Here is a 57,671-nt window from a genome sequence, read left to right on the forward strand (position 1 = left end):
TTACCAATATTTATCTCCTTTGAAAGTATAGGAAGTATAAAAACAGAAAGAGAATTTATAGAATATTTAAATAGGAAAGTCAAATTTTATTTAAAAGTATCCTATAATATTCAATATGAGAATAACAAAATAAAAAAAATAAATGAATTGGATGAATATATAATAGATTTATATGAAAAACAAAAGAAAGAAATAATATTAATGATTGATGAATTTGAAAAATTGAATAATCAAGAATTAATGAATGAATTTTTACATACAATAAGAGAAATATATCATTCAAGGCAAGGATACAAACTCAGAAGTGTAATATTAATAAGCATAGGATATCTAAGCGGAATATTAGAAGACAATGCTAGTCCATTCAACATAGCAGAACATTTGGAAGTGCCATACTTTACCAAAGAACAAGTATATGATTTACTTTCACAACACGAAAAAGAAACAGGACAAATTTTTGATGAAAAAGTAAAAGAATTAATATGGCATAACGCTGCAGGACAACCAGGATTAACAAATGGTCTTGCATATGATTTAGTAATGAAAAAAGCAAAAGGAGAAAAAATAATAACAGAAAAACATTTTGAAAAAACATTATATGATTATATGAGAGTATATATAGACAAAAACATATCAAATATAATAAACAAAGCAAAAAAAGAAAAAGAATTAATGATGAAAATATTATTTGAACCAAATAATGTGGAATTTAATATATATGATGAAAACATAAAATTCTTATATTTAAACGGAGTAATAGACAATTGTGAAGGTATATGCTGTGTAAAAGTTCCGTTGTATTATAAAGCATTATATGCAAGATTTAAACCACAAATAAATGGAGAAAAATCGCAAATGAAACCATTTGATGAAAGCATAAAAAAATATATAAACAAAGATGGAAGTCTGGATTTAAACAAATTGATGAAAAGATATATAGAATATATAAAATCAAGAGGAGCAGTAATGTTCAAAGGCAGAAACTATTACGAAGGTGTATATCAATACAATCTTGATCAATTTCTTAGTTTATATGTAGAAGCAGCAGATGGAAAAGTATATCCGGAAACACAAATAGGCGGAGGAAGAATAGATTTATTGATAAATTTAAACAACGAAGAATACTTAATAGAAATAAAAGCAAATATAGATGAAGATCAATATGAAAAATCAAAAAAACAAATAAAAGAGTATATAAAAAGAAAAGGGCTAAAAGAGGGATGGCTGGTTATTTATTCAGATACAATAAAAGATTTTGAATATATAACAGAAGAAGAAAATGGAATAAAATTAAATATTTGGTTTATAAAAACCAATTTTGAAAATCCTTCAAAAGCAAAATAAAGCAATTCTAAATCTAACTTTTAAAAAAATATATTAATTTAAGAATTCTTAGAAAGTACAACATTAAAAATTTGTCATACAAATAAAAATACCGGGTTTAAGAACCCGGCATTTGTTTGGAAGTTTTTAAATCAAACTCAAATATTTATCTCCAGAATCTGGTGCAACTGTTACTATCTTTTTTTCAGGAAATTTTTGTGCTAATTTAATTGCTGCCAAAATGTTTGCAGCAGCTGAAATCCCTACAAATAAACCTTCTTTCTTAGCTAAAATATCTTGCATTTCAAATGCCTCTTCATCTTGCATTGTGATTACCTCATCTAATATTGTTACATCTAAATTCTTTGGAATAAATCCTGCACCAATTCCTTGAATTTTATGTTTCCCGGGTTCTTTACCTGAAATAACAGCTGAATTTTCCGGCTCAACTGCAACTATTTTTATTTTATCTTTAAAAAATTTTTTCAAAACCTTTCCAACTCCAGTTATTGTTCCGCCAGTACCAACACCAGCTACAAAAATATCTAAATTATAATCCATTTGTTTTAGTATTTCTGGACCCGTGGTTAATTCATGAGCTAATATATTTGCAGGATTTTCAAATTGATTTGGCATAAAAGCATCTCTTTCCTTCACTATTTCAAATGCTTTTTCTATAGATCCTTTCATACCTTTATCTGCAGGAGTTAGTATCAATTCAGCTCCATATTTTTCCAGAATTTTTCTTCTTTCAACGCTCATACTTTCTGGCATTGTTAATATTACCCTATAACCTTTATTTTTTCCAATTGCCGCTAAAGCGATTCCCGTATTACCACTTGTTGGTTCAACTATTATATTTTTTTCTTTGTTTAATACACCATCTATTTCTGCTTTTCTTATCATGAAATAAGCTGCCCTATCTTTTACACTACCTGTTATATTATTTTTTTCAAGTTTCACAAATACTTTGTTAGGTTTTACAATTTTTGAAAGTGTTATTATAGGTGTTCCACCAATTCCTCTATCAATCATTTTTCTCCCTCCTTAATGAAATTTATCACAAAATAAGATAAATTTTATCCGAATTATATCTTTATTATATCAAATACGATATAAAAAGTCAAGTTTTATTATCAAATTTTATAATACAGATATATTTTATTTATGCTATAATATATTAAATAGTACTAATTGATAGGGGGGAATTTTATGAATTATTATTTAGCTATTGATGAAGGAACAAGCAGTACAAGGACTTTGTTATTTGATGAGAATTTTAATTTAATCGATTCATCTCAAAAAGAAATAAATATGATTTACCCAAAACCAGGATGGGTTGAACAAGATGCTGATGAATTATATTTTAAAACAGAAGAAACTATGATTGAAGTGGTTGAAAGAAATAATATCAGCTGGAATAATATTATTGGAATTGGAATTACCAATCAAAGAGAGACTATTGTTGCATGGGATAAAAATACAGGAACTCCTTTAACAAATGCTATAGTATGGCAATGCAGAAGAACTGATGAATTAATTAATAGATATCCTGCTGAATTTTGGAGTGAGGTAAAAAGAAAAACCGGATTGGTAAAAGACCCGTATTTCTCAGGTTCTAAAATCGTATGGATGATAGAAAATGTACCAGAAGTAAAAGAATCCTATAAAAACGGAAATTTGAAGGTTGGAACTATTGAATCCTGGTTGACATTTAAACTTACAGGACATCATGTTACTGATGTGTCAAATGCATCAAGAACGCAATTATTGAATATACATACTCTTAATTGGGATGATGAGATTTTAAACACATTTGGAATTTCAAAAGATATTTTACCTGAAATTGTTGGTACTGCTATTGAAAAAGGTTTTGAAACAAAGTTCGGACCGAAAATTTACGGGATGATTGGCGACCAACAATCTGCATTATTTGGTCAAAGATCTTTTGAAATAGGTGATGCAAAATGCACTTATGGTACTGGTGCTTTTGTTTTAATGAATTCTGGAGTTATTCCTCCTAAACCCCATCCCGGATTGTTAACATCTATTGGTTGGAAAATAGGAAATGAGGTGATTTACTCTCTTGAAGGTAGTATTTTTACTGTTGGTGCGTTTTTTAAATGGTTAAAAGATATTGAAATAATTAATAATTATAATGAACTTGAAATATATTCAAAGGGTATAGATAATGCTGGAGTTTATATTGTTCCTGCATTAAGTGGTCTTGGTACTCCTTATTGGGATTCTGATGCCAGAGGTCTAATTATAGGATTAACAAGAGCAACTAAAAAAGAAAATATTATTAGAGCCGCTTTAGAATCTGTGGCTTTTAGTGTAAGAGATGTTATAGATTCCATGCAAGAAGCAGTTTGGACGAAAATAAAGAAAATGAATGTTGATGGTGGAGCTACTAAGAACAAGCTTTTAATGGAGATACAAAGTGATTTACTGAATGCAGAAATTTTTGTTCCTGATTTTCAAGAGATCACAGCTTTAGGTGCAGCTTTTATGGCCGCTATTGGTTCAAAAAATCTTTCTATTAATGAAATAAAAAATTTGCAATTTTCAGGTATAAAGATAATGCCAAAAGATAATGAAATATTAGAAAAGAACTATTATATTTGGAAGGAGGCAGTATTAAGATCAAAAGGTTGGATAAAATCAACGAATATAAGTTATTAAAAATTGCTCAAATAATATCAAAACACTCATTTCCTGGAATGAAAATATTACTGTATGGAGATTTAGGTACTGGAAAAACCACTTTTACAAAAGGGTTTATAAAAAATTTGTTAAAGGATGAAAATTTAACTGTTACTTCTCCAACATTTGCCCTGGTTAAGGTCTATGATAATTCTATCAAAATTTATCATGCTGATTTGTATAGATTATCAGATCCGGAAGAAATTCCATATATTGGATTGTTTGAAGATAATGATGGAATTTATTTAATTGAGTGGCCAGAACGTCTTGAATACTATTTGCCCGAAGAACGCCTTGAAATTCATTTGTTTTATAACAATGATGATATAAATTTTAGAGATATTGAAATAATACCAGTTGGAAAAAAATATACAGATATATTCGAGAAATTAAAGGAGGAATTAAAATGAAAATCGGAATCTTAGGTTTACCTTTAACTGGAAAAACAACAATTTTTTCATTATTGACTAATAAACCATATGATGGTAGTTATAAACAAGATGCTGAAGAGAGAGTAGCAAATGTTATGGATGAGAGATTAGAAAAATTAACCGTTATGTATAATCCCAAAAAAACCGTTCATGCTACTTTAAATTTTATTGATATTCCAAGTTATAATACTTCAGCTGATAGAAAAGAAAAAAATAGAATTTTACAGATGATTCAAACTGTCGACGCAATAATACTCGTTATTAGGGCATTTAAAAACGATTCAGTACCATTTCCTGAAGGTGCAGAGAATCCTGTTGATCAACTTGATACTTTAAAAACTGAAATGATTATTAGGGATTTAGAAGTTGTTGAAAATCGGCTATCAAGACTTATAGAACAAAATAAAAAAAAGAAACCTACAAAAGAAGAAGAAAGACAGGTAAAAATTTTAGAAGAAATAAAACCAATATTGGAAGATGGAAAGTTTGCTTCTAAAGTTGAGTTAAGTGATGAAGATAAAAAATTAATAAGTTCTCTCGCTTTATTTACTTTAAAACCAATAATAGTTGTAGTAAATGTTGATGAAGACCAATTAATGGAAGAAAAATACCCAGAAAAAGAAGTGTTAGTTAATTCATGCAAAGAAGAAAATTTTGCATATATAGAAATTTGTGGAAGAACTGAAGCTGACTTGGTAGAACTTGATGATGATGAAAGAGAAGAATTTATGAAAGAACTTGGAATTGAAAGGCCCGGAATCGACAGACTTTCAAAAACTGTTTATGATCATTTAGGATTAATAACTTTCTTTACTGTTGGGGAAGATGAAGTAAGAGCATGGACTATAAACCAAGGAACTACTATGAAAAAAGCTGCAGGAAAAATACATACTGATTTAGAAAAAGGATTCGTTAAAGCAGAAGTTATGCATTATGATGATTTAATCAGATTAGGATCAGAAGAAGAAGTGAAAAAAGCTGGTCTTTGGAGATTAGCTGGAAAAGAAGAAATTGTAAAAGATGGTGATATATTAACTATTAGAGCGAATGCTTAAAAATGGAGGGTAATATGAGAAAACCATTATATACCGTAAATGATTTTGATTATGAATTGCCAGAAGATTATATCGCACAAAAACCTGTTGAACCAAGAGATTCCTCTAAATTAATGGTTTTAAATAGAGACAAAAGAAGCATTGAACATAGAAAGTTTAGAGATATTGTTGATTATTTAACTCCTAACGATTTACTTGTAATTAACAATACTAAAGTTATTCCAGCAAGATTATACGGACAGAAAACAACAGGTGCAAACGTAGAAGTTTTATTATTAGAAAAAACTCCTGAAGAAAATACCTGGAAAGCTCTTGTAAAACCAGGATCAAAATTGAAAAAAGGGGCTGAAATAAAATTTTCCGAGTATTTATACGCTAAAATAATTCAACATAATTCTGATGGATCAAGAATAATACATTTTGTATCTAAAAAAGATGTATGGGAAGAAATTGAAAAAATAGGAAATATGCCTTTACCGCCATACATAAAAAATTATAATGGCCCTAAAGAACGTTATCAAACAACTTATGCTAAAAAGCAAGGTGCTGTGGCGGCTCCAACTGCAGGATTACATTTTACTAATGAGTTAATAGAAAAAATTAAAAACAAAGGAATAAAAATTGCTGAAGTAACATTACACGTTGGATTAGGTACATTTAGACCTGTAAAGGCTGATTCAATTGAGAAACACGAAATGCATGAAGAATACTATGAAGTTCCTAATGAAACAGTAAAAATAATTAATGAATATAAAAATAACAAAGGTAGAATAATTAGTGTAGGTACTACAGTTGTAAGAACTTTGGAAACTATTGCCACTTTACCCAAACAAAAGGCTTATATGGGAACAACAAATATTTTTATATACCCGCCGTATGAATTCAAATTAATTGATGCTTTAATTACAAATTTTCATTTACCTAAATCAACATTATTAATGTTAGTATCCGCTTTTGGTGGATATGATTTCATAATGAATGCGTATAAAACTGCTGTTAATGAAAGATATAGATTTTTTTCTTTTGGTGATTCCATGTTCATTTATTAATAATAATTATAAGAATCGGGGTGGTATTTTGACAAACAAAAGTTTAGGTATATTATATATGTTAGTAACTGTAATTTTTTGGGGTATTTCATTCGTTGCAACAAAAGTAATTGTTCAAACTATTCCACCAATTACTGCAGCTTTTCTTAGATTTTTTATTTCTACTATTTTTCTTATGATTTTTATTAGAAAAGATATAAAATATTCAAAAAAAGAGCTAATTTATGTAATGCTCTCTGGTTTTTTTGGAGTTACTACATATTTTTTATTTGAAAATACTGCTTTGCAATATACCACCGCCACTAATGGTTCTTTAATAATATCTGCAACACCTATAATGTATTTACTTTTTTCCGATATTATAAGAAAAACTTTTTCTCATAAAATTAGATATTTGGGTACATTTCTTGCTTTTTTGGGAGTTGCTTTTATTGTATTAAATGGAAGATTTGTTTTGAAACTTAATCCTCTTGGAGATATATTAATGTTTGGAGCATCTTTTGCGTGGATTTTTTATACTATTTTTATTGAGAAATTACATCATCATGATAATTTAATTATAACTAAAGACCTTAATTTTTATGGTATGCTGTTTTTCTTACCTTTTGTTTTTTTGGAATTAAAAAGTAATGGAACATGTCCTTTATTTGAATTATGGATTCAACCAAAAATAATAATTGCCTTTATTTTCTTAAGTGTTTTTTGTACAGCTTTAGGATATATATGGTGGAATAAGGCTATTAGGCTTGCAGGAGCAAAAACTGTTACAAATGGAATTTTCTTTATACCTATAGTAACTGTTATTGCTGATGCTATTTTATTAAAAAATTATCCTAATCTTCTAACAATATTTGGTGCAATATTAGTTCTATTAGGAAACTATGTTGCAGAAATTAGAGACTAAATGTTTTTTTCTATAAAAAAAAGTATGTTCAGGATATTTTAAAAAATATCACCACTCACTTCCAGTGGGTATTAGGATTTTTAATTTAAGATTTTAGTAAAAACATATAAATATTTGTGAACAAATATTAAAATAGGCACACTCCGTTAAAATAGAGAGTGCCTATTTTAATTTTAGTAAAAATATCTAAACACACTTAAAAAGATTTTTATGGAATGTATTATATTACATATTATTAAAAGCTATATAATATATTTCTCTAATTTCTTCTTCTTCTAATTTTTTCAATTTTCCCATAGGACTACTTTGAACAGCATTTTCTACCAATCTTTCAATATCCTTTTCTGTCGCTCCGATTTCTTTTAAAGATACTGGTTGTCCTATTCTTTTATACCATTCTTTTAACACTCGAAGTCCTAAATCAGCGTCTATAGCGGAATTTCCTGTATCAATATTAAATATTTCTTTTGCGAATCTATCAAACTTCTCAATATATTCATTTTTTACGTATTCTAGCCATGCTGGAAATATTATAGCTAAACCTTCCCCATGAGCTATATCAAATAAAGCAGATACTGAATGTTCTAAAGCATGACTTGCCCAATCTCCACCATTAGAACCCGCTCGTAATAATCCATTTAATGCTAGAGTTGCACTCCAAGCTAAATTCGCTCTTGCTTCATAATTTTTAGGATCTTTTAATAATTTTTCTGTACTAAATATGACAGTTCTAATTATTCCTTCAGCAATTTGATCTTGAATTTCAGTATCTTTAGTTCCATCAAAATAATATTCCATTACATGACTTATTGCATCTACTGCACCATTAACTGTTTGTTTTAACGGAAGAGAAAATTGAGCCGTAGGATCTATAATTGAAACTTTTGGATATAATTCTTTCGATGAAGTTGCCCATTTTTGTTTAGTTTCTTCTTTTGTTATTACAGAATTACCATTCATTTCAGAACCAGTTGCAGATATCGTCAAAACAGTAAACAGAGGTAATGCTTTTTTTATAAAGTATTTCCCAGAATATGCATCCCAAATATCACCATCATAATAAAAACCACCTGCAATAGCTTTTGCTGAATCAATTACACTTCCTCCACCAACTGCGAGGATCCCTTCAACATTATTTTTCTTTGCTACTTCTATTCCTTCATATACCTTTGAAAGCCTTGGATTTGGCTTTACACCAGAAACTTCTACCCATTCAATATTATTTTCTTTTAATGATTTTAGAACCTTTTCATAAACACCATTGTTTTTTATTGAACCTCCACCATAATGTAACAAAACCTTCTTGATACCACATTTTTTAATTTCATCACCAATTTCATTTATAGTTTCTTTTCCAAAAATTAATTTCGTTGGATTATGAAAAACAAAATTCTTCATATAGTCACCCCCATAATATAATTTGCATTGCTAATTATATTATATCACAAATTTTCTCACATTTAAAATTCCTATCCTTAACATTTCTTAATATTTATAAATATATAGAAAAACTAATAATTCTATAATAAAGACGTCAAAATAAAATATAGGAGGTTGAAAATCATGAAAAGAATTTTATTAGTTGGATTATTATTAAGTTTGTTAGTTTTATCTTTCTCTGAAAAATTAGTAATTAAAGGGTCTAACACAATTTTTCCAGTTGCACAATTATGGATAGAAGAATTAAAAAAAATAAAACCTGATTTAGAAATTACTTTAGAAGGGGCTGGATCATCTACAGGTATTGCTGCTTTATTTAATGGAACTACAGACATCGCAAATGCAAGTAGATTTTTAAAAAGTAAAGAAATTGAAAAAATGAATAAAGAAGGAAAATATTTCGCTCCAATAGTTATTGCTTATGATGGAATTGCTGTAATAGTAAATCCGAAATTAGGTATTGACAAAATATCTCTTGAAACCTTAAAAGGCATATATACCGGCAAATTGAGAACATGGAATCAAGTGAGTCCTAATTTACCTAAAAAAAGAATAGTAATTTATTCAAGAAATACAGCTTCTGGGACATATGAAACCTTTGAAAAGAAAGTTTTAAACAAGGAAAGAATGGCACCAACAGTGAAGATGGTAGAATCTACACAATTTGAAATTGAACAAGTATCTAGAAACCCTTATGCTATTGCTTATGTTGGAGTAGGATATGTAACCGACAAGGTAAAAGTTTTAAAAGTTGAAGGAATAGAACCTACAAAATTAAATATTTTAAATTCAAAATATCCAATATCAAGACCATTATATATGTTTATAGATGTAACAAATGGTTGGCCAGAAAGTGGAGTAATAAAAGAATACATCACTTTCGGATTATCAAAAAAAGGACAAGAATTAGCTGAAAAAGCAGGTTATATTGCAGCATATGGATTCTAAAAAGGAGTGTTTCTTTTGAGAGAATTAAAACATTTATTAAACTCTATAATAATAAAAACATTCGCTTTAACAGGTATAATTGCATTAATATTAATATTTGGATTTGTAATAAAAGAATCCATACCAGCTTTAGAAAAAGCTGGTATGGAAATATTTACAAGCTTTGATTGGTATCCAACATTTGATCCACCATCTTTTGGAATTCTAACAATGCTTTTAAATTCTATTATATTAACTATTGTTTCTTCATTAATTGTTTTACCTCTTGGATATATTATAGCTTTTTTTATGTATGATTACGCAACTGAATTTGAAAAAAGAATGATAAAATCTTCTATTGATCTATTATCTGGAGTTCCATCAGTAATTATAGGTATGTTTTTAATAATTTATATTTCTCCATGGATGTTAGAAATTGGTGCTTGGTCAGCAGAAAATATATTATTAGCTTCTATTGGATTAACTATTCTTTCTTTACCCTATACAGCATCATTAATGGAAGAAGCTATGAGTTCAGTTGATATTAGTCTTAAAGAAGGGGCATTAGCATTAGGGACTACAAGATTTATAGCTGGATTTAAAGTAGTTTCAAAAGCCGCTTTACCTGGTATCTTTAATGCCGCTATATTAACAATAAATAGAATAATTGGTGAAACTATGGTTGTATTAATGGCTGCTGGAGGCGCAAATATGTTGCCCCTTTCTATATTTGATCCTGTAAGGCCCTTGACTGCAGCTATAGCTAGTGAAATGGGTGAAGTTGAAATTGGCAGCATTCATTACTCAGCATTATTTGCTTCTGGGCTTGTCCTTTTAACTATTTCTTTTATACTAACACTAATTTCAAAAAGGCTTTCAAGGAGATGGAGTAAATGAGAAAGGATAAAATAATTTCTTTTATTTTTAGATTAATAAGTTATATAACATTTTTTACTATTGTTTTTATTTTTATTTTTATAATATTAGATGGAATAAAATATTTTTCTATAGATTTTTTTACACAGTTTCCTAAAAATATGATGACAGAAGGTGGGATATTTCCCGCTATTATAGGAACTTTCTATTTGTTATTTCTAACATTAATAATCTCTATTCCTTTTGGTGTAATAACTGGTATTTTTTTATCTGAGTATGGTAATAATAAAATCGGGAGTCTTTTAGATATAACTATTACTTCATTATCAGGGGTTCCTTCTATCGTTTATGGATTGTTTGGACTGGCATTATTTTCAATAACGATGGGATTTAGGACATCCTTAATTTCCGGTGCTCTAACATTATCTGTAATGTCATTACCTATAATTTCTTCTGCAACTCGTGAAGCTTTAATGGCTATTCCAAATTCAATGAGAGAATCTGCATATGCATTAGGAGCTAATAAAACAGAAGTTATATATAAAGTCATTATACCATCTGCAAAATCTCGAATACTAACCGCTATATTGATCGGTGCTGGTAGAGTTATGGGAGAAACTGCCCCTGTATTATTAACTTCTGCTGTATTTTATTCAACACATATGCCTAAATCTATCAAAGATCCTATTATGACATTACCAACACATATTTATAATATTGCAATGGCTTATGGCAATGATGCACAATGGATGGCTAAAGGTACCGCTTCTTTTTTAATGTTATTAGTATTTGTAATATATTCAATTGCTTTTAGATTAAGGAGGAAATTAAATGAAAAATAATGTTATTTTAAAAAAAGATGTTATAATAAAGATAAAGGAATTTAATGCATGGTATGATAAAAAACAAGCATTAAAAAATATAAATATCGATTTTAAAAGAAATAAGATAAGTGCAATTATCGGGCCTTCTGGCTGTGGAAAATCTACGTTGTTAAGAAGCATAAATAGAATGAACGATGAAATTCCAAATTATAGAACCTCTGGTGAAATATTATATGAAGAAAAAAACATATATGATAAAGATTTAGATTTAACTATTTATAGAAAGAAAGTTGGTATGGTTTTTCAAAAACCAGTTCCATTTCCAATGTCAATATATGAAAATGTTGCTTTCGGATTAAAAATTCATGGAATTAAAAATAAAAATAAAATTGATGAAATTGTAGAAAGATCTTTAAAACAAGCTGCTTTATGGGATGAAGTAAAAGATGAACTACACAAATCAGCAAACGCATTGTCTGGTGGTCAACAACAAAGATTAGTTATTGCAAGAGCTATTGCAGTTGACCCGGAAGTGATCTTGCTAGACGAACCAACATCCGCATTAGACCCAATTGCAACACAAAGAATAGAAAGATTACTTGAAGAGCTGGTTGAAAAATATACTATAATTATAGTAACACATAATCTTTCTCAAGCTATAAGAATTTCTGATTATTTATATTTTATGTATCAAGGCGATTTAATAGAATCAGGATTAACTTCTGATATAATCAAATCACCTAAAAACCAATTAACTGAAGATTACTTAAACGGAAGAATAGGATAATGGAGGTTATATTATGCAAAATGTACATCATTTTGAAAATGAAGTTTTAATATTAAAAGCTGACATATCAAAAATGCTTTCTTTAATACTAGAATCATTTAATATGGCTATAAAATCTTTGGAAACTAACGATGCAGCTTTAGCTAAAAGAGTTATAGATTTAGATGATAAAATTGATGATATTAATAGAAAAATTGAAGATGAAGTATACCAGATAATTGCAAGATATAACCCTTTAGCTAAAGAATTAAGATATATAATTACTATGATAAAATTTTCTAATAACCTTGAAAGAATTGGCGACCTTTCATGCAATATAGCACAAAAAGTGTTTGAATTTAAAGATAACAATATTTCAGCTTTACTAAATGAAGATACACTGAAAATGATAGGTTTTTCACTAGAGATGCTCAAAGAAGTATTTAAAGCGTTTAATGAGAGAAATGTTGAATTAGCAATTGAAATATGGAAAAAAGATAATATAATTGATGATCTTGAAATTCAAATTAGAAAAGATATTTTAAATGATTTTAAAAATGGAAAATATGATGAAAAACTTATAATTCCTTATGTATTGATAGCCCGAGATATTGAAAGAGTTTCTGATCAAGTTACTAATTTATGTGAAGAAATTGTTTATATTGAAAAAGGTGAAAAAATAACTAATTTCCTATAGGAGGAAAAATATGGCTTCGATCTTAATTGTAGAAGATGATAAAGATATTAGAGATATTTTAAGAACCTATTTAGAAATAGAAAAATATATTATCTATGAAGTGGAATCTATTAATCAAATGAATGATTTTTTAAACAAAAACAATGTGGATATTATATTATTAGACGTAATGTTACCTGATGGTGAATCTATTGATATTTTACCTTTCATAAGGGCAAAAAATAAAAATACTGGCATAATAATAATCTCTGCTAAAAATACTGATAGAGATAAAATATTTGGTATAGAAAATGGCGCAGATGATTATATTACTAAACCTTTTAACCCCCGTGAAGTAATAGCTCGAGTAAGAGCGCTATTAAAAAGATTAAAGAATGAAGATGAAAAACTACAATTTGGAAATTTAGAAATTTTTTCAGATAATTATACTGTAAAATATAAAGGAAAAATAATCGATTTAACAGCAAAAGAATTTGAAATATTATATTTATTAGCTAAAAATCCAGAAAAGATATTTACAAGAAATGACATTATTGATAAAATATGGTATGGTGAGGATTTTATTACAGATAGAGTTATAGATGTTCATATAAGTATGATTAGATCTAAAATTGGAAAAAATTGGATAAAAACAATTAGGAATTTAGGGTATAAATTCAACAAATCTGCTGAAGTTATAGGTGAATAAAATGGATAGAGCACTCGATTATATTAATGAAATGATTATAAAGTTAAATAAAATGAAAATTGAAAAAGCCAATATTATGGCCAAATCTCATGGTTTCAAAAAAAATCATGAGATTATTAGTGTTATGACATTTAATGAAATTGATCTATTTGTTAATAGCATTTTAGAAAGAAAAGACTTTTTTATCGAAACGACTATATATTTTTTCCAAGGAACTAGTAAATTTTGCAAAATCAATTATCTAAGCAATGATGAAATTTTAATAATAGAAGATAAAACCGAAAAAGAATTATTAAAACAAGTGAAAGCTGATTTTATAACATCACTATCTCATGAATTGAGAACACCTCTTTCAGTAGCAAAAGGCAATATTTTTCTATTAGAAGACATAATAAGCGATTCTAGCACCTTAAAAATTATTAAAAAATCAAAAAACGCCTTAAGAAGAATAGAAAGAATATTAGACCAATTAACTTTACTTTCTATGGCAGAATTCGGGAGTTATATGATTAAAACAGAAATATTTGATCCGGAAAATTTAATTGAAGAAGTTAGAAGTGATCTAGAAAATAAAATAAAAAATAAAAATATAAAAATAAATTTCAAATCAAATATCAAGCATATAACAGGTGACCCTTTTATTATTTATACAATCATTAGAAATTTAGTTTCTAACTCTATAAAATATTCTCACAATGATTCCGAAATAAACATTACAATAGACAAAGATAAAATAGTTGTAAAAGATAATGGTATTGGAATTAGAGATAATGAAAAAGCAAGAATTTTCGAAAGGTTTTATAGAGGTATTGATGCAAAAAAGTATGCCAAAGGTTCTGGTTTAGGTCTTGCTATAGTCAAATATTTGTGTGAACTTGCAGGATATAAAATAGAGTTTGATTCGAAATGGATGATTGGAACTACATTTACAATTTATTTAGAAAATAAGAATTGAGATTGTATTTTTACTTTTCTATTTTATTTTAAATATCAAAAACATAGCGATAATGTAATATCGCTATGTTTTTAATGATGTACTATTTCTTATTTGCTTTTGCTGCTATATTAAGAGCCCAAGATAATCCACCAAACAAAACAACACCTGCAAATATCATAAAAGCTATTGCACTTCCAGACATATTTTCACCCCTATTCTTCCTCAAAAGTAATTTTTGTTACTTTCTCATTATATTTTTCATCTCTTGAAGGTAATTTAGCAAATATAAAACCAATTATAGGAATAGCAATGAAAACTAAGAACCCTATAGTTAAAGCCCATGAAGGATATCCTCCATAAGGATTTTTTATTTCATCAAGAATATTTAATCCAAGAATAAAAATTAAAACAATAGGTATTATATATTTTAATGATATATCAAACCATTTCCCTATTTTAATTTCAGAAACTGAATTAATATATTTTCTTAATTTATCTGCACCAAATAACCAACCGATAATAACTGATTCAAGAATACCAACAACTAAAAGTGCATATGTACCCATAAAATGATCAATTATATCTAACCAATATAAACCTCCTTGGGTTGCAAACAATAATCCAAATATAAATCCTAAGATTGAGAATCCAATTAAAAAAGCTTTCTTATTAACTTTAAATTTATCACCAGCTGCTGCTTCAATAGCTTCAACTAACGAAAATGCGGAATCTATACCAAGAGTTAATAACATAACAAAAAATGCTAATCCAATTATTGACTGTACAATAATACCGCCTGGTATTAATGAAATTGCTTGTGGATATACAACAAATGCTAATCCAATGCCGCCACTAACAACCTCATCAACAGGAACACTCATTTGTTGAGCCATATATCCTAAAACTGAAAATACAGCTATACCTGCTAAAAATGACGTTGCAGAATTCCCTAAAGCTGTTATAATCGCATTGTTAGCAACATCATTTTTCTTATCATTATAGCTACCATATGCAATCATTATACCAAATGCAACACTTAACGAAAAGAAAATTTGTCCAAAAGCATTTGCCCAAACCCTTGGATCAGCTAATTTAGCAAAATTTGGTTCAAATAAGAAATTTAAACCTGTTGCTGCGCCTGGTAAAGTTATACCCCTAATCCCCAACAATACTAATAATACTATTGGTAGAGGTACTGTCCACATAACTGTTTTACCAACTGATTCGGTACCCTTCCTCAAAATCAAATAAATCCATAACCAAGATAATTAATAATCCTATAACAATTGGCCATCTTAATCCTCCAAGCTGTCCAGGTCCATCTGTTAATTTTAAAAAATCTCCAAAGAAAAATCCTTTAGGATCATCTTTCCAAGCTGTTCCTAAAGAAAAATATAAATAATTAAAAATCCAAGCCATTATAACATTATAATAAAATGTAATAATAGCACCTGTTAAAACAGCCCACCAACCTATGAATTCCGAACCTTTTGATATTTTCCCTAAAGCTTTTGGCGCACTACTTTGCAATCCTTGACCAATACCAAATTCTGCCATTAAAATTGGAATGCCTGCTAAAAATAAAGCAATAAAATAAGGAATGTAAAAAGCTCCTCCACCATTAGAATATGCCATATAAGGAAAACGCCATGCATTACCTAAACCTGCAGCTGAACCTATTGCTGCCAAAACAAAAGCCCATCTTGAGCCCCACTTTTGCCTCGCCACAAAAAAACACCCCTTTCTCGTAAAATTATTGTGATAAATCTTACTAAAATCATTTTTTTATTACTTTTTAAATAATTGTATGACATTGGTATGAAATTTATTTCACTATTGTTAATCAAAGAATATAATACCATAAAATAATTAAAAAGTCAATCTTTTTATTCGTAAGAAAAAAATAAATTATTTTTTACCGAATTTTGATTTGACAAAATATTAAATTTATGGTATAATATGAGTGGCAGCCTTGAATTGGTTGCCATTTTTTTATATAGATTTAAACTAAGGGGAGGGAAAATTAATGCTATGGATTATTTTAATATCTTTCTTAACTGGTTTAATATTAGGAATGAAAGGTAAATTTATATTTATAAAAAAATTTAAACCTGTAACTATCATAACTGTTTTACTATTATTTTTTATGGGTTTTGAAATAGGATCTGATCAAAATCTAATATCCAAATTACCAGAAATAGGTTACTTGGCTCTTTTAATTGCAATATTTTCTATTTTAGGAAGTGTAATATTAACAACACTTTATGAAAAAATGTTTATAAGAAGTGATAAAAAATGATTTTATTATTAAGTGCTGTAATTATCGGCATTATTAGCGGTTATCTTATTAGTTTTAATCTACCTTCAAATTTAATTACAATTTTATTAATGAGTCTTGTTTTTGTAGTTGGTATTGATATTGGTTCAGAAGAAAACATCTTATTTAAAATAAAAAAGAGTATAAAAACTATTTTTATTCAATCTTTTCTTTTAATTATGGGAAGTTTAATATTCGGAGGGTTTGTTTCATTTTTTTCTACTTTGTCTTTTAAAGAAGCAATGGGAGCTGCTGCAGGATTTGGATGGTATTCTTTATCCGGAGTTATGATAAGCTCATTATATAGCCCTTTTCTGGGAGCAATTTCTTTTACTGCAAATGTTTTTAGAGAAATATTAGGCATTATTTTTATACCTTTGTACGCTAAATTTTCAGAGTTGGGCGCTATATCAATAGGTGGAGCTACAACAATGGATACATTGTTAGGAATAGTTGCAAAATCAACAAAAAAAGAAAATACTTTAGTTGGATTTGGACAAGGTGTCATCGTTTCTATTGCAGTACCTATAATAATATCTTTGATTTTTTAAGACAAATAAGCCTTATAGGCTTATTTGTTTATATAGAAAATTCTAAATATTCATATCCTCTTCGAAATATTCAACTCCATTAGAGGTTTTCACCTTAAAATAAGATAAGTCAATATTATATTTATTTTTATATTTAAATTTTAATTCATTAATTAACATTTCAAACTCATTACTTTTTGATAATACTAAGACCGAGCCACCAAATCCACCACCTACAATCCTTGCACCCAAAACTTTATCTTTTAGAAAATCTACTATAAAATCTATTTCTTCGCAAGACACTTCATATAATTCTTTTAAACTTTTATGTGATTCAAAGAGATAATTTCCTATTAGTTCAATATTATTATTTTTTAAAGCCTCAATTGTTTTTAGAACGCGTTTATTTTCATCTAAAATATGTTTTACTCTATTAAATAATAGTCCATTTAAATTTTTTAAATCTTCATAAGCAACTTCTCTAAAACTATTTTTATTTAATTTATTTAAAGCCTTTTTACATTGGTTTCTTCTAGTATTATATTCAGAATTTCCTAATTTGTGTTTGATACCTGAATCTATTATATAGAAATTATAATCCTTTAAATCTAAAGGAATTAATTCATGTTTTTGTGTATATGTATCTATAAATAATGCATGGTTTATTTTAGCTAAAGCAATTGTAAATTGATCCATTATTCCGCAATTTAAACCAACAAAATTATTTTCTGCTTTCCATCCAATTAAAGCAAGGTCTTTTAATGATAAATTCAAATCTAAAATGTCATTTAATGCATAAGCTGCTGCTATTTCCAATGCTGCAGAACTCGATAATCCTGCTCCAATGGGAAGATCTGAATCTATATAAAATTTAAACGGCGGAATTTTACCAGCTCTTTTTTCTAATTCCAGAATAACTCCAATAATATAGTCCGCCCAAGTATCAGTTTTCATCAAATTTTTTAAAGAAATTTCTTGATTAGAATTCTTTGAATGAAATAAATAAGTATCTGATTTTTTTATATCCAAATATATATATTTATCAATAGCGAATGGTAATACATAACCATCATTGTAATCTGTATGTTCTCCAATAATATTAATACGACCTGGTGCCTTATACATCTATATCCACCTCAATTCCTCTTAGCTTTTTAGCAGCTTGCTCTGGTTCTACTGGATTTATAAATGCCCATGTGCCGCTTTCAACACTTGCAATCCATTTTATTAAATTTGGTCCTCTCATTGGTGAAATAAATTCAACATGAAAATGAAAATAATGTGTTGTTTTATCAATATTAAACGGCTTTTGAAAAAACATCATCATATACGGGAAAGGCATGTTAAATAATCCATTATATTTGTTTGTTATTATTTTTAATATATATGCAAATTCTTTTTTCTCTTTATTTGATAATTCATAAATTGCCTCTACATGTCTTTTTGGATATACATGAATCTCGTAAGGATATCTAGCATAGAAAGGAACCAAAGCTATAAAATTTTCTGTTTGATAAACTATTCTTTCATCATTTTTTTTTTCTTCTTTAACCACTTCACAAATAGCGCAAGTTCCCTTTTCTTTATACCATTTTTCCATAGACTGCATTTTAACTTTTATTCTGGGTGGCAAAAAGGGAAAAGCATATAATTGCCCGTGTGGATGTGGTAATGTTGCACCTACTTCCTTTCCTTTGTTTTCAAAAATAAAAACATATTTCACAAATTTATATAAGGATAATTCTTTAGTTCTATCTGACCACATATTTATTAATTTTCTAATTTGTTTTAATGACATTTGAGACAATTCTGAATTATGCTTGTCTGTATAAACAACAACTTCACAAATACCTTGTGATTTATCACGTATCAATACTCTACTATCTTTTTTAACTTCAGGAGCGTCTTTTTTTAAAGCTGGGAATCTATTTTCAAAACTTACTAAATCATATTCATCAGGTAACTCTAATATTCCCGGACAAATTGGACAGCTATTTTTAGGAAGATTAGGTCTTTTTTGCCGTGATGAGGATATCATTACCCATTCATCAGTAATAGGATTATATCTTCTTTCAAGCATTATTATCACTCTCTTCGTAATAATGAAATAACCTTTTATCTTTATTAATTACAGTTTTTTTATTTAGTTTAGGATAATTTTCATCATAAGTAATATGATATTTCATTTTATTTAAGTTTATTTCCATCTTAATATTTCCCCATTTTACATCATATGAATTTATATGAAATATATTATTATTCATAAATCCCCCTACATAAGATATATTATTTCTAAAGTCCAATAAATTATTAAAATTATTTCTTTTCATCTCTTTTAAAAAAGTATTATTTTGGATGGATGTATTATTTAAAATAGCTAAAATGTATAAATACATTTCAATAATATTTTTATCAAGTTTCTTATTATCAATATTCATATATTCCGACGCATTCCACCACCATTTTCCATTCATAAAATGCCTAGTAATAATATTATTAAAAATAAAATTTGAATTCAAATGTGTGAATTTTGAAAATTCTAAATTAGATATAGGTATAATATTAGTACTAATTTGCATTCCATCTACATATCCAATTGATGGCAAAAGTGGAGAACCACTTCCCAAAAGAAAATCTCCATTTGTTGCTTCTCTAATAATTTTCATTCCTATATTATATGCTTCTATTGGTGTTACATTTAAATATCTTTTCCCCGAAACAGCTCCAGAAAAAAGAAAATCGATTTTAAAATAATGAATTCCATATTCTTTCATTTTCTTAAAAATGTTATGTAAATATATTTGTACTTCGGGATGAGTTACATCAAGCGCATAAATGTTTTTTTCAAAATTAAAATATACTATTTTTGGATTTCCATCTTTATTTTTCACTAACCAATCTCTATGATTTTGAAAAATAGTTGATGTTTCAGAAACACTAAAAGGAGCTAACCAAAGTCCTGATTTATATCCATATTTTTTTATTTTTTCTACTATTCTATTAAAAGTTGGAAATGTTTTTTTTGGTATCCAATCACCTATATCCTCTTGCCATGAATTATCCAATTGAAAAATTTCATAATTATATTCTTTTAATAGTTCTAATTTTTTTATTACATCTTCCCAAGTTAATTTTTCAAAATACTGATATTCTGAAAACCATTTCTTTGGATTCCATTTAAAGAATCTAGGCTTAAGCTCAAATTTCACATAATCAGCATAAATTTCTAATAATTTTTCCAATTTTTTATTTTCTAAAATTATTAAAGGTTCCATATCTATATAATCATCTGAATATTTCCCAAAATATTCTAAACACGCTATTATTTTATTATTCTTAATTTCAAAATACGGATGAGCAATTTTTGAAGACAAAAAGCCATATAATTTATTCTTTTTACCCAAAAAATAATCAGAAATAATATTTTTTTCTAAATACTCTGGCATAGGATGTATAATATATTTCATGTAGTTTTTCCATTCATCTGTTTTTTTTATTTTATAATTTAAAATATTTATTTTTTTTGTTACTCCCCAACTTTGCCAATTATTGATTAATAACTCCTCTTCAACATTATCTTCAAATAATTCTATTTTATTTAAAAAACCTTTTATTTTCCCTCTAATGATAAATCCTTCAGGAATTTTTTCTACTTTGAATTTTATTGAATACCCTGTTTCTTTTATTTCTAAATAATCACCATCAAAAAAATTGTTTAAAATCTTCATGTAAATCCTCCTATGCCTTTTAAACTTTTTTATTTTTATCCTTTAACTGATCCTGCTAACAATCCTCTGATAAAATATTTCCCCAAAATTATATATACAATTAAAGTTGGTAAAGCAGCTATTAATGCGCCCGCCATTTGCACATTCCATTCTACCACTTGACTTCCTGCTAAATTAACAAGCGCTACTGTAATAGGTTGTTTTGAAGGATTATTTGTAACAGTTACCGCAAATAAGAATTCATTCCAAATATTCGTAAATTGCCATATAGCTACAACAACAAACCCAGGAATAGATATTGGTAATAATATTTTTGTATAGATATCATAAAGGTTAGCACCATCAATAGAAGCCGCTTCTATTAACTCATCTGGTACTTCTTCATAATAATTTTTAAACATCAATGTTGTTATTGGAATTCCATAAATAACATGAATTATAATCAAAGCATGAATTGTACCATATAATCCTATTTTTTGAAAAAATTGAATTAAAGGAAATAAAACACTTTGATATGGTATAAACATTCCAAACAATAGTAATGCAAAAACTAGATTTGAAAATTTAAATTTTAATTTTGATAAAGCAAAACCATTTATAGATCCTAAAAACGATGAAATAACTGTAGCAGGTATTGTTAAATATAAACTATTTTTCATATTTGGAGATAGTTTTTTAAATGCAGTTAAAAAACCATCTAGCGAAAAATGTTTTGGGAAATCCCACATTGTAGCAATTGATATTTCACTTAAAGACTTAAAACTTGTTATTATTGTGACATAAAAAGGGATAATAAAAAACAAAGAAAATATTATTAAAATAGTATAATAAATAAATAATTTAGTTCTTGTCATGAATTCACATCCCTTCTAAGAGAAAAATATAAATAAGGGATTATAATGACAGCTACCATTAATAACATAATTACTGAAATAGCTGATCCCATGGCATATTTATTAGATCTAAATGTTAATTCAAACATATAAATTGCTGGAACATCAGTAACATTATTTGGACCACTTCCAGTCATTGCATAAATTAAATCAAATATTTTTAAAGATATATGCCCTAATACAATCATTGCACTTAAAGTAATAGGCTTAAGCAAAGGCATTTTTATTTTCCAAAAAATATATCTATCATTTGCTCCATCAACTTTTGCAGCTTCTAATATTTCATAAGGTATAGCTTTTAATCCTGCTAAATACATTGCCATAATATACCCGGACATTTGCCATATTGCTGCTATAATTACCGGTATCAAAGCGAGATTAAAATTCCCAACACTTTCCGAACTTGTATACCATAACCATTGCAACTTTTCTAACCCAAAATTTTTTAATAGTAGATTGATTCCTTGCGGATCTTTTGGAATATTCCCAGGAGCAAAAATCCAACTCCATACTGTTCCTGTCACAACAAAAGCTATTGCCATAGGAAATAAAAATAAATTTTGAAAAAAACGCGAGCCTTTAATACCTCTATCAATTAAATTAGCCAAAAACAATCCTAAAGCTATTGATCCTGTTATGAAAAATAACGTAAAGAATAACGTGTTCCATAAATCTGTTTGGAAACGTTGATCTGCAAAAATCCTTTGATAATTTCTAAAACCAACAAACTTATATATACCTCTCAATAAACTACCAAAACTATTCCAATTTGAAAAAGATGTTCGGATAGTTAAAAATATAAAATAATAAACAAATATACCAATTAAAATAAGAGAAGGCAATATTATGTAAAAACCTATTTTTGATTTTCTTTTTTGAATACTCATATAATCACCTACCATCTTAATAATACCCGGTTCTTAAGAACCGGGTAATTAATTTATTCTGTTAAATAACCTTCATCCTCTGCAGCCCACAAAATATCCCTTAATGTATTAGAAATATTCTTCTTCACTATGAATCTGTTTAAGGAATCATTCAATGTTGTAATAAATCCCTCTGGAGCAGCTGAACCATGAATTATTGATGGAACAACAGAAACTGTTGCAAAATCGTTCATTGACCATGTTAAATATACGTCATATTTAGATTTATCAGCATCAATTCTTGCAGGAATGGAACCCTTTATTGGATTAAATATATCTTGGGCTTCTTTGGTTGATATGAATTTTAACCATTTTAATGCATTTTCTCTATGTGGTGCATTTTTAGGTAGTCCAAATGTATCAGAAATAAACATAAATGCATCTGACGTTCCAGGAACAGCAAACCAACCAAAATCCACTCCAGGTTTCCAACCTAATGTTTTAAAATATCCTTCTTCCCAATCACCCATTACATTAAATAATGCTTTCCCTTCAAATACAAGTCTTCCTGCATCTTGCCATGTAAGTGCGGAATGATCTCTATTGAAATATGGAATCATTTCTTCCAAAAGAACTAAAGACATTTCCATTTCTGGAGAATCAAAAGAGGTTGTACCTTCAAATAATCCTTTATATCCTTCCGGACCAAACAAAGATAACATAATATTTTCAAATAAATGTGTTAATGTCCATTTGTTTTTATCTCCTAAAGCTAATGGAATATAACCAGCTTCTTGTGCTTTTTTCATCGCTGCAAAAAATTCAGACCAGGATTTAGGTTCTTTTGTTAAACCAAGTTTTTTAAATAATTTTTTGTTATAAAATACAACATTCCCTCTATGCACATTTACTGGTATTGAATAAACTTCACCTTGATAACTAACAATCTTCATAACATCTTTTGGAAATTTATCATACACTCCCCATTCCCTTAAATACTCTGTTAATGGTTCCATTAATCCAGGTATGACATAAGTATCCGTTAATTCCATTCCAGCGTGCACTTGGAAAGAATCTGGTGGATTTCCCCCTAACATTCTTGTTTTTAATACCGCTTTTGCATTTGTTCCTGCTCCACCGGCTACTGCAGCATTAATAATATTGATATTAGGATAGTATTGATTAAATTTTGCAAATAATGCTAACAAACCTTCTTCTTCTCCTCCGCCAGTCCACCAACTAAAAATTTCTAAATCGTTCGATGCTGCAAAGACACTTGAAATTACCAATAAAATTGTTAATACCAAAACTAACTTTTTCATATTTACACCCCCTGTATGATTAAGATGGAATTATGTTATTTATTTAAAATATATTTAAGTTGTTTTTCTTTTTACTAATTCAACATCTAAAATAATTTTTGAAATTTCTTTCGATTTGTTGTTAATCTTATCTAATAGTATATGAAAAGCTCTATAACCTATTTCAAATTTAGGTATCCTTATAGTTGTTAAATCAATAATTGAAGAATATATAATATCATCATATCCAATAACCATAACATCATCTGGAATTTTTATATTATTTTCTCTCAAAGCTTTAATTACACCATAAGCTAAAATATCATTAAAACAAAACATAGAATCAAAAGAGATTTTTTCATCTATAAATTCAATAGTTTTTTTATAAGCTGCATTTACATCTTCATCAATTTCAAAAATTAGTTTTTTATTTATGGTTAAATTAAATTCCTCAAATGCTTTTTTATAACCCAAAAACCTAGAATAAGATACAAAATTATGATTTTTCACACTTAAAAAAATAATATTTTTTCCACCATTCTCAATAAGATGTTTTGTAGCGAGATATCCTCCTTTTACATCATTTGCATAAATTTCATCTGCATCAATATTTTCAAAATGATCTCCAATAATAACATATGGAATATTTAAATTTATGATTTTTTTAAAATTATTTTTTCCTTTTCTAACAGGGCTTATTAAAATTCCATCTACTCTCTTCTCTGCCATTATTTTTAGAGATTTTTTTTCTATTTCAAAATCATTTTCAACATCCATTAAAACTAAACTATAATCGTTTTCTTTCGTAGCTTTTTCTATACCTTTAAGCACTTCAACAAAAAAAGGATTTGTTATATCCTTAAATAAAACACCTATTGTTTTTGTTTTTTTATTACGCAAAGAGCTAGCTGTTATATTTTTTATATACCCCAATTCTTTTGCTATTTCTAATATTTTTTTTTTAGTTTTTATATTAATATCAGGTTTATTATTTAAAGCTCTTGAAACTGTATTAATTGAAACTCCTGCAATCTTTGCAATATCTTTTATTGTAATATCATTTTTTTTCACATATAACACCTCGAGATTTTATTATCGGTAACGTTACCGATAACGTTACCGATAATATTAAAACATATTTAATATAAAAATCAAAAACTATTTATCTTTCATAAGGATTAATTAAAATATATGATAACTATTTATCGCTTTTTATTGATAAATATTAAACATTTTTGATTTAATATTTATATTTAATTCAAATTATGATATAATGAAGAAAAATCTTTGGGAGTGTTTTGATATGAAAGAATTTATCCGAGGATTAAAAGATGGAATCCCTATTTCTGTAGGATATATTACAATAGCTATTGCTTTTGGAATTTTAGTAAAAACATATAATTATCCATCATATGTTGGATGGCTTATGTCACTAACTGTATTCGCTGGTGCTAGCCAATTTGTTGCTATTGAAATACTAAAAAATGCATCTATTTTCGAAATTATTATAACAACTTTTTTTCTTAATTTAAGACATATTTTAATGTCTTCTACTATAGCTACAAAAGCTGAAAAAAATAAATATATATATTTTCTTTCTTTTGGTATTACCGATGAAACATTTTCAATAGCATATTTTAATAACAAGAATAAAATTTCTTTTAATTATCTTTTTGGATTAATTTTAATATCTTATTTGGGATGGAATCTCGGTACAGTAATAGGTTTACTTTTTTCATCGACTTTTAATTCGAATTTAAAAAATAGTATGAGTATATCATTATATGCCATGTTTTTAAGTATTTTAATCCCGAATATTAAAAAATCATATTATGAATTTTTAAGCGTTATAATTTCTATTATTATTTATATAATTATAAGAAATTATCTCCCAAAATATTTTAGTATAATTATTGTATCAATTGTCATATCTTTTATTTTTGCTTATTTTGAAAAAAACAAATTTAATATTGGTGATGATAATAATGAATGATTATATTATTATAATTTTATTAATGAGTATTGTTACATTAGTTCCAAGAATCCTTCCTTTTTTTATTTCCGAAAAATTAACGTCTAATTCTTTTTTAAAAAGATTTTTCAAGTATATTCCTTATTCGATTTTAGGAATGTTAATAATTCCTGATATTTTTTATTCCACGGGAAATGTTGTTTCTGGTATTATTGGTTTTATCACCGCATTTATACTATCTTTTTTAAAGATGAACTCAATAATTGTAATCTTTTTCACAGTCTTAATTGTTTATCTTATTCAATAATATTAATTAAATAATAAAAAAGCCTTTCAAAAATGCTGAAAGGCTTTTTCACTTTGACTTTTATATTATCCTAATGTTTTCCATTACGTCTTTTAATGTTGTAACAAATATACCTATTGCATAATCTGAAATACCTCCTACCCAAATTATATAATCTCCATATTTTATAAGACCATCTCCAAAAATAACAAAAGCTCTATCCCCATAATTTTCAATCATTCCTTCTGGGTATAATAAATAATCACTTATTCCAAGTAAATTCCCTTCTTCATCAACTATAGCAAATCCATTTTTATACGACAAATCTTCTTTTAAGACAGCATGCCAACCAACTAAATAATTATTACCTACCTTTATTGCATTCGTTGACCATCCAACTTTTGTTTCCCATGATTCTGCTGCCATAATTGGTTCTAACGAGTCTGGTAATACCCTCATTTTTTTTAAATCCGCTGTTCCTTTCCAACATAAAAATGTGTTGTCTATTTCTAATCTAGTAAGTATTGATGCAATATCTCCTTTTATATCTAAAAATGCACTATCTTTCATTGTGGGAGGATAAAATATTTCTTTATCATTTGAAATTTTAAAAAATGATTTATTTAAAATTTCTAAATTATGATCTAATTTCGAAAATGCTAAAACATCTCTCCTCTTTTCATTGTGATCAACATATCCCTTACCTGTATATAACATAAGATATTCTCCGTTATATTTTATAACTCTTGCATCTTCGCTTCCAAGAAATTCCCATAAATATTCTGGATATAAAATCACACTGGCATCAATTTCATTCTTAACAATATTATTTAAGATATTTTCTATATTTAATTCAAAAAAACCTACACTCGACGTATAGTTATAATAATCAAATATTAATCTTGGAAAAATTTTTAATTTCTTATCTTCTAACACCGCTCCAGGATTGAAAATAGCTATAGGCCTTCTCTGATAATTTTTAATTCTTAAATTATCAGGATAAATATAATATCGTTTAAAAAAAATGTTTTTGGTAATGTTTTTTCTTATAGATCTTTTTTTCTCTAAAAAATTTTTGTTTTTTTCATATAACACATTTTTAATTTCCATAAAGATTTCCTCCTTGTAAGCGTTTTCAAAAAAACCTATAAAAAGTATAACATTTTTTCTCGTCTTCAAAAAAGTTCTTTTAATTCGATTAAACCTGAATAAAAGAACTTAATTTCCATTATTAGCAAAATACTTAATATTTATCAAATTTTCAAAAATCTTAAAAAATAGAAAGTTTTGATTTTTATACTTAAATAATAATAATATTGTATAATAACTAATAAACCAGTAAGATGACACCTAAAACAATTTGAAATTTTTATTAATAATTTATATAATCAATATGTATAGAAAAATGTAAGCGTTTTCAAAAAAAAGGGGTGATCGAAATAATTACGACTAAAGATATTGCTAAAATTGCGAATGTTTCTATAGCAACTGTTTCAAGAGTTTTAAACAATAATCCTAATGTTTCTGAAAAAACAAGAAAAAAAGTGATAATGGCAATTGAATCTTTAGGATATGAACCTAATCTATTCGCAAAAAATTTGGCTAAAAAAAACAAATGGAATATTGCGATAGGCTGTACAGAAGAAGTTTTTGAGGGTTTTAAAGATTCTAAAAATAATTTTTACCTTCCAATCATGTCTGGTATTAAAGAATATTTTTCTAAAATAAAAGCTGAAATATTTATTTTTTCAATTGAAGATAAAAAATTAAATATATCTTTTAATGATGTTGATGGATTTTTGTTAGTTGGTGGTGGTTTAAAAAAAGAAGATATCGAATTTTTTTTAAAATATAAGAAACCTGTTGTTGTTGTTGATGAATATGTTTGGGGACTTGACGTTGATAGTATAGTAAGTAATGGATTTTTGGGAACATATAATATAGTAAGATTTTTTCTAGAAAAAGGATATAAAAAAATTGTTTATTTCCATTTTAAAGAAAAACATTATAGCTTTGAACAACGAAAATTAGGTTATGAAAAAGCTTTGCTTGAAAAAGATTTGATACCAAAAATATATTCATTTCAAGACATAACCGATTTAAAAAATTTAACCAAAAATGTAATGAAAGAAAAACCTGAAATCATTGTAACAAGCAAGGATTTATGCGCAATTGAAATAATGAATATTTTAAATGAAAACAAATACAAAATACCTGACGATGTTGGAGTTATAGGATTTGATGATCTGAAAATTTCAGAAGATTTTCAGCTTACAACTGTTAGAGTCCCAAGAGAAGAAATGGGCAATTTAGCAGCTGGAAGATTATTTGATCTAGTAAATGGTGTTAATCCTCATCCTATAGTAATTTCACTTTTCACAAAACCAATAATACGAAAAAGCGTAAAAATTTAAAAAAAGGAGTTGATGAGCATGGTAAAAGTTGGTGTGGTTGGTTATGGTACTATCGGGCAAAGATTAGCTGACGGTGTTGCTTTACAAAAAGATATGGAATTAATAGGAATTGCTGATGTTGCTCCCACATTACCTGTATTGGCTTTAAAAGAAAAAGGAATGCCTTATAATTTTTATTTAGCTCTTTCAGAAAATAAAGAAAAGTTAGAAAAATTTGGTATTCCAATTTCTGGCAATTTGGAAGATTTGATAAAAAAATGTGACATAATTTTAGATGCTACAAATGCTGGAATTGGAGCAAAAAATAAAAAATTATATGAAAAATATGGTAAAAAAGCTATTTTTCAAGGGGGAGAGAAAACTGAAATTGCTGATGTATTTTTTCACGGTTATGCAAATTTCGAAAAAGGTTTGGGAAAACAATTTTTAAAACTTACCTCTTGTAACACAACCGGATTAATAAGAACCGTTGATGCGTTAGATAGAGAAATAGGAATTGATAATGTAATAATAACAATTGTTAGAAGGGTTGCTGATCCAGGAGATTATCATAGAGGACTCACAAATGCTCTTAAAGTTGACAAAGTTCCAAATCATCAAGCTGTAGATTTAATGCTTGTTATGCCTCACGTAAAAGCTACAGGAACATTAGTACATACTCCTGTTACACATGGCCATTTTATTACAGTTGCTGCTAAGCCTAAAAAAACTGTTACTAAAGAAGCTGTTGTAGAAATATTTAAAAAACACCCTCGAATTAGAGTTGTTAAAATTGAAGATGGATTCTTAGGTAATGCATCTATTTTTAAATTTGGTAGAGATCTTGGACATCCAAGAGGTGATTTATATGAAGTGTTTACATGGGAAGAAACTATAACTGTATTTGATGACAGAATAATATATTCAATTCATATTCCTCAAGAATCTGTTACTATTCCAGAAACAATAGACGGTATTAGAGCAGCAATGAAAATGCAATTAGATAGATTAGAAGCAGTAAGCTTAACTAATAAATACTTAAATATAAAAAATATAAATTATTAGTATCTTTTATATGGTGACTTTTAGTCACCATATAAACTTAATAATCATGAGAAACAATTATTTAAAAAACATGTGAGGTGATAACATGAAGGATCTTAAAATAAATACTTTAGATGATTTTGACTTTTACGATAAGACTGTTATTTTAAGAGTCGATATCAATTCACCACTTGACCCAAAAACGAAAAAAATTGTAAACGAAAATAGGATCAATAAGGTTGTACCTACAATCAAAGAATTATTAAATAAAGGTGCAAAATTAGCTATAATAGCTCATCAAGGTGATTCGCTTGATTATTTCAATCTAATCCCACTTGAAGAACATGCGAAAAAGCTTTCAGAAAAAATTGGTGCGGAAATTAAATATATTGATGATGTTGCGGGTCCTGCTGCTCAAAATTTAATAAAAAATTTAAAAAAGGGTGAAGCAATACTTCTCGGAAATCTCAGATATTTAAGTGAAGAAATTTCTACCTTTGAAGATACTGTTAAATTAAGCCCTAAAGAAATGCTAAATACATTTTTAATTCGTCATTTGGCACCTCTTGGAGATATTTATGTAAATGAAGCTTTTTCTGCCGCACATAGAAATGCTCCTTCAATGGTTGCATTTGAAGAGCTTTTACCTACAGCTGGTGGTAGATTGTTAATTTCTGAAATAAATGCCTTATCAACTGTAATGAAAAATCCTCAAAAACCATCTATCTTTGTTTTAGGAGGATTAAAAGTCTCAGATGCTTTTGGAATGATGAAACAAGTATTAGAAAATGGCACTGCTGATAAGATTTTAACTTGTGGTGTAACTGGAATTATCATGCATATGTCTCTAGGCAAATCTTTTGGTAAAAAACAAGAAAAATTTATATATGATCGTTCTTTAAATAAATTTTTTGAACCTGCTAAAGAATTTATGAAAAAGTGGGGAGATAAATTTATTAATCCAATTGATTTTGCTTATGAAAATAACGGAAAAAGAATAGAAGTAAGTCTAGATGATTTGCCTGTTAACGATGCACTATTCCTAGATATTGGCACAAAAACAATTGAATTATTTAAGAAAGAAATAAATAACGCAAAAACTATATTTGTCAATGGGCCTGCTGGAGCTTATGATCAAAATAAAAATTTTGAAAAAGGAACATATGAAATATGGAATGCAATTGCTGATTCAAATGCTTACTCTGTAATAGGTGGTGGCGACTCTGTAAGCGCTGCCCATAAATTGGTAAAAGATGCTGAAAAGAAATTTAGCTATATTTGCACTGCCGGAGGAGCTATGGTTAGATTTTTATCCGGAAAAGAATTGCCGCTCATAAAAGCGTTAAAAAAGGCATATAGAAAGAGGTGATTTTTATGAAAAAGTATAAAATAGCTGTAATACCAGGTGATGGTGTTGGTGTTGAAGTTATAAATGAGGGATTGAAAATTCTTAATACTATAAAAGAAATACACGGAGGTATAGATTTTGAATTTAAAACATTTCCGTGGAGTTGTGAATATTATTTGAAAACTGGAAAAATGATGCCTAAAGATGGAATAAAAATTTTAAGTGATTTTGAGGCTATATATTTGGGTGCTGTTGGATTTCCTGGTGTTCCAGATCACATTTCATTATGGGGATTATTATTGCCTATAAGAAAGGAATTCGACCAATATGTTAATCTAAGACCAGTTAAATTATTAAAAGGAATTAAGGGTCCTTTAAGAACTGAAAAAATTGATTTTGTTGTTGTAAGAGAAAATGTAGAAGGAGAATATTCCGGAACAGGAGGACGATTATACCAAGGTACTGAAAACGAAGTTGCTATTCAAACTGCAGTTTTCACCAGAAAAGGAACAGAAAGAGTTATGAGATATGCTTTTGAATTAGCAATGAAAAGAAATAAAAATTTAATTTCTACAACAAAATCAAATGCTTTGAATTATGGAATGGTTTTTTGGGATGACATTTTTAATAATTTAAAAAACGATTATCCTGAAGTCGAAACTCGCACTATGCATGTTGATGCTTTATCTGGATATTTTCTACTACATCCTGAAAATATAGATGTAGTTGTTGCTTCTAATTTGTTTGGGGATATATTAACAGATTTAGGATCAGCAATGCAAGGTAGTATAGGAATCGCTCCTGGAGCAAATATTAATCCTGAAAAAAAATACCCATCGATGTTTGAGCCTGTTCATGGATCAGCTCCTGATGTCGCTGGAAAAGGAATTGCAAACCCTATAGGTGCCATTTGGACAGCGAGTATGATGTTAGATCACCTTGGGGAAACAGATTCTGCTAAATTAATCATGAAAGCACTAGAAAAAGTAACTGAAGAAGGTATATATCTCACAAAAGATGTGGGCGGAAATTCTAAAACTCATGAAGTTGGAGATGCTGTTAATAACAAAATAAAAGAATTAGCAAAGAACAGTTGGTGAGAAAATGCTTACAAAAGATGAATTAAAAAAAATTAAAAAGTTTGCAATCCAAATACGCATAGAAACATTAAAGGAAATCGGAAATTTAGGATTTGGACATTTACCAGGTGCTATGTCTATTGTAGAATTATTAGCTGTTTTATATAGTAAAGTTCTTAAAATTGACCCAAAAAAAACAGATTGGAATGAAAGAGATTGGTTTATTTTATCTAAAGGTCATGCTGGTCCATCTCTATATGCAACTTTAGCGATAAAAGGATATTTCCCTAAAGAATGGTTATTAACTTTGAATAAAGGTGGAACATTATTACCAAGCCATACAGATAAAAACTTAACCCCGGGAATTGATATGACAACAGGTTCATTAGGCCAAGGAATGTCTACAGCTCTTGGTGTAGCTTTAGGTTTTAAACTCTCAAAAAAAGATAATTATGTATATGTTGTGTTAGGAGATGGCGAGTCTCAAGAAGGGCAAGTTTGGGAAGGCGCTTTATATGGAGGAAATTTAAAGTTAGATAATTTAACTGTATTTATTGACTATAACAAACAACAATTAGATGGATATACAAAAGATATAAACGATTTAGGAGATTTAAGAAAGAAATGGGAAGATTTTGGTTGGTATGCTATTGAAGTCGATGGACATAATATTGAGGATATATATAATGCTGTAGTAGAGGCTAAAAAAATCAAAAATAAAAGTTCTGTAATAATTTTGAATACGGTTAAAGGAAAAGGTGTTTCATTTTTAGAAGGCAAAGTTGCACATCATGTAAAAGTAAAACAAACTGAAATTGAAAAAGCGATAAAAATCCTTGAGAAAGAACTAGAAAGCCTTGAAGAAGGTGATTTGTAATGGATGTTAAGATATCTAAAGATAATAATGTGGATACTAGAATGATGAGAGATGCTTATATAGATAAGCTAATTGAATTAGCAAAAAATGATGAAAAAATAGTTCTTTTAGATGCTGATTTGATGAGTTCTAATGGTACCATAAAATTTTCAAAAATATTCCCGGAAAGAACATTTAATGTTGGTGTTCAAGAAGCAAATATGGTAGGAATAGCTGCTGGATTAGCGGCAACAGGGAAAATATCTTTTGCACATACATTTACATCTTTTATGTCACGAAGAGCTCTTGATCAAGTATATATGTCAGTAGCATATGCAAAATTAAATGTTAAATTGGTTGCTACAGATCCTGGAATAACTGCTGCATATAACGGCGGGACACATATGGCTTTACAAGATTTTGCTGTTATGTTATCAATACCTACAATGTATGTTGTAGAACCTACTGATTGTGTTATGATCGAAAACTTAGTTGAACAAATAACTTATACAAAAGCTCCCTTTTATGTAAGACTATTAAGAAAAAATCCTATTAAAATATATGAAAATTGTAGTAAATTTAAGTTAGGAAAAGGCGTTATACTTATGGATGGAAATGATGCAACCATTATAGCAAGTGGAATTATGGTTAGTGAAAGTTTAAAAGCTGCTGAATTATTAAAAAAAGAAAATATTAATGTACGTGTTATAGACATGTTTACATTAAAACCTATTGATGAGAAATTAATTATTGAAAGTGCCAAAAAAACTGGTGCGATTATAACAGCTGAAAACCATACAATCATTAATGGGTTGGGAATGTCAGTAGCAAAAGTAGTTTCCGAAAATTATCCTGTTCCTATAGAGATGATTGGCATAAATGATGAATTTGGTGAAGTGGGCGATGTTGAATATTTGAAAAAAAGATTCAAATTGACATCAGAAGATATTGTAAAAAAAGTTAAAAAAGCTTTAAAAAGAAAATAAGGGGGGATTTTTTTGATAATAAAAAAAGAAAAAGAATTTAAAAAAGGATATAATTCTATAACTTCCGAAGATGATAAACAAAATAACACTATGATGGACTTCGGAATAATAATACTGAAAGATAGCGATGTATATATAAATTCTGAAAAAAAAGAAAGAGTTTTTTTAATAATGAATGGAGAAGTTTTATGTGAATATGATGAAATTTCATTTACAATAACAAGAAATTCTTTATTTGATGAATCTCCATATGTTTTGCATATTCCTAATAATATAAATATAAAGTTAATTGCAAAAAAAGAAGCTGAGATCTGCTATGTTGCAACAAAAAATGATGTTATTTTTCAAAGCAAATTATATAATCCCAAAGATGTACGTTCTGAATATCGTGGAAAAGGTACTATGAAAGAAACATCAACCAGAATTGTTAGGACTGTTTTTGATAAATCTAACGCTCCACAATCAAATTTGGTCATAGGTGAAGTCATAAATTATCCTGGTAAATGGTCGAGCTACCCTCCACATCATCATCCTCAACCTGAAATTTATCATTATAGATTTTTACCAAAACAAGGATTCGGAATATCAATCTTAGGAGATGATGCATATAAAATATATGATGGAGATACTGTATTGATATTAGATGATAAAGTACATCCTCAAGTTTCAGCACCTGGTTATGCAATGTATTATATATGGGCCATAAGACATTTAGAAAATAACCCATATATTACTCCAACTTTTGATAAAGAACATTTATGGGTAATGGAGAAAAATGCTTCCATTTGGCCAGAGGAGGAATGATTATGAAAAAACTAAAATTAACAATGGCACAAGCTTTATTAAAATTTTTAGATAATCAATATGTGGAATTTGATGGAAAAGAATACAAATTTATAAAAGGAATTTTTGGTATTTTCGGACATGGAAATGTATTAGGAATTGCAGAAGCTTTAGAAAACATGAAAGATTTGTCATTAAAATTTTATCAGGGTCATAATGAACAAGGAATGGTTCATGCAGCAACTGCTTACGCGAAACAAAAAAACAGATTAGAAATTTTTGCCTGTACTAGTTCCATAGGACCTGGAGCGCTAAATATGGTAACAGCTGCAGCAACTGCTACTGTAAATAAAATACCAGTATTATTGTTACCTGGAGATATTTTCGCTTCAAGACAACCTGATCCTGTATTACAGCAATTAGAAATGCCTAATAATTATAAAATGGTTGCTAATGATGCATTCAAATCTGTAAGTAAATATTGGGATAGAATAGAAAGACCTGAACAATTGATGTCAGCAGTAATAAATGCTATGCGTGTTTTAACGGATCCTGTTGAAACTGGAGCTGTTACATTAGCCTTACCCCAAGATGTACAAGGAGAAGTATATGAATATACATATGATTTTTTCAGAAAAAGAGTATGGATAATTGAAAGAAGAACTCCCAACTATGAAAGTTTGAAAAAAGCGGCTAATCTTATATCAAATAAGAAAAAACCGTTAATCATTGCAGGTGGCGGTGTCCATTATTCATTTGCATATGATGAATTAAAAGAATTTGCTGAAACATTTAATATTCCAATTGGGTTTACTCAAGCTGGAAAAGGTGCATTAGTATGGGATCATCCGTTAAATATGGGTGGAATAGGTACAACAGGAACATTAGCAGCGAATAAATTAGCAAAAGAAGCTGATTTGATAATAGCAATTGGAACAAGATTGATGGATTTCACTACCGCTTCTAAAACACAATTTCAAAATAAAAATGTGGAATTTTTGAATATTAACATTTCAAGATTTGACGGCATAAAATTAGATTCAACATTACTTTTATCAGATGCTAAATTGGCATTAAAAGAATTAAAAAAAGAACTTGAAAAAAGAGAATACAAATCCGGATATACTCAAAAGTATATTTCTTCATTAAAAAATAAATGGAATGAAGAAGTTAATAAATTATATTCTTTAAATTCTAAAAAAGGTATTGTTCAAACAAGAGCTTTAGGGTTAATTAACGAATTGTTTAATGAAAATGATATTATAGTTGGAGCTGCTGGAAGTTTACCTGGAGATTTACATAAACTTTGGAGATGCAAAGGTATTAAAACTTATCATCTTGAATATGGTTTTTCTTGCATGGGTTATGAGGTTGCCGGAACTTACGGGGTAAAACTAGCTGAACCTAAAAAAGAAATTTGGACTATGATCAGTGATGGTAGTTATATAATGTTGCATTCCGAACTTGTGTCTTCAATCCAAGAAGGAAAAAAGATTAATATTATCATGTTTGATAATGGAGGATTCCAATCTATAAACTCTCTACAAAAAGGTCATGGAAGCGAAAAAGGATTTGGGAACGAATTAAGATATAGAAATTCAAAAACTGATAAACTAGATGGAGAATATATGAAAATTGATTTTGCCAAAAATGCTGAAAGTTATGGAGCAAAAGCTTTTTATGTTGACACCATTGAAAAATTAGAAGATGCTTTAAAAAAAGCACGAGAATCGGAAATTAGTACTCTTATTCATATAAAAATTATACCTGGAACTCAATCTTCAGGATATGAAACTTTTTGGAGAGTTGGTATTGCTCATCATTCTCAAAACCCTAAAGTTATTGAAAAGCAAAAGGATCATGATGAATACTTACAAAAATATGCAAAAGATTATTGATAGGAGGAATTTTTATGTTAAAAAAAGATGATATTAAAATTGGCATCGCCCCAATTGCATGGACAAATGATGATATGCCAGAACTTGGTGGAGATATATCATTTGAACAGTGTATAGATGAAATGCAAAAAGCTGGCTATGAAGGTACTGAAATCGGAAATAAATATCCCAAAGATCCAATAAAATTAAAGTCAGAGTTAGAAAAAAGAAATTTAAAAGTAGCCAGTCAATGGTTTAGCACATTTTTTACTGTTGATAAATTTGATAAAACAATTGAAGATTTTAAAAAACATATGAATTTTCTAAAAGCTGTTGGTGCTGAAGTTATCGTCGTTGCCGAATGCGGAAAATCCATTCATGGCAATATAAATATACCTTTACACAAAAACAAACCTGTCTTTAATGATGAAGAATGGAATAAACTCGCTAAAGGTTTAAATATTCTCGGCAATTTAGCAAAAGAAAAAAATATGAAAATAGTATATCATCATCATATGGGAACTGGAGTTCAAACCTATGAAGAAATTATTAAATTAATGGAATTAACAGATCCAACAAAAGTTTTTTTATTACTTGATACAGGTCATATTGTATTTTCAAATGGAGATCCACTTAAATTAATAGAAAAATATCCTGATAGAATTAAACACATTCATTTAAAAGATTTAAGAAAAGATATATTAGAAAAAACTTATAAAGAAGATTTGAGTTTTTTAAACGCAGTTAAAGAAGGTGTATTTACTGTTCCTGGTGATGGTATGATTGATTTCAAACCTATTTTTAATAGTTTAAATAAAATAGATTATAAAGGATGGTTAATAGTTGAAGCTGAACAAGATCCAAAAAAAGCACCACCATTAAAATTTGCTTTAAAAGCACGAAACTATATTAAAAATCTAATAGGATTTTGAGGTGATATTATGGATAAAAAACTTAAAATTGGTGTAATTGGAGCAGGAAGGATTGGTAAAATTCATGCAAGGAATATTGCCAAATTAAATAATGTTGAATTAATAAGTATTGCTGATATTAATGTTGAAGCAGCCAAAGATTTAGCAATAAAAGTTGGTGCAAAAAAATATTTTTCTGATTTCCTAAAAGTGATAAACGATGATGAAATTGATGCTGTTGTTATTTGCTCGCCAACTAATACTCATGCAAAGCTAATAATAGAAAGTGCAAAAGCTGGAAAAGATATATTTTGCGAAAAACCTATAGACTTTGATATAGAAGTTATCAAAAAAGCTTTGGAAGTTGTTAAAGAATGTGGAGTGAAATTACAATTGGGCTTTAATAGAAGATTTGATCATAATTTTAAAAAAATCAAAGAATTAATACAAAATGATGAGTTAGGAAAACCTCATATTATAAAAATTACATCTAGAGATCCAAAAGCACCCCCTCCTGAATATGTAAAAACTTCTGGAGGAATTTTCATGGATATGACCATACATGATTTTGATATGGCAAGATATCTTGCTAATTCGGAAGTAGAAGAGGTTTTTGCTGTGGGTAATGTTTTAATAAATCCAGAATTTGAAGAATTACATGATTTTGATACTGCTGTTATAACATTAAAATTTAAAAACAATGCCGTATGTCTAATAGATAATAGTAGAGAAACTTCATATGGTTATGATCAGAGAATTGAATATTTTGGAATTAAAGGATGTGCTATTGCTCAAAATGATAAACCTACCAATACTATAATATTAAACGAAAAAGGGGTTTTATCTGATAAACCTTTATACTTTTTTTTAGAAAGATATATGAAATCATTTGAAGAAGAAATAAAAGAGTTTGTTAATTCTGTATTAAACGGTAAAAATGTTCCTGTTTCTGGAGAGGATGGTTTAAAAGCCACTTTAATCGCTAAAGCTGCTTTAATTTCCGCAAGAGAAAACCGCCCTGTAAAAATGGAAGAACTTTTATAAGAAGAAATTTTATAAAAAGATGGCGAGAAAATTTCTCGCCATCTTTTTGTTAATCAGAATCTAAAGGGAGGATTACTTAAATATAAGATGACATGCTTTTATTTATATTGAAAAATAAATCTACTTCAAAAAATTAAGAATTTATTCATCAACTTCCTTCAATAATTTAAGAAGTGATGGATAATGTGTGGTGATTCCATCCACATTCATACGAATCATTTTTTTCATATCTTCTTTTCTATCTACAGTCCAAACTTGAACAAATAATCCATTTAAATGTGCATTATAAACAAGGTTTTCATTACATAATTTATAATTTATATTAATTCCAATTGCTCCAGTTTTAATTGCAATCTTTATTAATGTTTTATTAAAAATACTAATATCTTCTTTGGTTAAATATTCAAATTCTTGAGAATTCAAAAAAATAGCATAATTATCATCCAATTCTCTTAACTTCATAACCCACGATGAACTACAACCACTAAAAATTATTTTTTCTGTGTAATTTAATTTTTTTAATAAAGTAATTACTGGCTCTATAACATCCTCACTTTTTAAATCAAGGTTAAGATGTATCTTCATATTTATATCTTTTAAAACCTCTTCTAATGAAATAACTCCATTTTTTCTTAAAATGTTATTTATAACATTTGATGTTTTTTCAAAATGCCCAGAATTTTTATAAATAAATGGGTCATGTGATAAAACCAACACTTTATCTTTACTCATATCAATATCAACTTCAATAATATCTGCACTGGAATTAATTGCTGAATATATATGTTCAAAAGAATTATCTTCTGTATCATTACAACCAGAATGAGCTGTTATTAATGGCTTTAATGCTTTCATATATTCCTCCTAAAAAAGAAGATTTTCTCCTGTGTTTTTATCAAAAAGATGAAAATTAGTATCTGGAAATTTTAAATATATATCATCATCTATTTTTAATTCATACTTTTCATCACTGATTATTTTAAAAATATTGTTTCCTAATTTGATATTATATATAATTTCCCTTCCTAAAGGTTCAAGGATATATACCTTTGATTTAAAAGAATTTCCTTCTTCTTTCTTAAACCTTATTTTAATATCTTCTGGTCTCAATCCCATCAAAACATTTTTCTCACTTATTTTATTTATTTTTTCTTTTATTTCCTTATTAACTATTTTTATCTTAATATCATCTTCAATTTTAATATAAACATCCTCACCTAATTTTATAATTTCAACATCTATTATATTCATTGACGGAGTACCAACAAATCTTGCTACAAATATGTTTTTTGGTTGATTATATATTTTATCCGGAATATCAAATTGCATCAACTTACCTTTATTAAATACAGCAATTCTATCAGCCATTGTCATTGCTTCAATCTGATCATGAGTAACATAAACAGAAGTTATTCCTAAATCATGTTGCAACTTTTTGATTTCTGCACGCATATAAGCTCTTAATGCAGCATCTAAATTAGATAAAGGTTCATCAAATAATAAAATTTTAGGTTTTTTTACAAGAGCTCTAGCAATTGCAACTCTTTGCTGTTGTCCTCCTGAAATTTGATTAGGTTTTCTATCTAGTAATTTACCAATATCAAGATTTTTAGTTACATCTTTTACTTTCTTATCTATTTCATTTTTATCCATTTTTTTTGCTTGAAGTGGGAATGCAATGTTTTCATATAATGTCATATGAGGATATAATGCATAACTTTGAAAGACCATACCGATTTCTCTATCTTTCGGAGGAACTTCATTTACAACTTGATTGTCAAATAAAATTTCTCCTCCTGTTGGCTTATATATTCCTGCTAACATTAACAATGTTGTAGTTTTACCACATCCAGATGGCCCTAAAAACACTACGAATTCTCCATCATTTATTTTTAATGAAACATCATCTACAGCTTTAACATTTCCAAAATGCTTTTTTAAATTTTTTAATTCAATTGTTGCCATAAATATCACTCCTTAACCTTTAGTACCCGTTATATTAACTTCTAAAAGATATTTGTTTGTAAGTAAAAAGAATATTAATGTTGGTATTATGTAAAATAAAGAAATGGATGTTAATAAACCATAATCTACAAATCTGAAATCTCCAATTATTCCTTTTATATATCTTGACAAAGTCCAGGTTTGTTGGTTTAAAATAAATGTATTTATAAAAACAAACTCTGACCATCCAGAAAGAAATCCAAAAATCGCAGCAACTGCAATACCTGGTTTAACTAAAGGTAAAATTATTTTCCTAAAAACTTGTATTCTGCTATAACCATCAACCAAACCTGCCCATTCTATTTCCCATGGAAGTTGATCATAAAAACCTTTCATAATCCACGAGCCCCATGGTATTTCTAAAGCAGCCTTTAATAAAATGACTCCCCATAAAGTATTGATTAAATTTAGCGTATTCAATACATAATAAATAGCAACCAAAAGAGAAACTGCAGGAAATGAATGCAATACAAGAATACTTTTTAAAATAGGAACTCTACCCTTAAATTTAAACCTTGAAAGTGCATATCCAGCAAAACTCGATACAAAAACTTCAAATGCCATTACAAGAAAAGCTACAATAAAAGTATTAAAAGTTACAGACCAAATATTAGGGTATCCTTTAACAGATTCCCATAAAAACCTCCAATGCTCTAATGTGAATTCAGTAGGAATTATTCCATATTTCATTCCTTTCGAAAAAGAACTTAATATAAGCCATAAATAACTCAAAATTATTGGAAGACTAATAGTTATTAAAATAAAATAAACTATTATGCGTATTATTTTTTCTTTTTTCCTTTGAAAAAAAGTTATTTTATATTTTTTATCACTCATCATGAATCAACCTCTATTCTAGGATCTTCCATCATATTTTCAAATTTAAAGATTTTCAAATAAATTAATGAAGCCACAAATCCTAATACTACTAAAACTAAAGACAATGCCGCACCATAACCAAATCTAAAATTTTCAAATGCTGTATGATATGTATATAATGCCCATACTTCTGTGGAAAACACAGGACCTCCATCAGTTAATATTAGAATATATTCAAATGATGTTAAAAGTGACAATGTTTGATATGCTGTTGTAAAAAGAATTTGCCATTTTAAAATAGGTAAAATTACCTTTCTAACTGTAAAAAACCATCCTCCACCATCAACTTTTGCAGCATAAATATAATCGCGTGGTATTGATTTTATTGCTGAAGTAAATAAAATCATCCCAAAAGAAGCTCCAACAAACCCATTTGCAAATATAATAATTAACATTGGGTGAGCACTCAAAAAGTTTATTGGCTCTTTCCCAAAAGCTTCTGTCCTTATACCATTTATCATACCAAACTTTGTTGGGTCAAATATCCATAACCATAACAATGAATAAACTACAGAAGGGGTTAATCTCGGCAACATCCATAACAATCTAAAAACCAACCCTCCATTTTCATCAATAGAAGTTGTTAATAATGATAAAACTAATGCCAACCCTACATTAAAAAAGGTTAATGTTAAAAGCACATATGTAAATGTATTTTTTATAACTATTGGAACTAAAAAATCAGAAAACATATCTTTAAAGTTAGTGAATCCATGAAAATCCCAATTAAAAGAATAATCCATATCAGTGAAAGATAGAATAAAAGTTAATATTGCTGGTATAACAAAAAATACTATTACAAGTAATATACCAGGAAATAAAAAGAAAAAGAGCGATAACTTTGTACCTTTTTTATAATTTTTTTTAGAAATATTCATTATATCACGACCCCTTTACTTTAAATACTCTCTCTCCTAAAGAGAGAGAGTAATAAAATTACTTTTTAATAATAACATCATCTTTCAATCTTGATTTCAAAGTCATTTCAACAAATCTAATTGCTTGATCTGGTGTAAATCTTCCTGCTTCTAAAGCTGTAATTGCATCAAAAATAGCTTTATTATATTCATCAAATCTATCATTATTTGGTATAAATGATGTATATGGTAATAAAGCAGTTACTTTTTTCGTAAATTCATCTTTTGCATAGTATTGATTACTCATTTCTTCAAATCTTATAGCTAAATGTCCGCTATCTATAGCATGTTTAGCATTTAAATCTGCTGCTGAAGCTAATGTTATCAATAATGTTGCTAATTCTGGATATTTGGATCTTGAAGTAACCATGTATACAACTGGATGTGATAAAGTGTTTCCAGGTTTTCCTTTATAAGCACTTGGTGTTAATGAAAAAGCAAATTTTTCTTTTATATCTTCATTTGTATATCCAAACATTTTTTTCCATTCTGCAACATTCCATGTGCCTCCCATATGGAATAATACATTACCTTCAGGACCAGCAAAAGAACTATGAACCGAATTCCAAGGTGTTCCGATTAAAGTTTTTGGTGTAATTTTATATTTGTTTGATATATCATAGAAGAACTGGAATGCTTTTCTCATATTTACTTCATCAAAAACTAATTTATTAGTAGCTTGATCATATATTTGTGCTCCAAAAGATGTAAAAATTTGGAAATAATCTATACCTTTTGAAGGTCTATGCCATAATCCCCATTTTACAACACCCATTTCAATACCTTCTTGAGCAATTCTAACTAAATCGTATAATGTATATTCTCCTGTATTAAATTTATTCATCATATCATCTATTTGAGCATCTGTATAACCCATTTCTCGCAATTTATCTCTTCTAGCATATAGTGGTCTTGCTTCTGTATCTTGAGGAATTCCATAAATCTTACCTTTAAACTTTGTTGATTCCCATAAAGAAGGAATTATATCATACAATCCTAAATCCCAAAATTTTTGAACATAAGAGTCTATAGGTATTATATATTTTGCTGCTGCCCACATTCCAATATCATCATGCCCACTGGTTATAATATCTATTTGTTGCTTTCCAGATTGAAATGCTATCAATGCTCTTTGTTTGTATGATCCCCAATCAGTTGAATCAAAAGATACTTCTAAATCTATTCTTATATCAGAACCTGCCGTTTCAAGCATCTTATTTAATCTCTCTGCTGCTTTTTCTAAATTAACTTTTCTATTAATCGACGGATCATCTGGTCCTACTGTCCATGCTACCATTTTTATGGTTTTAACACTAAACATCATGGTACTAACAATCATCAAAACTACCAATAAAACACTAAGTTTTTTCATACCAATCCCTCCTGAAATGATTTATTTTCTAACCTCTATAAGGCCCTTTATATTGCATTTTTTTTGTTGTAATTTCAGCAGCAAATTTTAATGCGTTATTATAATTCATCTTTTCTCTTGCTACCAAATAAGCAGCTACACATGTATCTCCTCTTCCAGTTCTTCCTTCCATTTTATAATTACCAAAAAAAGCTTCATAAATTGAATTGTTAACCATTAAAAAAATTCCTTTATTATGTGTTAAAATTATTTCTTTAACTCCATAATCCTTTATCATATTTAAAGCTCTTTTAGGATCTTTTTCTTTTGTTAATATGTAGGCTTCTTTTATATCTACCTTAAAAATATCAACTAGAGGTAAATACTTATTTTTTAAACTCCAATCAGAATAATTCATTTTACCGTCTTCATTAACATTTCTTAAAAAACCTTGGGCATCAAGACCTAAAACTTCCGTCTTCTTCCTAATCACTGGAATTAAATCTTCAGAAAATTCACCATGCCATAATGGGGAAATATGTATAATTTTATTATTTAGATTTTCAAAATCTTTTATAGTAAAAGAATCTGCTTTTGATAACATTCGACTTACTCTATGATCTGGATCTCCTGATGGATAAATATTTTCTATGGAAGTTGATTTTTTTGAATATATCCACTTAACTTTCACTTGATTTTTTTCTAAATCAGAGAATAACTGTTTATCTTTTTCAGAAACCTTAGTTATCACATTTACTTCATCATTTAACGTGGCTGCTGCAATAGACCCAAAAAATACCCCACCCCCTGGAATTTTTGTCTTATTTATTATTTTTGAATTCTCCATAACAATATTAATATCTTTAGATACATGACCAATAAATGTAATTGACATATAAAAACCTCCTAAACAAATTAAACGCAATCAATATGTATTTTACTTTTCTCAAAAAAATTAGAAAATTTAATAGGGATTTTTTTATCGGTTATAATTCCTGTAATTTCAAAAAAGCTAGAAAAAGAAACGAATGATTTTTTGAAAAATTTTGATGAATCAGTTACAATAAACTTTTTTTCTGATGCTTGTATAATAGCCTTTTTTAGTTCAGCCTCTAGAAAATTAGCAACCATAAAACCCTTTTCGTAAGATATTCCTGTTGTCCCAAGAAAAGCTATGTCTAAATTCAAATCTTCAAGAAATTTTATTGACCATGGACCAACTATAGAAAAACTATTTTTCCTAATAGTGCCTCCTAATAATATTATTTCATAATGACTTTCAATTAATTTCTCCGCAATATAAATATTATTAGTGATTATCGTAACACCATTTATAGGTTTTTGTTTTAGTAAATCTGCAATATAATAATTTGTACTACTACTATCCAGAGCAATAGTATCATCTTCCTGTATATAAGAGTAAGCTTTTTTAGCAATTTCTTTTTTTTCAAAACTCATCTGTTTTATTTTACTTAAAAAATTCCATTCTACCTTTGCATGATCTGGTAAAATGGCTCCTCCATGAGTTCTAATCACTTTCCCTAATTCTTCTAAATATGATAAATCTTTTCTTATAGTTACAGCACTCACATTTAAAAATTTAGATAATTCATTTACGGATGCTTTCCCTTTGTTTTTTATAAAAGTCAATATTTTCTTTTGTCTTTCTTCAGCAAACATAAAATCATCCTTTCTCTAAATTACTGTACATATATTAACAATATTATTTTAATACTTTATTTATTTTTTTCAAAATCTCTTAATATATATTTATATTCACTTACGAATAGTTATGTTTAATTATTACTTTATTTTGTTTGTTTTCTAAATATCGTAATATTTGAAATTAAACGAAAATAAACGAAATTAATAAATAATTTTTTTTTCAAATTCATATTTGTATAATATTGAATTTGAAAATGGAAAATCGCTTACATTTATTAAATTTTTATTGTTTTCATATTGATTAAATACTTAATTTCAATTTATTATTATCTCTTATAAGAATTATGAACAATAATATTTATCTATTCTATTTTTAAAATTCTTTAAAAAATTATAAAAAAAGTAAATTTAATTGTATTATATATAATAATACATGATATTCTAACATTATCAAATATTTTAGCATTTTTTTATTAATAATTTTTATGTTATTATTTTAACTAAGGTAAGCGCTTACCATACTAATGAGGTGATAAAATGACAAGTATTGATGATGTTGCTAAATTAGCAGGCGTTTCAACAGCAACTGTTTCAAGAGTTATCAATAATAAAGGAAAATATTCAGAAAAAACAAAATTAAAAGTTTTAAAAGCTGTTGAAGAATTAAATTATAAACCTTCAACTCAAGCTCGTCATTTAGCTAAATTCAGAAAAGGCTTCAACATATGTGTTTTATATAGTGAAAGAATTAAAAAACACTTAATTTCAGAGAAAAATGAATTTATACAAAAAAGCTTTTATTCTATAGTCTTAAAAGGTATTGCAGACGGAGCTCAAGAAAATAAAGTAAAAATGGATACTCTGACTTTCAATGAATTTATTAAAAAAAATACTAAATATGATGGAATTCTTATTTTAGGTTCTGATAAAATACCTAATAACATTTTAGAATGTAATATCCCAATAGTTTTTATTGATAATTATATTGTTGGAAAAAAAACAAACTCTATAGTTTCAAATGGATTCGATGGAACATACTATACTATTGATAAAATGATCAAAAGAGGATATAAAAAAATTTTTCATATTCATGGTTCTTTGATGTTTTATGGATTCCGTCGAAGATTTGAAGGTTATGAATTAGCAATGAAAAATAATAATTTATTTCCAATAACTTATGAAATAAAAGAAGAGGAAGAATCAATAAATTATGTTATGAGCATGATAATGCCTAAAAAACCAGAAATAATTTTTGCTTCTAATGATTCGATAGCTATAATGATATTAAAATATTTAAAAAATAATAATATAAAAGTACCAGATGAAGTCCAATTAATAGGATTTGATGATGTTATAGATGCAACATTAGTTAATCCACCTCTTTCAACAATTAAAGTTTTCAAATATGAAATGGGAAATGTTGCTTTAGAAAGACTTATAGAACTTATCAATGGAAAAAATTTACATCCTTATGTAACTTCTTTATTCACTGAATTTATAGAAAGAAAAACTACAAAGGGGGTATAAAAATGAAAAAAGTATTTCTTATTTTATTTGTTTTATTGTTAACATTTTCATTTGCTAAAATAAAAATAGTATTTTGGACAGCTCCTAATCCTGATGTTGAAACATTTTGGAAACAAGTTGTTGCTGAATATGAACAATTATATCCAGATATTGATATTGAATGGACAACAATTCCAGCAGTTGGTAGTTCCGAAGAAGCTATTTTAAATGCAATTGCTGCAGGTGAAGCACCAGATATATGTACAAATATTTTTTCAGGATTTGCCGCACAATTAATAGAACTTGACCAGTTAGTTGATTTAAGTAAGTTACCTGGTTTTGATGGATTATTAAAGAAAAGAAACATGGAAAATATTATAAAAGGTTGGGAATTCAATGGAAAATCATATGTTTTTCCAATATACACTAATCCTATACTTGTATGGTGGAGAAAAGACATATTAGAAAAATATGGTTGGAAAATACCACCTAGAACATACTCAGACGTCTATGAATTTGCAAAACAATTCTCTATCCCTAATAAAAAATATGCGATGAAATTATATGCTGGAAAAAACTGGTGGGATAGATGGTTCGACTATATTAGTTATTATTATGCCGCTAGTGATGGAAAGCCCTATATTGATACGAAAAATAATAAAGCTATTTTTGATAATGATGCGGGTTTAGACGTAGCAAAATTCTTTGAAACAATGTTCAAAAATCGTTGGTCTGCTGTAGACTTAGGTAAAGATCCTTTCTTCACCGGTTCAGTTGCTGGTGGTCTAAAAGGCCCTTGGACATTATCATATGCTCAAATACACTATCCAGATATTATAAAAGATATAATTATCACTCCTCCATTAGTACCTGATAATTATCCAAAAGATAAATCTATTCATACATTTGCTGATACCAAAGGGTTAGTTATATTCAAAAGTTCAAAACATCAAAAGGAAGCCTGGGAATTTGTAAAATGGGTCTTTTCACATTCTGAATATGATAAACTATGGATAGAATTAACAAAACAACCCCCGGCAAGAGAAGATTTACTTACAAATGATTTATTTGCTAAGTTCTTTGAAAAAAATCCTTTAGTTGCAAAGTATGCTGAATATGTTGGTTATGCTGTTCCACCTGCATTAACTTCTAAAACTGTTGAAGTTCAAGACGAAATGGGAGTTAGTTTACTTGAACCTATTATATATGGAAAAACCAATGCAGAAAGAGCTATAAAAAATGCAGTAAAGAATATAAATAGGCTATTATGGTGATCATATGAGTATGAATTTAAGAAAAAAGGAAGCCCGAAAGGGTTTCCTTATCTCCTCTACGTATTTAATTTATTCTGCTATTTTTTGGATTTATCCGTTCTTTTGGTTGATAATATTGGCTTTTTCAAGATGGAGATATGTTGGATCTCCAAAATTTTCTGGCTTTAGAAATTTTTTAAGAGTATTATATGATCCAATTTTTTGGAAAGCTTTCTTTAATGTAATAAATTTCATGGCATATTATATTCCAATGGTACTATTTTTTTCGTTTTTATTTGCAATAGCATTGAATAAATTAAAATATGGAAAAACATTTGTAGCTTTATCCTTTTTAATTGCAAATATATCATCTGGTGTTGCTTATTCAATAGTTTTTTCAAAAATATTTTCAGAAAATGGACCTTTGAATCAATTTATATATAATTTATTTGGAATAACAATTCCATGGTTTACAAGCCCACAATTAGCAATGTTTTCAATTTCCTTGATGGTTGTTTGGAAATTTATAGGATATTATGGATTAATAATATATGCTGGTATAGTAAGTATCCCAAAAAGTATATATGAAGCCGCAGAATTAGATGGTGCTAATAAATATGTAAAATTTTTCAAAATAACATTACCATTATTAAATCCTTCTATAATTATGGTTTTAGTTTTTGCAATTTCTCTTTCTTTTGGAATTTTTACCGAACCTTATATGATTACAGGAGGAGGTCCAATGAGAAGCACTTTAATGCCTATGATGGTAATGTATATATCCGCTTTTCAAAAAATGGATCCAACGTATGCTGCTACTATGACTATTTTTATAGCTACAGCTAGTTTTAGTATAATATGGATTACTCGAAAAATATTTGAAAGAGAAGTGGAATTTGTATGAAAAAAATAAATTCTATTATATTTCATATAATAATGTTTGGTTTATCATTGCTGTGGTTATATCCTTACACATGGCTTTTTATGTCATCTTTTAAACCATCATCTGAAATATATACAAGATTTTGGCCCACCCATTTTACTTTAGAACATTTTAGATTTATACTAAAAAGTTCTGAACGAATGGACAGACCTTTTATTAAAGCTTTTTTTAATAGTTTATTTGTTTCTAGTTCTGTCACAATCTTAGTCGTATTAACATCAATCATAATTTCATATGCTTTAGCTAAAATTCAATTTAAAGGAAGAGAGAAAATTTTTAATTTTTTGATTTTTCAAATGGTTTTCCCAAGTTTTATGTTCACTATTCCTCTTTATATTTTAATGCGAAATCTTGGTATGATAAACACTTATTCAGCTTTAATTATACCTTTCTTAATGAGTGCATGGGGGATTTTTATGATTACTCAAAGTTATAGAAGTACCCCAAATGATTTTATAGAAGCTGCTAAAATGGATGGTGCTAGTGATTTATGGATAATTTTTAAAGTTATGGTTCCTCTAAATAAATCTGCTGTTTCATTTGTTTCATTATTTACATTTATAGGAACATGGGATAATTTTATGTGGCCATTAATTGTAATGAAAGATTATAACAAAATGCCATTATCTGTATTATTAGCTAGTTTTAATCATGAGTATGGCGCTCGAATTGGACCTATATTAGCAGGTTCAGTTATACAAACAATTCCTATGGTTATTTTATTTTTGATATTTAGAAAATATTTCTTACAAGGAATTTCAATAACATTAAAGTGAGGTGTTACTTTTTGAAATTAAAATTAAAAAGGCATCCTTTAAATCCTTTGTTTTCACCAAACCCACATCACCTATGGGAATCAAGATTTGTATTTAATCCTGCAGTAGTGTATGATGGAGAATTGTTTCATATGCTTTACAGAGCTCAAGGTGAAGATATGGTATCAAGAATAGGATATGCTGTTAGTACAGATGGCATTCATTTTAACAGACTGGAAAAACCTGTATTTGAACCTGATGATATTAGTGAAATGTATGGTGTTGAAGATCCAAGATTAACCCATATTAATGGAAAATATTATATGTGTTATACAGCATATTCCCCCACTAATATAAGTGTTGCTTTAGCATCAACAACAAATTTCTTTAATTGGGAAAGACATGGAATTGTTTTGCCAGAATCTCCTAATAAAGATGCAGCTATTTTACCAGAAAAAATTAATGGAAAATATGTTATGTTTCATAGATTAGAACCCGATATTTGGCTAGCATTTTCTGATGATCTAATTCATTGGGATAATTATGTAAGTATAGCAAAACCAAGAGAAGGCTACTGGGATAATTTAAAAATAGGCATTGCAGGCCCTCCATTAAAAACAGAATTTGGATGGTTATTACTTTATCATGGAGTTCAAAAAGCACCAAGACTTATATATAGATTGGGATTCATGTTATTAGATTTAAATGACCCAAGAAAGGTTTTAAAAAGAACAGAAAAACCTATATTAGAACCAGAAGAACCTTGGGAAAAATTTGGTGGTGTTCCTATGGTTGTCTTTTCCGATGCAATGGTGGAATATAAAGATCAATATTATATTTATTACGGAGCTGCGGACAATTATATTGCTTTAGCCACTATAACAAAAGAAGAAGTTTATAAATGGATTAAAGAATAGGATAGGGAAATTCCCTATCCTATTATATTTTTAGTATATCGTGCAATTACATCAACTTCATAATTAACAAGGTCGTTAATTTTTAAATATCGAAGATTGGTGTTTTTAAACGTATGTTCAATAACTTGAATATCAAAAGAGTTTAAATCTTTTTTAGCAATGGTTAAGCTAATTCCATTTAAAGTAATTGATGCTTTTTCTACAATAGCCCATTTTTCTTTTGGAATTTGAAATTTCATCCAATATGTGTTTGAAAATTTATATAATCTCAAAAATTTTATCATTCCATCAACATGTCCTAAAACAATATGTCCTCCAAGAAAATCTGATAATCGTAAAGCTCTTTCGATATTCACCATTTTATTGTTATAATATCTTAAATTAGTTTTACTTATTGTTTCTTCTCCGACAGAAAAAAACAACTTATTATTTTCTATTTTTTCTACAGTTAAACACACACCATTTATTGCAATACTTTCACCTATTTTTATATCTTTAAAGATATTTTCTATAATTATTTTTTTATTTTTAAAGTAAATTTTTTCAACTTTCTGAACTATTCCCGTAAACATGCTTCCAACTCCCAATATACATTATCATCTATACTTTTAACTTTTTTACATTTAAATTTAATAGATTCTCTAATACTATTTATTGTTATATTTCTAAATGGAGAAACTCCATTTACAATAATTTTAGGAGAATAAAACACATGCATTTTGTCTACTAGATTTAATTTTAAAAAAGATGATAAAACAGTTGCTCCACCTTCAACTAAAATACTATCTATATTTTTTTGATATAAAATTTTTATAATCTCTTTTATATTAATTTCATTAATTATTTCTGTGTTTTTTATAGAATCTTTTATAATTTTTTTTGTGAAAATAATATTTCTGCCTTTTTCATCAAATATATTTAATTTTTTATTTTCAAATACTCCTTTTTCATCAAGGATGATTCTTATAGGATTTCGACCATTTTTCAATCTACAAGTTAGTTTGGGGTTGTCTTTTATCAATGTATTCGAACCTACTAATATTGATGAATAATAATTTCTAAGTTTATGAACAAATTTTCTGGATTTTTCATTAGAAATCCATTTTGAATCATATTTTTTTGTGGCTATAAAGCCATCTAAGGTCATAGCAAATTTTAATGCTATATATGGCCTCTTTTTAGTTATATAAGTAATAAAAATTTCATTTAATTCTTTTATTTGCTTTTCTAATATTCCATATTGAACTTTTATTCCATTATTTCTTAATATTTTTATACCATTTCCGTTAACTAAAGGATTAGGGTCCAACATTCCTATATAAACTTCTTTAAATCCTTCTTTTACTAATCTATATGCACATGGCGGTGTTTTTCCAAAATGAGAACATGGTTCTAATGTTACATACATCGTAGCCCCTTTTATATCATTATTATTCTTTTTAGCATTATCTATTGCCATTATTTCCGCATGACGACCACCAAAAAATTCATGATAACCTTTGGAAATAATTTTACCGTCTTTTACAATCACAGCTCCCACTAATGGATTTGGATTAACTTTTCCTATTCCTTTTTTAGCTTCTTTTATAGCTAAATTCATAAAATATTCATGATTCATACAATCACTCTCTCAATATTTTATTTAAATTAGCCATTTCTAATGCTGCCATTGCAGCTTCAAACCCTTTGTTTCCTGCTTTAGCACCAGATCTGTCCATGCTTTGTTCCAAACTGTCACTTGTAACAATACCAAAAGTAATTGGAATTTCTGCTTCTAAATTTATTTGAGCTATTCCTTTTGAAACTTCATTTGCAACAACCTCAAAATGATATGTTTCCCCTCTTATTACAACACCTAATGCAATAACACCATCATACCCTTTTTTAATAATATTTTTTACAACAAAAGGAATTTCAAATGCTCCTGGTACTTTAAAAATTTCTATGTTTTTTTCACTAACATTATGCCTTTTTAAAGCATCTAATGCTCCTTCTAATAACTTTTCAGAAAAGAAAGAATTAAACCTTGAAACTACTATACCAAACCTTAAACTTTCTCCATCAAAAATACCTTCATAAACTTTCATTAAAAAAGCCTCCTATAATTTTATTTTGTGATTCATTTTAGTTTTTTTTATTTTTAAATAATAGTTATTTTCCTTTGTTATTTCTCCATTATGAAACTCTTCTCTTATTACATTTATCCCATATTTTTTCAATTGATAAACTTTATCGGGATTATTAGTCATTAAAATAATGTTTTTTATATCTAAAGATTTTAAAATTTGTGCTGCAATTGCATAATTTCTATTGTCAATAGGCATACCTATTTCTAAATTAGCTTCCACTGTGTCTAACCCTTTATCCTGTAATTCATAAGCTCTTATTTTATTTGTAATACCTATATCTCTTCCTTCTTGTCTTAAATAAATTATTAATCCATCACCTATATTATTTATTTTTTGCATAGCTAAATGTAATTGACTACCACAATCACATTTTTTTGAAGATAAAACATCTCCTGTCACACATTCAGAATGTATTCTTACATGTAAAGGTTCTTTCTTTAAATCTCCTTTATATATAGCAAAATGCTCTTTGTTATCAAAATTGTTTTCAAAGCCTATAATTTTAAAATTTCCATACTTTGTAGGTAGTTTTGCTTCTGCAACAGGCTTTACATATAATTGTTTTTTTATTGCTTCAACATAAATTTCTTCCACATTAATCAATGGTATATTATATTTAGATGAAATGGATTTTATATATTCATAATTATGTGAATCACCATTTTTATCTAATATCTCAATAAGAACAGAAAAAGGTTTATATCCCAAAAATTTCATTAATTCTACAGAAGTTTCAGTATGTCCTTTTCTATTATTAATACCAATACTACCCAATAATTGTATATGTCCTGGATATTTAAACTCTGATATATTTTTTCCCGTCGCTATTTTTTTAATTGTAATAGCTCTATCTTTTGTAGATATACCTGTATTTGTACTAATATAATCAACAGTAATGAAATAATTCGTTTTAAGCGTATCAAGATTATTAGTAGGAAGCTTAAAAAATCCTTGACTTAATAGATAATCTTCCTCTGATGCTAAACATAATAATCCTTTTCCTTTTTTAACAAAAAAATTTATTATTTCTTCATTTACCATTTCTGCTGGAAAAACAAAGTCTGCTTCGACCTCTTTTTTTTCATCCCAAATAATTATTGGTTTATTCAATTCAAAAGATTTGATAATATTTTTTATATTCATAATATCCCTCCTAATAATAAAATTGCCCTGGATTTCTCCAGGGCAATAATTCCAATAAAAGTATATGATGAATATAGCAAATAACAAAATCATAAAAAATATAAAAACTATTATCATATAGCCTTTAATTTCTCCTCCCATCCAGACTTTAACTGTCGGCTCCGGAATTACACCGGATCAACCTCAACTAAACAATTAAGGTTCGCGGGCTTTAACCGCCGGTCGGGAATTTCACCCTGCCCCGGAGAATATTCAATTTTATGCTATTATAACATACTATCAAAAAAAAAGCAACCTCATATGAGATTGCTTAATATATTCATATCTGATTTTACTTTATTGGTGTATTTTTAAATGCTTCTTCTAAGACTTTATTTAAATTTTCATAGAATTCTTTTCCCTGTTCTCCTAATTGTTCAATTAAATAAGATTGTTGTTGTAATAAGGAAAATGCAGTTTTAGGATTATACACTAAAACAGAATGATATTCAATCCTTCCCGCTTTCATTACATAATATTTAGCTACAACTTCAGCACCAGTTTGAATAGTTTTAGCAAAATTCGAACTAACATTTTTAAATACATTATTTGTTACAGATATTACCTTATCATTGTCTGTTCCAGTAGTTGTATTTTGTAATACTCCCTGAGCTCTTTGTTGAAAATTAGTCACAACAGAATTCAAATATCTTGATAATTGTTCTCGTGCATCTTGTTCTGCTTGATTATACATTACTGAACCCATACCAGGAGCTCCCTCAGCTATTCCATCAAAATACAACAAAAATCCTTCTTTTTTAAGCTGTTTTAACTCAGAACCTTTACCTGCTTTTTTAAACTCAATAACTGCTTCTTTAGGAATTTCTGCAATTTTCACACCATCAATATCAAGCGGTTTAAAAGGATACGTTAAAGTGTGATATAAAAAAATTCCTCCAAGTAATAAAGCTAATACTCCTAATCCTACTCCAGTCCATAATACAACATTATTATCCATATAATCCCCTCCTTCAAAATTTCATTGTCTAAATTATACATTTTATATTAAAATTATATCATAAATCACAAAAATTTCAATTAATAAATATTGATTTTTAAAATTTTTTCATATATAATAATTCGTAAAGCTAAATAATGAGAGGTGATTAAATGGATAAAAAATTAAAAAAATATTTTTTTGCAAATTCTATATTAGCATATTCTTTTATAACAATATTGATTTCTCCAATGTTTGCAAACAAATTAGGTTTAAGTATATATGATGCTGGTTTAATATTCTCCACAGTTTATGGGGTTCAAGCGATTTTAACTTTTTTGCTTGGGCATTATTTTGAAAAAAAATCTCCAAATTACGGTCTTGCTTTAGGAAGAACTCTTTTTGCTTTAGGTAATATTGTATTAGCTTATGCTTTTAATTCGTTCTTATATTTACTTGCACAAATATTAATTGGGAGTTTTGAAATTTTTTCCCCATTATTAAGCATGTATGAAAGAGCTATTATTCCCCCCAAGCAAAGAGAAAGATTTTATAAATATCTCTTAATTATTTCAGAAGGGATTAAAGTTATTTTATTTTTACCTTTATTATTTTTTATTAACTATAATAACACTTCATTAAGTTTTTACAGGAATGTTTTTATTTCCGTATTCATTTTAAATATATTTTATACATTTTTTATTTTGAAAATTTTACCTTTTGTAAAAAGCGGAAGCGATCTTCACAAAGAACATATTGAAATCCACAAACCTAATTTAAGAAAATATTTAACCGTTTTAATAAACCAAATAATATTTTTCGCAAATTTTGGTTTCGGCAGTTATTTAATAATCTCCTATTATATTAAAGAAACTTTAAATGGTGATTCAAAAATTATGATAATTTATGAAATAATTTTTTCTGTTACTATTTTAACTTCACTTGTATGGAGAAAATTTATAAAACTTGATAACAAAAATAGATTAATTTTAGGAACTTTTATAATGGCGTTTTTTTATTTTGCTCTTTTATTCAAAGGATGGATTACTTTTTATCTGTCACATGTTATTTTAGGTACGGGATTTGTTCTTTGGTTCTCTGCCAAAGAGCCTTTAAAACAAGAATATGCCCCCATTAATTTTGGAAGATGGGAAGGTTTGTTTAATGGTTTAAATCTTTTTTCAAAAATTTTCACACCTGCTTTGGCTGGATATATCGCCTATAAGTACTCATATAACACCGTTTTTATTATTTCATTTGTTGTTCTTTTAATAAATTCATTAATTACCTATATCGGATTAAATAAAACTTAATTGAATTACTCCGCCTTTTGCAATTATTGTAAAATAGAGTATAATATAAGCGGAGGTGATATTATGAATAAAATTTTAATCTTTTTTTTCATCTTTTTTCTATTTATATTTTCTTTTTCTGAAAAAATTACATTTGAAAATTTCGATACTTTTTATGAAAATAATAAAATCGCATGGGATTATGATATTTCATACGAAGGTTCAATATTATATTATCTTAATTTCAAAAATTTAGAAATTCCTCAAGATTTGGTTTTTATAACAGAATATAAAAGTGTTTTAATCTCTGGAACAAAAAAAGGATACACTTATAAGCTAAAAGTCACTGCTAAAAATATTGATAGAGAATTTTTAGGTAAAAGTGATGAGGCGACTTTAATAATTTATGATAATGATGAAGAACCTTTAAGAATTATCGGCACAAAAATAATTAAAAATGATGATGAAAAAATCATCCATTTCATTTTAAGAAATGTTTCTCAAAAAATTATTACAAGCTTTGAAATGAGATATTGGGGACTTGATATATTAGGAAATCCAATCAGAATAAATAGACGCTCTTTTTTAAAACATGAAGAAAAAAACATAGAAATTCTACCATTTGAATTTTATGATGTTTATATAACAATAGAAAACAAACCCGCTCTTAGATTTGCAAAGGGAGATATATGGGAAATAACATTTAACGATGAATCATTTTGGAAAAAAATAATAGAATGAAAAGCTGTTTTCCAAAAAATTATATATTACTAAAAACATAAAGATTCTACAAATTTCATATATTCTTTTTGCTTTTTTTGGTATTCTTCAAATCTATTTATCTTTGAATATTTATCAAAATAATCAAAAATTTCTTTTTCTAATATTGTAACATCATATTTAGACTTTAACTCCGAAAGTATTTCTTTAACTTTCGACTTAAAATCTTCGTACCCTATCATTTCATATAGGTATATCGAATATTTTTTCAAATCTTCAAATTTAAGTTTATTTTGCCCCTTAATCATCAACCACTCTAAAATAAATCTTTTTAAATTTTTTTCAACATAAAAAATAAAATCTTTACTTGGAACATATGGTGGT

60 protein-coding genes and 1 riboswitch (1 of these 61 running past the window's edge) are annotated in these 57,671 nt (G+C 27.6%); of the genes, 34 read left to right on the top strand and 26 right to left on the bottom strand.

Features of this window, described 5'->3' with window-relative positions:
- Positions 1 to 1,344: AAA-like domain-containing protein (locus BUA62_RS00785; protein ID WP_072862429.1), on the top strand; the 1,344-nt coding region annotated here is incomplete at its 5' end.
- Positions 1,345 to 1,470: 126 nt separating this feature from the next.
- Here the strand turns inward: BUA62_RS00785 and cysK are convergent.
- Positions 1,471 to 2,358, bottom strand: coding sequence for a cysteine synthase A (gene cysK, locus BUA62_RS00790; protein ID WP_072862431.1), 888 nt, complete (start codon positions 2,356 to 2,358; stop codon positions 1,471 to 1,473).
- Positions 2,359 to 2,535: 177 nt separating this feature from the next.
- Here cysK and BUA62_RS00795 point away from each other — a divergent pair, with 177 nt between their 5' ends.
- The 5 genes from BUA62_RS00795 to BUA62_RS00815 are packed head-to-tail and all read left to right on the top strand — an operon-like array spanning position 2,536 to position 7,468.
- Positions 2,536 to 4,008 (top strand): FGGY family carbohydrate kinase, encoded by a 1,473-nt coding sequence (locus tag BUA62_RS00795; RefSeq protein ID WP_072862434.1) that lies wholly within the window; start codon positions 2,536 to 2,538, stop codon positions 4,006 to 4,008.
- Positions 3,978 to 4,439 (top strand): tRNA (adenosine(37)-N6)-threonylcarbamoyltransferase complex ATPase subunit type 1 TsaE, encoded by a 462-nt coding sequence (tsaE, locus tag BUA62_RS00800; RefSeq protein ID WP_159429480.1) that lies wholly within the window; start codon positions 3,978 to 3,980, stop codon positions 4,437 to 4,439. Before BUA62_RS00795 ends, tsaE begins: the two co-directional genes overlap by 31 nt.
- A complete protein-coding gene (gene ychF, locus BUA62_RS00805; protein ID WP_072862436.1) occupies positions 4,436 to 5,515 on the top strand; it encodes a redox-regulated ATPase YchF in 1,080 nt (359 codons plus the stop codon). The genes tsaE and ychF overlap by 4 nt, the downstream gene beginning before the upstream one ends.
- 14 nt (positions 5,516 to 5,529) lie before the next feature.
- Positions 5,530 to 6,564, top strand: coding sequence for a tRNA preQ1(34) S-adenosylmethionine ribosyltransferase-isomerase QueA (queA, locus tag BUA62_RS00810; protein ID WP_072862438.1), 1,035 nt, complete (start codon positions 5,530 to 5,532; stop codon positions 6,562 to 6,564).
- 28 nt (positions 6,565 to 6,592) lie between these two features.
- Positions 6,593 to 7,468: a DMT family transporter gene (locus BUA62_RS00815; protein ID WP_072862440.1), complete on the top strand. Its 876-nt coding sequence runs from the start codon at positions 6,593 to 6,595 to the stop codon at positions 7,466 to 7,468.
- Between the two features lie 225 nt (positions 7,469 to 7,693).
- Here the strand turns inward: BUA62_RS00815 and BUA62_RS00820 are convergent, their stop codons facing one another.
- Positions 7,694 to 8,866, bottom strand: coding sequence for an iron-containing alcohol dehydrogenase (locus tag BUA62_RS00820; protein ID WP_072862442.1), 1,173 nt, complete (start codon positions 8,864 to 8,866; stop codon positions 7,694 to 7,696).
- 165 nt (positions 8,867 to 9,031) lie between these two features.
- On the opposite strand from BUA62_RS00820, the gene BUA62_RS00825 reads away from it, so the two are divergent.
- Genes BUA62_RS00825 through BUA62_RS00855 form a run of 7 tightly spaced genes read left to right on the top strand, consistent with a single transcriptional unit; the run spans position 9,032 to position 14,641 of the window.
- A complete protein-coding gene (locus BUA62_RS00825; RefSeq protein ID WP_072862444.1) occupies positions 9,032 to 9,856 on the top strand; it encodes a phosphate ABC transporter substrate-binding protein PstS family protein in 825 nt (274 codons plus the stop codon).
- A gap of 15 nt (positions 9,857 to 9,871) precedes the next feature.
- On the top strand, positions 9,872 to 10,732 hold the full coding sequence (gene pstC, locus BUA62_RS00830) for a phosphate ABC transporter permease subunit PstC (protein ID WP_143148298.1): 861 nt from the start codon (positions 9,872 to 9,874) through the stop codon (positions 10,730 to 10,732).
- Positions 10,729 to 11,553 (top strand): phosphate ABC transporter permease PstA, encoded by an 825-nt coding sequence (gene pstA, locus BUA62_RS00835; RefSeq protein WP_072862446.1) that lies wholly within the window; start codon positions 10,729 to 10,731, stop codon positions 11,551 to 11,553. Before pstC ends, pstA begins: the two co-directional genes overlap by 4 nt.
- Positions 11,543 to 12,322 (top strand): phosphate ABC transporter ATP-binding protein PstB, encoded by a 780-nt coding sequence (pstB, locus tag BUA62_RS00840; RefSeq protein ID WP_072862448.1) that lies wholly within the window; start codon positions 11,543 to 11,545, stop codon positions 12,320 to 12,322. The genes pstA and pstB overlap by 11 nt, the downstream gene beginning before the upstream one ends.
- A 13-nt stretch (positions 12,323 to 12,335) precedes the next feature.
- Positions 12,336 to 12,998, top strand: coding sequence for a phosphate signaling complex protein PhoU (phoU, locus tag BUA62_RS00845; RefSeq protein WP_072862450.1), 663 nt, complete (start codon positions 12,336 to 12,338; stop codon positions 12,996 to 12,998).
- A 10-nt stretch (positions 12,999 to 13,008) separates the two neighbouring features.
- On the top strand, positions 13,009 to 13,686 hold the full coding sequence (locus tag BUA62_RS00850) for a response regulator transcription factor (RefSeq protein ID WP_072862452.1): 678 nt from the start codon (positions 13,009 to 13,011) through the stop codon (positions 13,684 to 13,686).
- Between the two features lies 1 nt (position 13,687).
- Positions 13,688 to 14,641, top strand: a complete 954-nt coding sequence (locus BUA62_RS00855) for a sensor histidine kinase (RefSeq protein WP_072862454.1) — start codon at positions 13,688 to 13,690, stop codon at positions 14,639 to 14,641.
- Positions 14,642 to 14,723: 82 nt separating this feature from the next.
- Here the strand turns inward: BUA62_RS00855 and BUA62_RS11310 are convergent, their stop codons facing one another.
- Genes BUA62_RS11310 through BUA62_RS11630 form a run of 3 tightly spaced genes read right to left on the bottom strand, consistent with a single transcriptional unit; the run spans position 14,724 to position 16,351 of the window.
- The gene (locus tag BUA62_RS11310; RefSeq protein WP_143148299.1) at positions 14,724 to 14,825 is read right to left on the bottom strand and encodes a MetS family NSS transporter small subunit; all 102 of its coding nucleotides are present in this window, start codon (positions 14,823 to 14,825) and stop codon (positions 14,724 to 14,726) included.
- A 10-nt stretch (positions 14,826 to 14,835) separates the two neighbouring features.
- Positions 14,836 to 15,864, bottom strand: coding sequence for an SLC5/6 family protein (locus BUA62_RS00860; protein WP_200782262.1), 1,029 nt, complete (start codon positions 15,862 to 15,864; stop codon positions 14,836 to 14,838).
- Positions 15,836 to 16,351 carry an SLC5/6 family protein gene (locus tag BUA62_RS11630; protein WP_200782264.1) on the bottom strand — a complete coding sequence of 172 codons (516 nt, stop codon included), beginning with the start codon at positions 16,349 to 16,351 and terminating at the stop codon, positions 15,836 to 15,838. The genes BUA62_RS00860 and BUA62_RS11630 overlap by 29 nt, the downstream gene beginning before the upstream one ends.
- Before the next feature lie 298 nt (positions 16,352 to 16,649).
- Here BUA62_RS11630 and BUA62_RS00865 point away from each other — a divergent pair, with 298 nt between their 5' ends.
- Together BUA62_RS00865 and BUA62_RS00870 are read left to right on the top strand one after the other, a co-directional pair.
- Positions 16,650 to 16,922, top strand: a complete 273-nt coding sequence (locus BUA62_RS00865) for a LysO family transporter (protein ID WP_072862456.1) — start codon at positions 16,650 to 16,652, stop codon at positions 16,920 to 16,922.
- Positions 16,919 to 17,491, top strand: a complete 573-nt coding sequence (locus BUA62_RS00870; RefSeq protein WP_072862458.1) for a LysO family transporter — start codon at positions 16,919 to 16,921, stop codon at positions 17,489 to 17,491. The genes BUA62_RS00865 and BUA62_RS00870 overlap by 4 nt, the downstream gene beginning before the upstream one ends.
- A 42-nt stretch (positions 17,492 to 17,533) precedes the next feature.
- On the opposite strand, the gene BUA62_RS00875 is transcribed toward BUA62_RS00870, so the two are convergent.
- From BUA62_RS00875 to BUA62_RS00905, 7 genes are read right to left on the bottom strand one after another with little or no spacing between them, the layout of a single operon-like run.
- On the bottom strand, positions 17,534 to 18,595 hold the full coding sequence (locus tag BUA62_RS00875) for a galactokinase (protein WP_072862460.1): 1,062 nt from the start codon (positions 18,593 to 18,595) through the stop codon (positions 17,534 to 17,536).
- Positions 18,588 to 19,550: a galactose-1-phosphate uridylyltransferase gene (galT, locus tag BUA62_RS00880; protein WP_072862462.1), complete on the bottom strand. Its 963-nt coding sequence runs from the start codon at positions 19,548 to 19,550 to the stop codon at positions 18,588 to 18,590. The genes BUA62_RS00875 and galT overlap by 8 nt, the downstream gene beginning before the upstream one ends.
- Positions 19,543 to 21,198 carry a glycoside hydrolase family 36 protein gene (locus BUA62_RS00885; RefSeq protein ID WP_072862464.1) on the bottom strand — a complete coding sequence of 552 codons (1,656 nt, stop codon included), beginning with the start codon at positions 21,196 to 21,198 and terminating at the stop codon, positions 19,543 to 19,545. Before BUA62_RS00885 ends, galT begins: the two co-directional genes overlap by 8 nt.
- A gap of 35 nt (positions 21,199 to 21,233) precedes the next feature.
- Positions 21,234 to 22,052 (bottom strand): carbohydrate ABC transporter permease, encoded by an 819-nt coding sequence (locus tag BUA62_RS00890; protein ID WP_072862466.1) that lies wholly within the window; start codon positions 22,050 to 22,052, stop codon positions 21,234 to 21,236.
- Positions 22,049 to 22,978, bottom strand: coding sequence for a carbohydrate ABC transporter permease (locus tag BUA62_RS00895; RefSeq protein WP_200782266.1), 930 nt, complete (start codon positions 22,976 to 22,978; stop codon positions 22,049 to 22,051). Before BUA62_RS00895 ends, BUA62_RS00890 begins: the two co-directional genes overlap by 4 nt.
- Positions 22,979 to 23,031: 53 nt before the next feature.
- Positions 23,032 to 24,279 carry an ABC transporter substrate-binding protein gene (locus BUA62_RS00900; protein ID WP_072862468.1) on the bottom strand — a complete coding sequence of 416 codons (1,248 nt, stop codon included), beginning with the start codon at positions 24,277 to 24,279 and terminating at the stop codon, positions 23,032 to 23,034.
- A 54-nt stretch (positions 24,280 to 24,333) separates the two neighbouring features.
- Positions 24,334 to 25,329 (bottom strand): LacI family DNA-binding transcriptional regulator, encoded by a 996-nt coding sequence (locus BUA62_RS00905; protein ID WP_072862470.1) that lies wholly within the window; start codon positions 25,327 to 25,329, stop codon positions 24,334 to 24,336.
- A 232-nt stretch (positions 25,330 to 25,561) separates the two neighbouring features.
- On the opposite strand from BUA62_RS00905, the gene BUA62_RS00910 reads away from it, so the two are divergent.
- Positions 25,562 to 26,251 (top strand): AzlC family ABC transporter permease, encoded by a 690-nt coding sequence (locus tag BUA62_RS00910; protein WP_072862473.1) that lies wholly within the window; start codon positions 25,562 to 25,564, stop codon positions 26,249 to 26,251.
- Positions 26,244 to 26,537, top strand: a complete 294-nt coding sequence (locus tag BUA62_RS00915; RefSeq protein WP_072862475.1) for an AzlD domain-containing protein — start codon at positions 26,244 to 26,246, stop codon at positions 26,535 to 26,537. Before BUA62_RS00910 ends, BUA62_RS00915 begins: the two co-directional genes overlap by 8 nt.
- A 60-nt stretch (positions 26,538 to 26,597) precedes the next feature.
- Here the strand turns inward: BUA62_RS00915 and BUA62_RS00920 are convergent, their stop codons facing one another.
- Positions 26,598 to 27,626: a glycoside hydrolase family 130 protein gene (locus BUA62_RS00920; protein WP_072862477.1), complete on the bottom strand. Its 1,029-nt coding sequence runs from the start codon at positions 27,624 to 27,626 to the stop codon at positions 26,598 to 26,600.
- Between the two features lie 320 nt (positions 27,627 to 27,946).
- Here BUA62_RS00920 and BUA62_RS00925 point away from each other — a divergent pair, with 320 nt between their 5' ends.
- From BUA62_RS00925 to iolG, 10 genes are all read left to right on the top strand, one after another.
- Positions 27,947 to 28,930, top strand: a complete 984-nt coding sequence (locus BUA62_RS00925) for a LacI family DNA-binding transcriptional regulator (RefSeq protein WP_084670637.1) — start codon at positions 27,947 to 27,949, stop codon at positions 28,928 to 28,930.
- An 18-nt stretch (positions 28,931 to 28,948) separates the two neighbouring features.
- Positions 28,949 to 29,974, top strand: coding sequence for a type II glyceraldehyde-3-phosphate dehydrogenase (locus BUA62_RS00930; protein ID WP_072862479.1), 1,026 nt, complete (start codon positions 28,949 to 28,951; stop codon positions 29,972 to 29,974).
- 85 nt (positions 29,975 to 30,059) lie between these two features.
- The gene (locus BUA62_RS00935; RefSeq protein ID WP_072862481.1) at positions 30,060 to 31,322 is read left to right on the top strand and encodes a phosphoglycerate kinase; all 1,263 of its coding nucleotides are present in this window, start codon (positions 30,060 to 30,062) and stop codon (positions 31,320 to 31,322) included.
- Between the two features lie 5 nt (positions 31,323 to 31,327).
- On the top strand, positions 31,328 to 32,401 hold the full coding sequence (locus tag BUA62_RS00940) for a tartrate dehydrogenase (RefSeq protein WP_072862483.1): 1,074 nt from the start codon (positions 31,328 to 31,330) through the stop codon (positions 32,399 to 32,401).
- 4 nt (positions 32,402 to 32,405) lie between these two features.
- Positions 32,406 to 33,257, top strand: a complete 852-nt coding sequence (locus tag BUA62_RS00945; RefSeq protein ID WP_072862486.1) for a transketolase — start codon at positions 32,406 to 32,408, stop codon at positions 33,255 to 33,257.
- The gene (locus BUA62_RS00950) at positions 33,257 to 34,222 is read left to right on the top strand and encodes a transketolase family protein (RefSeq protein WP_072862488.1); all 966 of its coding nucleotides are present in this window, start codon (positions 33,257 to 33,259) and stop codon (positions 34,220 to 34,222) included. The genes BUA62_RS00945 and BUA62_RS00950 overlap by 1 nt, the downstream gene beginning before the upstream one ends.
- A 12-nt stretch (positions 34,223 to 34,234) precedes the next feature.
- Positions 34,235 to 35,026: a 5-deoxy-glucuronate isomerase gene (locus tag BUA62_RS00955; RefSeq protein WP_072862490.1), complete on the top strand. Its 792-nt coding sequence runs from the start codon at positions 34,235 to 34,237 to the stop codon at positions 35,024 to 35,026.
- A gap of 2 nt (positions 35,027 to 35,028) precedes the next feature.
- Complete coding sequence (iolD, locus tag BUA62_RS00960) at positions 35,029 to 36,903, top strand: 3D-(3,5/4)-trihydroxycyclohexane-1,2-dione acylhydrolase (decyclizing) (RefSeq protein ID WP_072862492.1); 1,875 nt, start codon at positions 35,029 to 35,031, stop codon at positions 36,901 to 36,903.
- 14 nt (positions 36,904 to 36,917) lie between these two features.
- Positions 36,918 to 37,814, top strand: coding sequence for a myo-inosose-2 dehydratase (gene iolE, locus BUA62_RS00965; RefSeq protein ID WP_072862495.1), 897 nt, complete (start codon positions 36,918 to 36,920; stop codon positions 37,812 to 37,814).
- 9 nt (positions 37,815 to 37,823) lie between these two features.
- A complete protein-coding gene (iolG, locus tag BUA62_RS00970; protein ID WP_072862497.1) occupies positions 37,824 to 38,837 on the top strand; it encodes an inositol 2-dehydrogenase in 1,014 nt (337 codons plus the stop codon).
- 141 nt (positions 38,838 to 38,978) lie between these two features.
- Here iolG and BUA62_RS00975 read toward each other — a convergent pair whose 3' ends face one another.
- From BUA62_RS00975 to BUA62_RS01005, 7 genes are read right to left on the bottom strand one after another with little or no spacing between them, the layout of a single operon-like run.
- Positions 38,979 to 39,692, bottom strand: coding sequence for a glycerophosphodiester phosphodiesterase (locus BUA62_RS00975; RefSeq protein WP_072862499.1), 714 nt, complete (start codon positions 39,690 to 39,692; stop codon positions 38,979 to 38,981).
- A 9-nt stretch (positions 39,693 to 39,701) separates the two neighbouring features.
- Positions 39,702 to 40,802, bottom strand: a complete 1,101-nt coding sequence (locus tag BUA62_RS00980; protein ID WP_072862501.1) for an ABC transporter ATP-binding protein — start codon at positions 40,800 to 40,802, stop codon at positions 39,702 to 39,704.
- A 12-nt stretch (positions 40,803 to 40,814) separates the two neighbouring features.
- Positions 40,815 to 41,681 (bottom strand): carbohydrate ABC transporter permease, encoded by an 867-nt coding sequence (locus BUA62_RS00985; RefSeq protein WP_072862503.1) that lies wholly within the window; start codon positions 41,679 to 41,681, stop codon positions 40,815 to 40,817.
- Positions 41,678 to 42,598 carry a carbohydrate ABC transporter permease gene (locus BUA62_RS00990; RefSeq protein ID WP_072862505.1) on the bottom strand — a complete coding sequence of 307 codons (921 nt, stop codon included), beginning with the start codon at positions 42,596 to 42,598 and terminating at the stop codon, positions 41,678 to 41,680. Before BUA62_RS00990 ends, BUA62_RS00985 begins: the two co-directional genes overlap by 4 nt.
- Positions 42,599 to 42,656: 58 nt before the next feature.
- Positions 42,657 to 44,009, bottom strand: coding sequence for an ABC transporter substrate-binding protein (locus BUA62_RS00995; protein WP_072862507.1), 1,353 nt, complete (start codon positions 44,007 to 44,009; stop codon positions 42,657 to 42,659).
- Positions 44,010 to 44,037: 28 nt separating this feature from the next.
- Positions 44,038 to 44,883, bottom strand: a complete 846-nt coding sequence (locus BUA62_RS01000; protein WP_072862509.1) for a PfkB family carbohydrate kinase — start codon at positions 44,881 to 44,883, stop codon at positions 44,038 to 44,040.
- A gap of 20 nt (positions 44,884 to 44,903) precedes the next feature.
- A complete protein-coding gene (locus BUA62_RS01005; protein WP_072862512.1) occupies positions 44,904 to 45,668 on the bottom strand; it encodes a DeoR/GlpR family DNA-binding transcription regulator in 765 nt (254 codons plus the stop codon).
- A 522-nt stretch (positions 45,669 to 46,190) separates the two neighbouring features.
- On the opposite strand from BUA62_RS01005, the gene BUA62_RS01010 reads away from it, so the two are divergent.
- The 5 genes from BUA62_RS01010 to BUA62_RS01030 are packed head-to-tail and all read left to right on the top strand — an operon-like array spanning position 46,191 to position 51,027.
- Positions 46,191 to 47,180, top strand: a complete 990-nt coding sequence (locus BUA62_RS01010) for a LacI family DNA-binding transcriptional regulator (protein ID WP_072862514.1) — start codon at positions 46,191 to 46,193, stop codon at positions 47,178 to 47,180.
- 2 nt (positions 47,181 to 47,182) lie between these two features.
- Positions 47,183 to 48,433 carry an ABC transporter substrate-binding protein gene (locus BUA62_RS01015; protein WP_072862517.1) on the top strand — a complete coding sequence of 417 codons (1,251 nt, stop codon included), beginning with the start codon at positions 47,183 to 47,185 and terminating at the stop codon, positions 48,431 to 48,433.
- 10 nt (positions 48,434 to 48,443) lie between these two features.
- Entirely contained in the window at positions 48,444 to 49,316 is an 873-nt protein-coding gene (locus tag BUA62_RS01020; protein ID WP_072862519.1) for a carbohydrate ABC transporter permease, read from the top strand.
- On the top strand, positions 49,313 to 50,131 hold the full coding sequence (locus tag BUA62_RS01025; RefSeq protein WP_072862521.1) for a carbohydrate ABC transporter permease: 819 nt from the start codon (positions 49,313 to 49,315) through the stop codon (positions 50,129 to 50,131). The genes BUA62_RS01020 and BUA62_RS01025 overlap by 4 nt, the downstream gene beginning before the upstream one ends.
- Before the next feature lie 11 nt (positions 50,132 to 50,142).
- Entirely contained in the window at positions 50,143 to 51,027 is an 885-nt protein-coding gene (locus BUA62_RS01030; protein WP_072862523.1) for a glycoside hydrolase family 130 protein, read from the top strand.
- 14 nt (positions 51,028 to 51,041) lie between these two features.
- Here BUA62_RS01030 and BUA62_RS01035 read toward each other — a convergent pair whose 3' ends face one another.
- The 5 genes from BUA62_RS01035 to BUA62_RS01055 form a co-directional block, all read right to left on the bottom strand.
- Positions 51,042 to 51,599 (bottom strand): riboflavin synthase, encoded by a 558-nt coding sequence (locus BUA62_RS01035; protein WP_072862525.1) that lies wholly within the window; start codon positions 51,597 to 51,599, stop codon positions 51,042 to 51,044.
- A complete protein-coding gene (ribD, locus tag BUA62_RS01040) occupies positions 51,584 to 52,645 on the bottom strand; it encodes a bifunctional diaminohydroxyphosphoribosylaminopyrimidine deaminase/5-amino-6-(5-phosphoribosylamino)uracil reductase RibD (RefSeq protein WP_072862528.1) in 1,062 nt (353 codons plus the stop codon). The genes BUA62_RS01035 and ribD overlap by 16 nt, the downstream gene beginning before the upstream one ends.
- 4 nt (positions 52,646 to 52,649) lie before the next feature.
- A complete protein-coding gene (gene ribH, locus BUA62_RS01045; protein ID WP_072862530.1) occupies positions 52,650 to 53,114 on the bottom strand; it encodes a 6,7-dimethyl-8-ribityllumazine synthase in 465 nt (154 codons plus the stop codon).
- A gap of 12 nt (positions 53,115 to 53,126) precedes the next feature.
- The gene (locus BUA62_RS01050) at positions 53,127 to 54,299 is read right to left on the bottom strand and encodes a bifunctional 3,4-dihydroxy-2-butanone-4-phosphate synthase/GTP cyclohydrolase II (protein WP_072862646.1); all 1,173 of its coding nucleotides are present in this window, start codon (positions 54,297 to 54,299) and stop codon (positions 53,127 to 53,129) included.
- A gap of 125 nt (positions 54,300 to 54,424) precedes the next feature.
- Positions 54,425 to 54,552, bottom strand: a riboswitch (FMN riboswitch).
- Positions 54,553 to 54,630: 78 nt separating this feature from the next.
- Complete coding sequence (locus BUA62_RS01055; RefSeq protein WP_072862532.1) at positions 54,631 to 55,296, bottom strand: hypothetical protein; 666 nt, start codon at positions 55,294 to 55,296, stop codon at positions 54,631 to 54,633.
- 152 nt (positions 55,297 to 55,448) lie between these two features.
- On the opposite strand from BUA62_RS01055, the gene BUA62_RS01060 reads away from it, so the two are divergent.
- Positions 55,449 to 56,588 (top strand): MFS transporter, encoded by a 1,140-nt coding sequence (locus BUA62_RS01060; RefSeq protein ID WP_072862534.1) that lies wholly within the window; start codon positions 55,449 to 55,451, stop codon positions 56,586 to 56,588.
- Between the two features lie 63 nt (positions 56,589 to 56,651).
- Positions 56,652 to 57,308 carry a hypothetical protein gene (locus BUA62_RS01065; RefSeq protein ID WP_072862535.1) on the top strand — a complete coding sequence of 219 codons (657 nt, stop codon included), beginning with the start codon at positions 56,652 to 56,654 and terminating at the stop codon, positions 57,306 to 57,308.
- A 29-nt stretch (positions 57,309 to 57,337) separates the two neighbouring features.
- Here BUA62_RS01065 and BUA62_RS01070 read toward each other — a convergent pair whose 3' ends face one another.
- Positions 57,338 to 57,671, bottom strand: partial view of a hypothetical protein gene (locus tag BUA62_RS01070; protein ID WP_072862536.1) — the end only. Its footprint extends 827 nt past the window's final position; the window shows 334 of its 1,161 coding nt (coding positions 828-1,161); its start codon lies beyond the right edge, outside the window; its stop codon occupies positions 57,338 to 57,340.

Source organism: Marinitoga hydrogenitolerans DSM 16785 (genome assembly GCF_900129175.1).
GTDB classification, from domain to species: Bacteria; Thermotogota; Thermotogae; order Petrotogales; family Petrotogaceae; genus Marinitoga; species Marinitoga hydrogenitolerans.

Bases quoted from the DNA above. Each gene is read 5' to 3' on its own strand.
- cysK (WP_072862431.1), bottom strand. From the start codon at position 2,358: ATGATTGATAGAGGAATTGGTGGAACACCTATAATAACACTTTCAAAA.
- BUA62_RS00795 (WP_072862434.1), top strand. From the start codon at position 2,536: ATGAATTATTATTTAGCTATTGATGAAGGAACAAGCAGTACAAGGACT.
- ychF (WP_072862436.1), top strand. From the start codon at position 4,436: ATGAAAATCGGAATCTTAGGTTTACCTTTAACTGGAAAAACAACAATT.
- queA (WP_072862438.1), top strand. From the start codon at position 5,530: ATGAGAAAACCATTATATACCGTAAATGATTTTGATTATGAATTGCCA.
- BUA62_RS00820 (WP_072862442.1), bottom strand. From the start codon at position 8,866: ATGAAGAATTTTGTTTTTCATAATCCAACGAAATTAATTTTTGGAAAA.
- BUA62_RS00825 (WP_072862444.1), top strand. From the start codon at position 9,032: ATGAAAAGAATTTTATTAGTTGGATTATTATTAAGTTTGTTAGTTTTA.
- pstA (WP_072862446.1), top strand. From the start codon at position 10,729: ATGAGAAAGGATAAAATAATTTCTTTTATTTTTAGATTAATAAGTTAT.
- pstB (WP_072862448.1), top strand. From the start codon at position 11,543: ATGAAAAATAATGTTATTTTAAAAAAAGATGTTATAATAAAGATAAAG.
- phoU (WP_072862450.1), top strand. From the start codon at position 12,336: ATGCAAAATGTACATCATTTTGAAAATGAAGTTTTAATATTAAAAGCT.
- BUA62_RS00850 (WP_072862452.1), top strand. From the start codon at position 13,009: ATGGCTTCGATCTTAATTGTAGAAGATGATAAAGATATTAGAGATATT.
- BUA62_RS00855 (WP_072862454.1), top strand. From the start codon at position 13,688: ATGGATAGAGCACTCGATTATATTAATGAAATGATTATAAAGTTAAAT.
- BUA62_RS11310 (WP_143148299.1), bottom strand. From the start codon at position 14,825: ATGTCTGGAAGTGCAATAGCTTTTATGATATTTGCAGGTGTTGTTTTG.
- BUA62_RS00865 (WP_072862456.1), top strand. From the start codon at position 16,650: ATGCTATGGATTATTTTAATATCTTTCTTAACTGGTTTAATATTAGGA.
- BUA62_RS00870 (WP_072862458.1), top strand. From the start codon at position 16,919: ATGATTTTATTATTAAGTGCTGTAATTATCGGCATTATTAGCGGTTAT.
- BUA62_RS00875 (WP_072862460.1), bottom strand. From the start codon at position 18,595: ATGTATAAGGCACCAGGTCGTATTAATATTATTGGAGAACATACAGAT.
- galT (WP_072862462.1), bottom strand. From the start codon at position 19,550: ATGCTTGAAAGAAGATATAATCCTATTACTGATGAATGGGTAATGATA.
- BUA62_RS00885 (WP_072862464.1), bottom strand. From the start codon at position 21,198: ATGAAGATTTTAAACAATTTTTTTGATGGTGATTATTTAGAAATAAAA.
- BUA62_RS00890 (WP_072862466.1), bottom strand. From the start codon at position 22,052: ATGACAAGAACTAAATTATTTATTTATTATACTATTTTAATAATATTT.
- BUA62_RS00895 (WP_200782266.1), bottom strand. From the start codon at position 22,978: ATGAGTATTCAAAAAAGAAAATCAAAAATAGGTTTTTACATAATATTG.
- BUA62_RS00900 (WP_072862468.1), bottom strand. From the start codon at position 24,279: ATGAAAAAGTTAGTTTTGGTATTAACAATTTTATTGGTAATTTCAAGT.
- BUA62_RS00910 (WP_072862473.1), top strand. From the start codon at position 25,562: ATGAAAGAATTTATCCGAGGATTAAAAGATGGAATCCCTATTTCTGTA.
- BUA62_RS00915 (WP_072862475.1), top strand. From the start codon at position 26,244: ATGAATGATTATATTATTATAATTTTATTAATGAGTATTGTTACATTA.
- BUA62_RS00920 (WP_072862477.1), bottom strand. From the start codon at position 27,626: ATGGAAATTAAAAATGTGTTATATGAAAAAAACAAAAATTTTTTAGAG.
- BUA62_RS00930 (WP_072862479.1), top strand. From the start codon at position 28,949: ATGGTAAAAGTTGGTGTGGTTGGTTATGGTACTATCGGGCAAAGATTA.
- BUA62_RS00935 (WP_072862481.1), top strand. From the start codon at position 30,060: ATGAAGGATCTTAAAATAAATACTTTAGATGATTTTGACTTTTACGAT.
- BUA62_RS00940 (WP_072862483.1), top strand. From the start codon at position 31,328: ATGAAAAAGTATAAAATAGCTGTAATACCAGGTGATGGTGTTGGTGTT.
- BUA62_RS00945 (WP_072862486.1), top strand. From the start codon at position 32,406: ATGCTTACAAAAGATGAATTAAAAAAAATTAAAAAGTTTGCAATCCAA.
- BUA62_RS00950 (WP_072862488.1), top strand. From the start codon at position 33,257: ATGGATGTTAAGATATCTAAAGATAATAATGTGGATACTAGAATGATG.
- iolD (WP_072862492.1), top strand. From the start codon at position 35,029: ATGAAAAAACTAAAATTAACAATGGCACAAGCTTTATTAAAATTTTTA.
- iolE (WP_072862495.1), top strand. From the start codon at position 36,918: ATGTTAAAAAAAGATGATATTAAAATTGGCATCGCCCCAATTGCATGG.
- iolG (WP_072862497.1), top strand. From the start codon at position 37,824: ATGGATAAAAAACTTAAAATTGGTGTAATTGGAGCAGGAAGGATTGGT.
- BUA62_RS00975 (WP_072862499.1), bottom strand. From the start codon at position 39,692: ATGAAAGCATTAAAGCCATTAATAACAGCTCATTCTGGTTGTAATGAT.
- BUA62_RS00980 (WP_072862501.1), bottom strand. From the start codon at position 40,802: ATGGCAACAATTGAATTAAAAAATTTAAAAAAGCATTTTGGAAATGTT.
- BUA62_RS00985 (WP_072862503.1), bottom strand. From the start codon at position 41,681: ATGATGAGTGATAAAAAATATAAAATAACTTTTTTTCAAAGGAAAAAA.
- BUA62_RS00990 (WP_072862505.1), bottom strand. From the start codon at position 42,598: ATGAATATTTCTAAAAAAAATTATAAAAAAGGTACAAAGTTATCGCTC.
- BUA62_RS00995 (WP_072862507.1), bottom strand. From the start codon at position 44,009: ATGAAAAAACTTAGTGTTTTATTGGTAGTTTTGATGATTGTTAGTACC.
- BUA62_RS01000 (WP_072862509.1), bottom strand. From the start codon at position 44,883: ATGTCAATTACATTTATTGGTCATGTATCTAAAGATATTAATATTGTT.
- BUA62_RS01005 (WP_072862512.1), bottom strand. From the start codon at position 45,668: ATGTTTGCTGAAGAAAGACAAAAGAAAATATTGACTTTTATAAAAAAC.
- BUA62_RS01010 (WP_072862514.1), top strand. From the start codon at position 46,191: ATGACAAGTATTGATGATGTTGCTAAATTAGCAGGCGTTTCAACAGCA.
- BUA62_RS01015 (WP_072862517.1), top strand. From the start codon at position 47,183: ATGAAAAAAGTATTTCTTATTTTATTTGTTTTATTGTTAACATTTTCA.
- BUA62_RS01020 (WP_072862519.1), top strand. From the start codon at position 48,444: ATGAATTTAAGAAAAAAGGAAGCCCGAAAGGGTTTCCTTATCTCCTCT.
- BUA62_RS01025 (WP_072862521.1), top strand. From the start codon at position 49,313: ATGAAAAAAATAAATTCTATTATATTTCATATAATAATGTTTGGTTTA.
- BUA62_RS01035 (WP_072862525.1), bottom strand. From the start codon at position 51,599: ATGTTTACGGGAATAGTTCAGAAAGTTGAAAAAATTTACTTTAAAAAT.
- ribD (WP_072862528.1), bottom strand. From the start codon at position 52,645: ATGAATCATGAATATTTTATGAATTTAGCTATAAAAGAAGCTAAAAAA.
- ribH (WP_072862530.1), bottom strand. From the start codon at position 53,114: ATGAAAGTTTATGAAGGTATTTTTGATGGAGAAAGTTTAAGGTTTGGT.
- BUA62_RS01050 (WP_072862646.1), bottom strand. From the start codon at position 54,299: ATGAATATAAAAAATATTATCAAATCTTTTGAATTGAATAAACCAATA.
- BUA62_RS01055 (WP_072862532.1), bottom strand. From the start codon at position 55,296: ATGGATAATAATGTTGTATTATGGACTGGAGTAGGATTAGGAGTATTA.
- BUA62_RS01060 (WP_072862534.1), top strand. From the start codon at position 55,449: ATGGATAAAAAATTAAAAAAATATTTTTTTGCAAATTCTATATTAGCA.
- BUA62_RS01065 (WP_072862535.1), top strand. From the start codon at position 56,652: ATGAATAAAATTTTAATCTTTTTTTTCATCTTTTTTCTATTTATATTT.